This window comes from Paraburkholderia sp. BR10936 (assembly GCF_040965735.1).
Classification (GTDB): domain Bacteria; phylum Pseudomonadota; class Gammaproteobacteria; order Burkholderiales; family Burkholderiaceae; genus Paraburkholderia; species Paraburkholderia nodosa_A.
Map to the genome: position 1 here is coordinate 1 of NZ_JBFRCM010000007.1, position 57671 is coordinate 57671.

52 protein-coding genes and 3 pseudogenes (1 of these 55 running past the window's edge) are annotated in these 57671 nt (G+C 64.6%); 40 read left to right on the forward strand and 15 right to left on the reverse strand.

The window, feature by feature from the left end; genetic code table 11:
* Positions 1–389: 389 nt before the first annotated feature.
* From AB4Y36_RS16425 to AB4Y36_RS16435, 3 genes are read right to left on the reverse strand one after another with little or no spacing between them, the layout of a single operon-like run.
* Positions 390–1388 (reverse strand): ParB/RepB/Spo0J family partition protein, encoded by a 999-nt coding sequence (locus AB4Y36_RS16425; RefSeq protein WP_069262986.1) that lies wholly within the window; start codon positions 1386–1388, stop codon positions 390–392.
* Complete coding sequence (locus tag AB4Y36_RS16430) at positions 1385–2593, reverse strand: AAA family ATPase (protein ID WP_028208684.1); 1209 nt, start codon at positions 2591–2593, stop codon at positions 1385–1387. Before AB4Y36_RS16430 ends, AB4Y36_RS16425 begins: the two co-directional genes overlap by 4 nt.
* Positions 2532–2942: a hypothetical protein gene (locus AB4Y36_RS16435; RefSeq protein ID WP_368683733.1), complete on the reverse strand. Its 411-nt coding sequence runs from the start codon at positions 2940–2942 to the stop codon at positions 2532–2534. Before AB4Y36_RS16435 ends, AB4Y36_RS16430 begins: the two co-directional genes overlap by 62 nt.
* Positions 2943–3988: 1046 nt before the next feature.
* Here AB4Y36_RS16435 and AB4Y36_RS16440 point away from each other — a divergent pair.
* A complete protein-coding gene (locus tag AB4Y36_RS16440; RefSeq protein WP_256094574.1) occupies positions 3989–5332 on the forward strand; it encodes a replication initiation protein in 1344 nt (447 codons plus the stop codon).
* 254 nt (positions 5333–5586) lie between these two features.
* On the opposite strand, the gene argG is transcribed toward AB4Y36_RS16440, so the two are convergent.
* From argG to AB4Y36_RS16465, 5 genes are all read right to left on the reverse strand, one after another.
* On the reverse strand, positions 5587–6921 hold the full coding sequence (gene argG, locus AB4Y36_RS16445; protein WP_069263475.1) for an argininosuccinate synthase: 1335 nt from the start codon (positions 6919–6921) through the stop codon (positions 5587–5589).
* A gap of 52 nt (positions 6922–6973) precedes the next feature.
* Positions 6974–7177 carry a hypothetical protein gene (locus AB4Y36_RS16450; RefSeq protein WP_368683573.1) on the reverse strand — a complete coding sequence of 68 codons (204 nt, stop codon included), beginning with the start codon at positions 7175–7177 and terminating at the stop codon, positions 6974–6976.
* Positions 7174–7329, reverse strand: a complete 156-nt coding sequence (locus AB4Y36_RS16455) for a hypothetical protein (protein WP_368683574.1) — start codon at positions 7327–7329, stop codon at positions 7174–7176. Before AB4Y36_RS16455 ends, AB4Y36_RS16450 begins: the two co-directional genes overlap by 4 nt.
* Before the next feature lie 335 nt (positions 7330–7664).
* Positions 7665–8675, reverse strand: a complete 1011-nt coding sequence (locus tag AB4Y36_RS16460) for a glycosyltransferase family 2 protein (protein ID WP_342949367.1) — start codon at positions 8673–8675, stop codon at positions 7665–7667.
* Positions 8672–9001 carry a hypothetical protein gene (locus AB4Y36_RS16465; RefSeq protein ID WP_368683575.1) on the reverse strand — a complete coding sequence of 110 codons (330 nt, stop codon included), beginning with the start codon at positions 8999–9001 and terminating at the stop codon, positions 8672–8674. Before AB4Y36_RS16465 ends, AB4Y36_RS16460 begins: the two co-directional genes overlap by 4 nt.
* Between AB4Y36_RS16465 and AB4Y36_RS16470 the strand changes: the two genes are divergently transcribed.
* The 10 genes from AB4Y36_RS16470 to AB4Y36_RS16515 all read left to right on the forward strand — a co-directional run bounded on the left by AB4Y36_RS16470 (position 9000) and on the right by AB4Y36_RS16515 (position 18655).
* Positions 9000–10085: an FUSC family protein gene (locus AB4Y36_RS16470; RefSeq protein ID WP_368683576.1), complete on the forward strand. Its 1086-nt coding sequence runs from the start codon at positions 9000–9002 to the stop codon at positions 10083–10085. The genes AB4Y36_RS16465 and AB4Y36_RS16470 overlap by 2 nt on opposite strands.
* A gap of 399 nt (positions 10086–10484) precedes the next feature.
* Positions 10485–11768, forward strand: coding sequence for an MFS transporter (locus AB4Y36_RS16475; protein ID WP_069262982.1), 1284 nt, complete (start codon positions 10485–10487; stop codon positions 11766–11768).
* A gap of 87 nt (positions 11769–11855) precedes the next feature.
* Positions 11856–12785, forward strand: coding sequence for a LysR family transcriptional regulator (locus tag AB4Y36_RS16480; RefSeq protein WP_342949371.1), 930 nt, complete (start codon positions 11856–11858; stop codon positions 12783–12785).
* Positions 12786–12915: 130 nt separating this feature from the next.
* Complete coding sequence (locus tag AB4Y36_RS16485; RefSeq protein ID WP_368683577.1) at positions 12916–13410, forward strand: hydroxyquinol 1,2-dioxygenase; 495 nt, start codon at positions 12916–12918, stop codon at positions 13408–13410.
* A 41-nt stretch (positions 13411–13451) separates the two neighbouring features.
* Complete coding sequence (locus tag AB4Y36_RS16490; protein ID WP_069262979.1) at positions 13452–14471, forward strand: hydroxyquinol 1,2-dioxygenase; 1020 nt, start codon at positions 13452–13454, stop codon at positions 14469–14471.
* A gap of 52 nt (positions 14472–14523) precedes the next feature.
* Positions 14524–15990: an aldehyde dehydrogenase family protein gene (locus AB4Y36_RS16495; protein WP_368683578.1), complete on the forward strand. Its 1467-nt coding sequence runs from the start codon at positions 14524–14526 to the stop codon at positions 15988–15990.
* 7 nt (positions 15991–15997) lie between these two features.
* Positions 15998–17065, forward strand: a complete 1068-nt coding sequence (locus tag AB4Y36_RS16500) for a maleylacetate reductase (RefSeq protein ID WP_368683579.1) — start codon at positions 15998–16000, stop codon at positions 17063–17065.
* 55 nt (positions 17066–17120) lie between these two features.
* A complete protein-coding gene (locus AB4Y36_RS16505) occupies positions 17121–17993 on the forward strand; it encodes an intradiol ring-cleavage dioxygenase (RefSeq protein ID WP_368683580.1) in 873 nt (290 codons plus the stop codon).
* Entirely contained in the window at positions 17990–18310 is a 321-nt protein-coding gene (locus AB4Y36_RS16510; RefSeq protein WP_368683581.1) for a YciI family protein, read from the forward strand. The genes AB4Y36_RS16505 and AB4Y36_RS16510 overlap by 4 nt, the downstream gene beginning before the upstream one ends.
* A gap of 3 nt (positions 18311–18313) precedes the next feature.
* Positions 18314–18655, forward strand: coding sequence for a Rieske (2Fe-2S) protein (locus AB4Y36_RS16515; protein WP_368619723.1), 342 nt, complete (start codon positions 18314–18316; stop codon positions 18653–18655).
* A 192-nt stretch (positions 18656–18847) separates the two neighbouring features.
* On the opposite strand, the gene AB4Y36_RS16520 is transcribed toward AB4Y36_RS16515, so the two are convergent.
* Entirely contained in the window at positions 18848–19297 is a 450-nt protein-coding gene (locus tag AB4Y36_RS16520; RefSeq protein ID WP_368606562.1) for an ester cyclase, read from the reverse strand.
* 243 nt (positions 19298–19540) lie between these two features.
* On the opposite strand from AB4Y36_RS16520, the gene AB4Y36_RS16525 reads away from it, so the two are divergent.
* The 11 genes from AB4Y36_RS16525 (at position 19541) to AB4Y36_RS16575 (ending at position 30998) form a co-directional block, all read left to right on the forward strand.
* Positions 19541–20266, forward strand: a complete 726-nt coding sequence (locus tag AB4Y36_RS16525; protein ID WP_368683582.1) for a 2OG-Fe(II) oxygenase — start codon at positions 19541–19543, stop codon at positions 20264–20266.
* A gap of 27 nt (positions 20267–20293) precedes the next feature.
* A complete protein-coding gene (locus AB4Y36_RS16530; protein WP_368683583.1) occupies positions 20294–21604 on the forward strand; it encodes a 2OG-Fe(II) oxygenase in 1311 nt (436 codons plus the stop codon).
* Positions 21605–21843: 239 nt separating this feature from the next.
* On the forward strand, positions 21844–22866 hold the full coding sequence (locus AB4Y36_RS16535) for a DUF2891 domain-containing protein (RefSeq protein WP_368683584.1): 1023 nt from the start codon (positions 21844–21846) through the stop codon (positions 22864–22866).
* Positions 22867–23037: 171 nt separating this feature from the next.
* Positions 23038–23478: a CBS domain-containing protein gene (locus AB4Y36_RS16540; protein ID WP_368683585.1), complete on the forward strand. Its 441-nt coding sequence runs from the start codon at positions 23038–23040 to the stop codon at positions 23476–23478.
* 241 nt (positions 23479–23719) lie between these two features.
* Positions 23720–25285: a methyl-accepting chemotaxis protein gene (locus AB4Y36_RS16545; protein ID WP_069267036.1), complete on the forward strand. Its 1566-nt coding sequence runs from the start codon at positions 23720–23722 to the stop codon at positions 25283–25285.
* Between the two features lie 67 nt (positions 25286–25352).
* Complete coding sequence (locus tag AB4Y36_RS16550; protein WP_069267035.1) at positions 25353–25751, forward strand: VOC family protein; 399 nt, start codon at positions 25353–25355, stop codon at positions 25749–25751.
* Positions 25752–25786: 35 nt separating this feature from the next.
* Positions 25787–26041: a hypothetical protein gene (locus AB4Y36_RS16555; RefSeq protein WP_368683586.1), complete on the forward strand. Its 255-nt coding sequence runs from the start codon at positions 25787–25789 to the stop codon at positions 26039–26041.
* Between the two features lie 255 nt (positions 26042–26296).
* Positions 26297–27562 carry an ABC transporter substrate-binding protein gene (locus tag AB4Y36_RS16560; protein ID WP_069267058.1) on the forward strand — a complete coding sequence of 422 codons (1266 nt, stop codon included), beginning with the start codon at positions 26297–26299 and terminating at the stop codon, positions 27560–27562.
* A 93-nt stretch (positions 27563–27655) separates the two neighbouring features.
* Positions 27656–28531 carry a branched-chain amino acid ABC transporter permease gene (locus AB4Y36_RS16565; protein WP_069267033.1) on the forward strand — a complete coding sequence of 292 codons (876 nt, stop codon included), beginning with the start codon at positions 27656–27658 and terminating at the stop codon, positions 28529–28531.
* 23 nt (positions 28532–28554) lie between these two features.
* On the forward strand, positions 28555–29481 hold the full coding sequence (locus AB4Y36_RS16570; RefSeq protein WP_069267032.1) for a branched-chain amino acid ABC transporter permease: 927 nt from the start codon (positions 28555–28557) through the stop codon (positions 29479–29481).
* Entirely contained in the window at positions 29478–30998 is a 1521-nt protein-coding gene (locus AB4Y36_RS16575) for an ATP-binding cassette domain-containing protein (protein ID WP_368683587.1), read from the forward strand. The genes AB4Y36_RS16570 and AB4Y36_RS16575 overlap by 4 nt, the downstream gene beginning before the upstream one ends.
* A 31-nt stretch (positions 30999–31029) precedes the next feature.
* On the opposite strand, the gene AB4Y36_RS16580 is transcribed toward AB4Y36_RS16575, so the two are convergent.
* Both AB4Y36_RS16580 and AB4Y36_RS16585 read right to left on the reverse strand, forming a co-directional pair.
* A complete protein-coding gene (locus AB4Y36_RS16580) occupies positions 31030–32772 on the reverse strand; it encodes a Na/Pi cotransporter family protein (protein ID WP_368683588.1) in 1743 nt (580 codons plus the stop codon).
* A gap of 39 nt (positions 32773–32811) precedes the next feature.
* A complete protein-coding gene (locus AB4Y36_RS16585) occupies positions 32812–35586 on the reverse strand; it encodes an HAD-IC family P-type ATPase (RefSeq protein ID WP_368683589.1) in 2775 nt (924 codons plus the stop codon).
* Between the two features lie 149 nt (positions 35587–35735).
* Here AB4Y36_RS16585 and AB4Y36_RS16590 point away from each other — a divergent pair.
* Together AB4Y36_RS16590 and AB4Y36_RS16595 are read left to right on the forward strand one after the other, a co-directional pair.
* Positions 35736–35858: pseudogene (locus tag AB4Y36_RS16590) on the forward strand (LysR family transcriptional regulator); the annotation flags it as partial.
* Positions 35859–35893: 35 nt separating this feature from the next.
* Positions 35894–36073 (forward strand): annotated as a pseudogene (locus AB4Y36_RS16595) (amidohydrolase family protein); the annotation flags it as partial.
* 36 nt (positions 36074–36109) lie between these two features.
* On the opposite strand, the gene AB4Y36_RS16600 reads toward AB4Y36_RS16595, so the two are convergent.
* The 3 genes from AB4Y36_RS16600 to AB4Y36_RS16610 form a co-directional block, all read right to left on the reverse strand.
* Positions 36110–36676: an XRE family transcriptional regulator gene (locus AB4Y36_RS16600; RefSeq protein ID WP_069267027.1), complete on the reverse strand. Its 567-nt coding sequence runs from the start codon at positions 36674–36676 to the stop codon at positions 36110–36112.
* 117 nt (positions 36677–36793) lie between these two features.
* Complete coding sequence (locus AB4Y36_RS16605; protein ID WP_069267026.1) at positions 36794–37186, reverse strand: tautomerase family protein; 393 nt, start codon at positions 37184–37186, stop codon at positions 36794–36796.
* Positions 37187–37278: 92 nt separating this feature from the next.
* Positions 37279–38163: a catalase family peroxidase gene (locus AB4Y36_RS16610; protein WP_368683590.1), complete on the reverse strand. Its 885-nt coding sequence runs from the start codon at positions 38161–38163 to the stop codon at positions 37279–37281.
* 280 nt (positions 38164–38443) lie between these two features.
* Between AB4Y36_RS16610 and AB4Y36_RS16615 the strand changes: the two genes are divergently transcribed.
* The 13 genes and pseudogenes from AB4Y36_RS16615 (at position 38444) to AB4Y36_RS16675 (ending at position 53549) form a co-directional block, all read left to right on the forward strand.
* The gene (locus tag AB4Y36_RS16615; protein ID WP_368683591.1) at positions 38444–39049 is read left to right on the forward strand and encodes a helix-turn-helix transcriptional regulator; all 606 of its coding nucleotides are present in this window, start codon (positions 38444–38446) and stop codon (positions 39047–39049) included.
* Between the two features lie 254 nt (positions 39050–39303).
* Entirely contained in the window at positions 39304–40677 is a 1374-nt protein-coding gene (locus AB4Y36_RS16620) for an LLM class flavin-dependent oxidoreductase (protein WP_368683592.1), read from the forward strand.
* Between the two features lie 75 nt (positions 40678–40752).
* A complete protein-coding gene (locus tag AB4Y36_RS16625) occupies positions 40753–41262 on the forward strand; it encodes a flavin reductase (RefSeq protein WP_342949391.1) in 510 nt (169 codons plus the stop codon).
* Between the two features lie 2 nt (positions 41263–41264).
* Positions 41265–42545 carry an MFS transporter gene (locus AB4Y36_RS16630; RefSeq protein ID WP_256094914.1) on the forward strand — a complete coding sequence of 427 codons (1281 nt, stop codon included), beginning with the start codon at positions 41265–41267 and terminating at the stop codon, positions 42543–42545.
* Between the two features lie 172 nt (positions 42546–42717).
* Positions 42718–43683 (forward strand): annotated as a pseudogene (locus AB4Y36_RS16635) (GNAT family N-acetyltransferase).
* A gap of 146 nt (positions 43684–43829) precedes the next feature.
* On the forward strand, positions 43830–44843 hold the full coding sequence (gene deoC, locus AB4Y36_RS16640) for a deoxyribose-phosphate aldolase (RefSeq protein ID WP_368683593.1): 1014 nt from the start codon (positions 43830–43832) through the stop codon (positions 44841–44843).
* A 13-nt stretch (positions 44844–44856) separates the two neighbouring features.
* The gene (locus AB4Y36_RS16645; RefSeq protein WP_368683594.1) at positions 44857–47238 is read left to right on the forward strand and encodes an aldehyde dehydrogenase family protein; all 2382 of its coding nucleotides are present in this window, start codon (positions 44857–44859) and stop codon (positions 47236–47238) included.
* 42 nt (positions 47239–47280) lie between these two features.
* Positions 47281–47760 (forward strand): RbsD/FucU family protein, encoded by a 480-nt coding sequence (locus AB4Y36_RS16650; RefSeq protein WP_368683595.1) that lies wholly within the window; start codon positions 47281–47283, stop codon positions 47758–47760.
* Entirely contained in the window at positions 47757–48698 is a 942-nt protein-coding gene (gene rbsK, locus AB4Y36_RS16655; protein WP_368683596.1) for a ribokinase, read from the forward strand. Before AB4Y36_RS16650 ends, rbsK begins: the two co-directional genes overlap by 4 nt.
* 39 nt (positions 48699–48737) lie before the next feature.
* Positions 48738–49775: an ABC transporter permease gene (locus AB4Y36_RS16660; protein WP_368605141.1), complete on the forward strand. Its 1038-nt coding sequence runs from the start codon at positions 48738–48740 to the stop codon at positions 49773–49775.
* A gap of 102 nt (positions 49776–49877) precedes the next feature.
* On the forward strand, positions 49878–50882 hold the full coding sequence (locus AB4Y36_RS16665; protein ID WP_069267015.1) for an autoinducer 2 ABC transporter substrate-binding protein: 1005 nt from the start codon (positions 49878–49880) through the stop codon (positions 50880–50882).
* Between the two features lie 73 nt (positions 50883–50955).
* Complete coding sequence (locus AB4Y36_RS16670) at positions 50956–52476, forward strand: sugar ABC transporter ATP-binding protein (protein WP_368619174.1); 1521 nt, start codon at positions 50956–50958, stop codon at positions 52474–52476.
* Positions 52477–52505: 29 nt separating this feature from the next.
* Positions 52506–53549, forward strand: coding sequence for an ABC transporter permease (locus AB4Y36_RS16675; RefSeq protein WP_069267013.1), 1044 nt, complete (start codon positions 52506–52508; stop codon positions 53547–53549).
* A gap of 48 nt (positions 53550–53597) precedes the next feature.
* On the opposite strand, the gene AB4Y36_RS16680 is transcribed toward AB4Y36_RS16675, so the two are convergent.
* On the reverse strand, positions 53598–54326 hold the full coding sequence (locus AB4Y36_RS16680; RefSeq protein WP_368619175.1) for a DeoR family transcriptional regulator: 729 nt from the start codon (positions 54324–54326) through the stop codon (positions 53598–53600).
* 251 nt (positions 54327–54577) lie between these two features.
* Between AB4Y36_RS16680 and aldA the strand changes: the two genes are divergently transcribed.
* The 3 genes from aldA to AB4Y36_RS16695 form a co-directional block, all read left to right on the forward strand.
* The gene (gene aldA / locus AB4Y36_RS16685; protein ID WP_368683597.1) at positions 54578–55999 is read left to right on the forward strand and encodes an aldehyde dehydrogenase; all 1422 of its coding nucleotides are present in this window, start codon (positions 54578–54580) and stop codon (positions 55997–55999) included.
* A 247-nt stretch (positions 56000–56246) separates the two neighbouring features.
* The gene (locus AB4Y36_RS16690) at positions 56247–57536 is read left to right on the forward strand and encodes a nitrate/nitrite transporter (protein WP_368683728.1); all 1290 of its coding nucleotides are present in this window, start codon (positions 56247–56249) and stop codon (positions 57534–57536) included.
* Between the two features lie 13 nt (positions 57537–57549).
* Positions 57550–57671: the beginning of a mandelate racemase/muconate lactonizing enzyme family protein gene (locus tag AB4Y36_RS16695; protein ID WP_368683598.1), read on the forward strand. Its footprint extends 1096 nt past the window's final position; the window shows 122 of its 1218 coding nt (coding positions 1–122); the start codon lies at positions 57550–57552; the stop codon falls past the right edge of the window.

The following is a 57671-nucleotide window of genomic DNA, read 5'->3' on the forward strand; positions in this document are numbered from 1 at the left end:
GGTGTGTCGAGTCGACACACGACCGATCGCCGGGGGAACGCAGGCATTATCGACGCCCGCTCGGCTTGACACGACGCAAGCCAAGCCGAACACCTTCTCTCCGCAATGTGTCGACTCGACACACGGAGCAAGTCGATGGACCCAACGTCTGGAAGCGCTCACCTCCAACAACCAACCCTCGACGAGCTGACGGCAACCGAAATCCTGGCACCGTGCACATCGCCACAGCCCGCACACGTCCCGGCCACGACGCACCTTCCCGTGTGTCGAGTCGACACACGCTCGCCCCGCCGGACAACTGTGTGTCAACTCGACACACAACTTAACCCGCAAAAAGAAAAAGCCCGCCGAAGCGGGCTTCCATCCACATCAACAACCTCGAGGCCCAATCAGCCTGGCTTCACATTGAACAGCTGACTAATCAGCTCCCGAATTTGCGTTTCCTGGGCATCCGACAGCACACCCGTCTTGAGCTTCACCGTAAAGCTGTTGGTGTCTTTGGTAATGCTGCCGGCGTGGCTCTTGCCCGAGAAGATCTTTTCGATGCTGCGTTCGGATACGCTTTCGGTCGATTCCCCCCGACTCGCTTGCGCTCCAATCGCCGCGGCCAGCTTGCCTTGGTCCAGCGTCCGGCCGACCACGGCCGGCCACAAGTCGCGCGCAGCCGAAAGACCCGCCGAGCCGTACTTCTTGATTGCCGAAACAACCTCGTCAGCAGCCGAGCCGCCGAGCAGTCGTGGATTCAAATCAAGATCGCGCCGGATGAAGTCCGGCAGATTTTCAAAGGCCAAAAACCGGTACAGGCCTTTGCGCGACATTCCCAACGCCTCCGCCATGCGCTTGCGCGTCGGAAACTCCCGTTCGGCGCGGCGCAGCGATTGTCCGATCTCGTAGTCGGTGAGATCTTCGCGACCGACGTTTTCCACCAGCGCGAGCACCGCCATGTCCTGATCGGAGCACTCGATCACGGAGGCGCGAATATCCTGTGCCTGAATCAGGGCGTGCGCGCGCAGACGTCGTTCGCCGGCGATCAGCTGATAGCCGTTCTCCGCCCGACGAACGACGATCGGCTCGACGAGCCCGACTTCGCGGATCGATTCGGCCAGCGAGGCAAGGCCCTCGTCGCTGAAAATCTTGCGCGGCTGCCACGGGTTCGGCTGAATCGCGTTCACCGGAAGCATGAGCTTGTCGCTCGTGTTCTCCAGTTCCTGGATGCGCTGCTGCGCCACCGCCAACGCGCCGAGCATGCCGGGCCCGGTCTTGAACGCGCTGCTGCGGCGCGGCGGCTCGGCCGGAGCGACGGCTGCCGGCCGTTCGGCGGCTGGCCGCTCCGACGTCGAACCGAGTTCACGGGTCTTCGCCGCCATCTTGTCGCGGAATGAACTCACTTGCCGGCCCTCCATTGTTCGACGTAAAGATCGTCGATCCACTGTACGTAATCAGTCAGCGGCTGACGCACGCGCGCGACCGTCTTGTCAGCGAGGTCTCCCTTGCTGATGTCGAACACGGTCGCCATGGCGAGTGCGCCGTTACTCATCGCGGAACTGGCCGGCACCTCGAGCGCGTTCACCCAGTCCTTGTAAGTCCGCTGCACCCACGAGCGCACAACCGGTGCAGACGATGTCTTGCCGTAGTCGACCTTCGAAAGCAGGACGGAAACGAAGTCGTATGTCTTCTCGTCACCGCGTTCCATGATCGTGTGCGCGAGGTCAGAAAACAGGCTCCAGAACGAGACCGAGCTGATGAAGTCCAGGCTTTCGGGCACGAGCGGCATGACCATCGCGTCGGCGGCCATGAGCGCATTGATCGTGAGATAAGACAGCGACGGCGCCGTATCCAGAATGATGTAGTCGTATTGCTTGCGCAGCACCTCGACCCCCTGACGCAGCAGATCCCAGAACTTGAACCCCGGGTTCTTGATCACGGTTCCGGGAATATGGAACTCCGCGGAAAACAGCGTGGGGTGCGCGGGAATGACGTCAAGTCCGTCCCAATAGGTTTCCTGCACAAAATTCAGCAGACCGCCTTCCATATGCGGGTCGTAGATGAACGGCAGGACCGTGCTATCCTCAGTCACTTCCTTTTCGGCATACAGACCGCAAAGCTCCGTGAGCGACGCCTGCGGATCCAGGTCGATCAGCAGAACCTTGCGACCACGCAAGGTCAGGCCTTGGGCGAGACACATGGTGGTGGTCGTTTTCGTCGAGCCGCCCTTGAAGTTGGCAACGAGAATCACCTTGCCGTCGGCGTCGCGCACCCCGGTATGGAGCGGTGTCTGATAAATATCGGAGACCTGCTGGACCCAGGTTCTCGCTTCCGGCAGCGTGAAGACCCGGCTGCGCCCGGAACCTTGCGCCACACCTTGCGGAAGACCCTCGCGGGTGGCGAGCAGGTTGTTCAGTTTGATGCGATCAATGCCGCACATCTCTGCGACCTGAGCGGACGTAAATGTGGGCGCCATCTTTCGCGGCCGCGGCGCCAGCATCATCTCCCGAAGCTCTTCAGAGAGACGACCGGCCTCTTCGGCAAATTCAGTGATCGCGGAAAGATCCACACGTCGATCGATCGACGGCAATTCGATAGTTTTCGCCATTAATACGCTTTTTATCAGAATTTGGATAAAGCGTAGAATACAGCAAAAGCGTATGAAAACACACTAATTGAGGGCGATATGAAAAAAAATGACCCTTCAAAACGGCCCATATTGCCCTCGTGGGACATTCCCAAGGGCAAAGTAGCAGCAAAACCGGCAACGTCGCCCAGGCCGTTGTAGGCCCTTTCGCTGCGGTCTGCCCATTTTTTGTGCAAATCGCCGGGGCCAGAGCACCTCGTTGTTGACGATGTCGGTCGAGGTTTTTGTGCAAATCCAGCTTCAGATCATTCCCCGCAGGCTTCATCGCTCCCATGCGCCCCGCACAGTCACGGTTTTTGTGCAGTTTCACCGGCTGGTCCGCTTAGCCCCCTGACCTAGCGGGCGGGTAACGATTTTTGTGCTTCCAGATTTCTGCGAGTCACCCTAGCCGGCCACGATTGCACAAAAACCGTTACCGTACGCGCAGGGAAAGCCTTGTTGCGCACGCGCCGACCACCGTAAAGGCACAAAAACCGTTACCCGATTTCCCCTGCACGCCCAATGCCGCTGCCATTTCGCTATCCCGAGGCAGCCCAATTCCACCAGGACGTACCTCACCGCCAACGCTGCACAAATTTCGTTACCTCGCGCAGGCGGCAAACGACGGAATCATCACACGGCGACCGCACAATAACCGTTACCTTCCGCCCGCCTTCCAGGATGTGCACAAAAAACGTTGCTATCACGGCGTCGCTCGGCCATGCACAAATTCCGTTGCCTTCCTTCCTCCCACCGAAAAGTCACTTCTGAATAACGTCCCATCGACCACCTTTGCCGCATCCAACTTGATGTCGGCTCGCGTAAAGACGTTCTGCACATAAACCACTTCCATAGATCACTGAAACTGCACAGAAATCGTTACCTTTCCATGGGTTTCGGTGGGCGAAAAGCAAATCAAGTCCCGATGCCCCGCCACCGAGAGCCTTTACGTGCGGGGCTTTGAAGGGTTATTCCTCTTGAATTTCCTCACTGCATCGCGAGACACAACACGAAAAAGTTCGCACTGAGCATCTTTTTTGTGAGCGGTTTGTTTGTTTACTTAAAGATAAAAACCCACCAACCAACTAACGTACGCACCCATTTTCTTGCTTTTCAAGGACTTGCCTTTCAAAAGCACCGTTCTATGTGCTCGCTGCACCGTTTTATGTGCGGCCGGGTGCCGTTTTATGTGCCGCCGCTGTAGAGATATTTGTGCGATCAGGTACGTTTTTTGTGCGCGAGCCGAATCCGGTGCCTGTTTGAGGTAACGTTTATTGTGTTGACTTGTGTTTGCGTAGTGATAGAGTGCCCGCCAATGTCGACGGGGAGAGCGTGCGTATGTCGGAGGAGAGCGGGCGAAGGACTACAACACTGCAGATGTCGCTGGGTCTCTTTGAGGAGATGTCCGGCCAGCCGATCAATGAGAGCACGCGGGAGATCGGTTTTCAGCGCAACAACGTGTTCGTCGCCATCAATGGGCTTGGGCTGTCTTCGCGCCGTTTCATCGACGCCGCCTATTTCATTGCCGCCCAGGAACCCGCGCCGCGCGATATCTACGACGTCGACCTGAATTACTTCAAGTGGCTCATGCGTTATGAGAGCCGCAACGTGCGCCATTTGCAGAGCGTCATCAAGGAAGCGCAGCGCGTGCTGATCGAGGTGACCGACACGCCGCCCGACCGCGCGCCCAGCGAAGACGACCAGTGGATTTCCGAGCAACTGATGGGCAGCGTCAAGATCGGCAAGGGGCGCATCCAGTTCCGCATTCCGCCGCTCATGCTGCGCCACATCACCGGGCCCGACAAGCATCACTGGCTGAACCTGTGCATCACGGCGTCGTTCTCGCAGACCTACGCGCGCGCGATCTACGACTATGTGTTGCCCTTCGTGGCGGCCGGCTTGACCGACTGGATCGAGCTCGACGTCATGCGGCGCTGGCCCGGCAAACTCGGTACGAGCGCGTCGGAGTTCAAGCATTTCCGGCCCAAGTATCTCGATCCGGCGGTGCGCCAGATCAACGAGCTATCCGACATCGACCTCAGCTACGAAACCCGGGCCGACTCGGAAACCTCGCGCAAAATCAACAAGATCCGCTTCCGGATGAAGCGCAAGGACACGGTCGCCGCGCTGCTTTCGCGGCAGCCCGACGCGCACGACCTGCTGCTCACGCTCAAGGAGGAGTTCGGCCTCTCCAACAAGCAGTTCGACGTGATCGCGGAGCATCGCATGAGCTGGACCGACGAGCGCATCCAGCAGGCCATCGAATACACGCGTTTCCGGCTCAACCAGGGCAAGGTGACCAAGAGCCCTGCGGGCTATCTGATGAAGGCGTTGAGCCACAACTGGCAGGTCTCGGAGGCCGAGCGCAAGATGGTGGCGATCCAGGGCGAGCTGGCCGTGGCTGCGACGGCTCAGGAGACCGCCAGGACGGTCGCGACCACGGCGGTGAAGCAGAGCATCGCAGCGCGCGACGAAGAGGCGCGCTCGCAGCGCAACGAGGAGGTCAAGCAAGGCCGCGAGCACTTCGAATCGGCCGACGAGAAGACCCGCAAGGAGCTGGTGCGGCTCTACATCGCCTCGCAGGCCGGCAAGCTCATGCTGCGCCGCCTGAAGCTCGAGGCGGGGGCGCTCTCCGACGGGAACATCCTCAACCACTCCGATCTGTCGTGGTATTTCGGGCAATTCGTCTACGGGAAGATGAAGCAACTTGCCGCGCAGTGAGTGTCTGCAATACGCTTGACGGCTGATATGTCGGTGGGCGTATTTCAGCCTGGCCTCGCAGTCCGTCACTGCCTTCCGCGCTCACGCAGCGGAAAACATCCAGTCGATCAACGAGTTAGGGCACTCGTCCCAGGTGTTCTCCACAAGCTTGCCAACAAAATCTGTGGGTAACTCGAATGCCAGTCGCAAACCCGCGCAGACATAAAAAAAGGGAAGGCCCAGTGCCTTCCCTTTCTCCCTTGAGCGACGACGCCTTACTTCTTCTCGTCGTTCAGCTGCGGCAGCGTATAAGCCGCACCCGGTGCGAGCAGACCGACCTTCGAGTACACACGCAGCTTCTCGCGCGTGTCGGTGATGTCGAGATTGCGCATCGTCAGCTGGCCGATACGGTCGCGCGGCGAGAACGTCGAGGCGACCTTCTCCATCGACAGACGCTCCGGCTGATACGTGAGGTTGTCCGACTTCGTGCTGAGGATCGAGTAGTCGTTGCCGCGGCGCAGTTCGATCTTCACTTCGCCGGTGATGGCGCGCGCCACCCAGTGCTGGGCCGTCTCACGCAGCATGATGGCCTGCGGGTCGAACCAGCGGCCCTGGTACAGCAGGCGGCCCAGGCGGCGGCCGTTCTCGCGGTACTGCTCGATGGTGTCTTCGTTGTGGATGCCCGTCACGAGGCGCTCATACGCGATGTGAAGCAGCGCCAGACCCGGGGCTTCGTAGATGCCGCGGCTCTTCGCCTCGATGATGCGGTTTTCGATCTGGTCGCTCATGCCCAGACCGTGACGGCCGCCGATGCGGTTCGCCTCGAGCAGCAGTTCCACGGCGTTCGGGAAAGTCTGGCCGTTCAGCGCGACCGGCTGGCCTTCCTCGAAGCGGATCGTCACTTCTTCGCGGTCGATCTTGACGTCGTCGCGCCAGAACGCCACGCCCATGATCGGGTTCACGATCTTGATGCCGCTTTCCAGGCTTTCGAGGTCCTTCGCTTCGTGCGTTGCGCCGAGCAGATTCGAGTCCGTCGAATAGGCCTTCTCGGCCGACATCTTGTATTCGAAGCCCGACTGGCGCATGAACTCCGACATTTCGGAGCGGCCGCCCAGTTCGTCGATGAACTGCTGGTCGAGCCACGGCTTGTAGATCTTCAGGTCCGGATTGACGAGCAGGCCATAGCGGTAGAAGCGCTCGATGTCGTTGCCCTTGTAGGTCGAACCGTCGCCCCAGATGTTGACGCCGTCTTCCTTCATCGCCGCCACGAGCATCGTGCCCGTCACAGCGCGGCCGATCGGGGTCGTATTGAAGTACGTGACGCCGGCCGTCGAGATGTGGAACGCGCCGCATTGCAGGGCGGCGATGCCTTCCGCCACGAGCTGCGCGCGGCAGTCGATCAGGCGTGCACCGGCGGCGCCGTATTCGGTCGCGCGGCGCGGGATCGAATCGTAGTCGTCTTCGTCGGGCTGGCCCAGGTTCGCCGTATAGGCGTAAGGCACGGCGCCCTTGAGCTTCATCCAGTGCAGCGCGGCGCTGGTGTCGAGGCCGCCGGAGAAGGCGATACCGACCTTTTGGCCGGTCGGAAGGCTTTCAAGAATTGTGCTCATGATGAGAAAGAACCCGGTAGAACGAGAATGCGGAAGGAATTCGGTCGAATCGTCAAGTATGTTGTATCCCCGGCCTTTCGGCAAGCCTGGCGGGGAGGGCGGCAGGCCACGTTCGACGCGGTGTCCGCGTTAATAAAAAAGGGGCGCAGCGAGGGCGCTTGCTCAGCGCAGGCGGCGGGCGGCAGCGCGGCGACCAGTCGACGAGGCCTTCGCGCGTGAGCGCGAAAAGCGCCTCACGCACGGGCGGAGGGCTCACACCGAAGCGTTTGGCGAGATCGACCGAATTCGGGTCGTCGCCGGGACGAGCCGGCCTTCGATGATGCCGCGCGCCACTCGGTCGACAATCCCGGCGACGCTCGACTGCTCGCCCGTTTCCAGGGCGGCCAGTACGCCGACGTCTTCATCCATGCGCTTTCTTTCCCCCGGGGCGCCGCGACCGGGCGCAGCGCCGCGGAGTGTAACAAATCCGCCGCCCGCTTCGCTCTCGAAATCGCAGGGCGGTTACGGAGATGTCAACACGGTCGCGAGAAGGTCTCGGAGAAAGGCGGGAATTCGCCATATGCTGAATCCAACTGTCGACACTAAAAGGCAATCCAATCGACTACCGGTCCGGCAAAGAGACGCCATGTACAGGTGCGCTCGCCAACGCCATGTGCGCGTATTCCAACGAGACGGACGACTGCGAGCCCGTCATGAAAGGTGCACCCCAGACCTGCAGCCCCGTTCACGGCGTGATGCGTTCGCTACGGCATGCGCGTTCGGGACGTATCCACGACCTGCTCGTCCTTCATGCCCAACAGGGCGACGGGCTCCGCGCCGGGCCGCCGCGTGGCTTTCCAGATCATCAGCAGGTGATAGTAGAGTCGCGGGCTGAAGCCGAAGCGGTACGCGTAGAGATTGCAGAGTGCGAGCTGCAGCCCGGCGCGCGCCTCGCGATTGCGCGCGAGCAGCGAGACAACGATCGGCACGAGCCGGCGCATGGCGAGCTTGCGCGCCGGTTCGAGTTCGGGCGGCAACGTGAGGCTGTTGAGAAAACGCCACGCCGAGATCGACGAGGCATTGATGCTCGTGCGCGTCGCCTGGGATACCGAAACGTCTGTGATGCGATAGCACGAAACGTATTCGTTCACGTAGCACACCCGTTTTGCCGCGAGGCACAGGCGCGTGCCGAACACGTAATCGCAGCAGGTGCCGTAGCGGTCGTCGTAGCCGATGCGCTTGACGAGCGCCGCATTGGCAAGCCAGCCGTTGTTGGGGAACATCTGCACGATGCCCACGCGGCCCGGCGGGTGTTGCAGTCCCGCGGCGCTGGCCGTACGGTGATACGCGATGTTCATGCGTTCGCTGGCCGCGTGCATGATGCGCCCGTCGTGATCGGTTTCGTATTGATCGCCGAACGCGACTTCCAGATCCGGATAACGCTCCCACTGCGCAAGCAGCTTCTCGATGCAGTGCACGAGCAGATAGTCGTCGTCGTGGATCAGGAGGATCTTGTCTCCGCTCGCCCGCTCGAAAAGGCTGGCCACGTTGGGCGCCTGGCCGAGCGCCGGCACGTTGCGCCGGTAGGCGATGCGCGGGTCGTCTCCGTAACGCGAGGCGATCAGCTGCTGCGTGCGATCGTCGCTCGAGTCGTCGCCGATCACGATCTCGATGTTCGCATGCGTTTGCATGAGGCACGATTCGATGCAGCGAACCAGCAGTTCAGGCCGGTTGTACGTCGGCAGGCAAATGGAGACCTTCGTTGTTGTCGTCATGGGCAGACCCCAGTGCTTGAGGGATGCGGAGACGTTCGCAAAAGTGGGTTCGTAATGCGAACTTCATCCGTTGCACATGACGGTAAAGGAACAAAACGCGAAAGAAATTGAAAATAATTCGCAAGGAATGCGCCTTGCGCAGCGCGGCCCGAAAAGCCAACACTGGCCGGCATCCGCACAAAATGCCGACGTTTGGTCTTACAAATCGGAAAAAAATCCGGGGTGGAAAAATCCTCCGGAATCGTCTGAGGTGGACTGAGTGCCGGAACAGTCGCGTCAATCGCGTTAACATTGGCGCTCCGCCTGAAACGACCGACGGCATCCATGGCCACCATCTCCTACGCCCACAAACCGCTCACGCTGTTTCGCCGTGCGCTCGCACGCTTTTCCCTCTCCGAACTCGCGAAATATACGAAACTCACGCTCGGCATGTGGATCGGATTCGGCGTGCCGTACGCGTGCGGGTATCCCGAGGCGGCGGTCGCGCTTTCCGGCTCGGCGATGCTCACACTCGCGCTCGGCAGTTCCATCTCGGCGGCGCGCGGATACTTCCACAAGCGCGTGATGTCGAATCTCGTCGCGATGCCGATCGGCACGCTGCTGATCTGGCTGACCGCGCCGCATTTGTGGCTGGGCGTGATCCTGCTGCCGCTCGTGATCTTCACGATCGTGCGCATGCGGCCTTCGGTGTTCCAGATGACGAGCATCACCGTGCCGATGACGCTCGTGCTCTACACGGGCGAGCACATACCGCTGCTGGAGCAGCGCCTGATCGGCGTGGTGCTCGGCATGCTGCTCGGTTTCATCATCCAGCAGGTTGCCTTTCCGCCCGATCACGGCTTCTGGGCGAATACGCTCGTGAACGACGGCAACGCACAGGCCGAAGCCTTGCTCACCGAGGTTGCAACGAAAACGCTGGACCGCGCGAAACTGAAATCGGCGACGGCTGCGCTGCGGGTGTCGAGCAGCAATCTGAAGCAGGCGCACGATCTCCTCAAGTCCGATCTCGAGCAGTCGTGGGTGTCGGCGCATTTGAAGCGCAATCGGGATCGCCTGCCGCTGTTCGCGTGCTACCACGAGCTGTTCGATTCGATCGTCGGCTTCCTTGAAACGCTCGATACGTTCAATGCGCAATACGAGGCGCTCGATACGCAATGGAAAGAGGCATACCGGCTCGGCCTCGCGCGCCTCGTGGACGTGCACCGGCAACTGGCTTCGCAGGCCGACCTTCGGGTGGAGCGCCCAGGTCTACTCGTGGAGCCGCTGACTCGCGGTGAACTGCATGCGCTTGTCGAAGCGCTGCCCGCAACGGGCGTGTTCACTAGCGTCTATCTCGGGCATTTGACCGGCTACGGCATCCTGCTGAGCCGTCTGAGCGACATGCATACCGAGCACTTGCGCAAAGCGTGAGCGCCGCACTCATTCCTCGCGGATCTTCCCCGCAATCCGCGCGGCGGCGGCCTGCAGATCGCTCGGGCCCGGGCAACTCATGCGCTGAAAGCCTACCGCCCGGCGCGCCAGCGAGCGTCTACCCGTAATTGTCCTGGGGTGGGCGCGCCGCGATGCAACGCGTGGCGCGCCCCGCTCGCAGCGTCCCGTCTGCCGTGCCCGGCGGCCTTGCGCGCCCGATTGTTCGCGATCCGCGAATGACGTATTCGGGCGTTATCCGGTACTGATTACGCTGCGCTTGCGACTATCTTTGCGTCGTCGATGTCGATGGCGTCCCGCGCAGTGGCGCACGTCGCGTCGCACACCCGTTTTCGACCATGAACGAGTGGCGCGGCATCCGGCCGGCCCAAGGAGACAGAGATGAAACCGAACACATGGGACACGGCCTACGAATGGAAAGCCGTGACGCTGCTGGCACTGGGCTTCGGCCTGGTGGGCCTCGACCGCTGGCTGATCGCGCCGTTGTTCCCGTCCATCATGAAGGACCTCAACCTCAATGCGCAGGATGTCGGCAATTGCATCGGTATCCTTGGCCTTTCGTGGGGCGTGTTCGCGGCGGTCATGGGCGGCATGTCCGACAAGGTGGGGCGGCGCAAGGTGCTGATCCCGGCGATCATCGCGTTCTCGCTGCTCTCGGGCTTCTCGGGCCTCGCAGGCGGCTTCGCGAGCCTGCTGGCCGTGCGCGCGCTGATGGGCGTGGCGGAGGGTTCTTTCTGCCCGACCAGCTTCGCCGCCACCGCCGATGCCTCGCATCCGAAGCGCCGCGGCTTCAATCTCGGACTCCAGCAAAGCGGCTTCGCGCTGTTCGGGCTCGCGCTTTCGCCGATCATCGCGACGCAGTTGCTGGGCGTGATGAGCTGGCGCTGGGTGTTCGCACTCGTGTCGGTGCCGGGCCTCATTCTCGGCTTGCTGATGTACCGCGTGATCCGTGAGCCGCAAGGCGCGCCTGCGCCTGATTCGGGCGCATCCGCGGCGAAGGCCGAACGCGGCCACTGGCGTGACGTGATTCGCAGCCGCAACATTCCCGTGGCGATGGTCGCGCTCTTCTGCGCCATGACGGGCGTGTTCGTGCTCGGCGCCATGCTGCCGCTCTATCTCACGCAGTACCTTTCGCTCGACACCCAGCGCATGGGCGTGGTGGCCTCGGCAATTGGCTTTGGCGGTTTCGTCGGACAGTTCGGCTTGCCGGGGCTTTCGGATCTGTTGGGCCGGCGCCTCGCGAGCGTCGTCGGCTTCGTGGGCACTGCTGTCATGCTGATCGTGTTTCGCGGTCTCGGCGCGCAGCCGTTCGCGCTCTTCGCGGTGCTGTTCGCGGCGTCTTTCTTCACGCTCGGCCTTGTTTCGCTGCTCTCGGGGCCGGTTGCCACAGAAGCCGCGCCAGCCGGCATGGTCTCGACTTCGATCGGCCTCGTGGTGGGCGCGGGCGAAATCTTTGGCGGCGGCGTGGCGCCCGCGCTCGCCGGATTCGTGGCAGCGCATTTCGGTATCCAGAACATTTTGTGGCTGCCGATCGGCGCGGTCTTCCTCGGGGTGCTCGTGAGCCTCTTCCTCAAGGAAACCGCGCCCGCCAAGCTGCGGCGCAGCGAGGCTGCCGCCCCCGTTGCCCCCGGCGCGCCCTTGCCTGCAGCGGGGCAGGCCGAGTAGCGTGCGCGCCGCCCGTGCAGAGCGGCGCGAGCGCCCGGAGGCGGGCCCTATACTTGAAGGGCCCGAACCCGAGAAGAAGAGAGGAGCATGGACCGATTCCTGAGCATCGAAGCGTTTGTGCGCGTGGCGGAAACGAGCAGTTTCGCGGAGGCGGCCCGGCAACTCGGCGTGACCAGTTCGGTCGTGACGAATCGTATCCAGCAACTGGAGAAGTTCGTCAACGCCCCGCTCTTTCATCGCAGCACGCGGCACGTGCGCCTCTCCGAAGTCGGCGAGGCGTTTTATCGTGAGTGCGCGGAGGTGGTGGGGCGTGTGAACGAGCTGACCGACCAGATGCGCGAGCTGCGCGCCACGCCCACTGGCAGGCTGCGCATCCAGATCTTGCCGGGCTTCGCGCTGGGCCATTTCGGCGCGCCGCTCGCCGAGTTCAACCGCCGCTATCCCGGCATCCAGCTCGACGTGATCGTCAACGACCGCGTGGTCGATCCGATCGAAGAAGGCTTCGACGTCGCTTTCCAGATCTTCCCGCCGATTTCCGATTCGCTGATCGAGCGACGGCTCTTTTCGGTGCGGCGGCTCTTTTGCGCCACGCCCGCTTATCTGGAGGAGCATGGCGCGCCGCAGCATCCGCGCGAATTGCTGCAGCACACCACGGCGCTCTATTCGGGCTATCCCTCGCGCAACCGCTGGACGATGACTCGCGGCGACGAAGTCGTGGAGATGGAGTTGCCCGGCATGATCCGCTCGAACTCCGTGCATTTGCTGCGCGATTACGCGCTCACGGGCGGCGGCGTGGTGTGCCTGCCTACGCTCGTGGCGAGCGAGGCGCTCCTAAACGGTTCGCTCGTGCCGATCCTCACCGACTACCACCTATCGGCATTGAGTTTTGCCGCCGTGTATCCCTCCACACAGCGCCAGGCCCTGAAAGTGAAGGCGCTGGTGGAGTTTCTGGCCGAGTATCTGGGCCCCGAGCCCGCCTGGGACGTGCCGCTGATCGAGCGCGGCTGGGTGCGCTAACGCCTGCGACGATCGCCTGCCGCGATTATTTGCGAAACGCGAATGCCGTAGTTGCCTGGCCGCCGGTTGTTGCCGCCGCGCAGCGCTCCTAAAGTTGACTCCAACGAACCTTCCAAAACAGGAGACAGCCATGACCGATTCGTCATTCCACACCGCCTTCGGTTCGCTCGAGCAGTATCGCAAGGGCGAGATCGAAATCACGAGCGGCGACGCCCGCCACTATGTTTTCTCCAATGTGTTCGAAGTCGCCGCAAGCTCTGCGCCCTACGAGAAAGTCGTGGTCGGCAAGAACCTCGACTACGTGATCGAGGTGCTGCGCACGGAAGGGCAATCGCGCTGGTTCGCCTGCGCACACGATGAGTTCGCGATCCTGATGGATGGCGAAGTGCGCATCGACTTCATCAAGCTCGATACGCCGCCCAGGGGCGGTACGGGCACGGTCGACGCGGGCGAGCAGCCCGCGGGCCGCAAGATGGGCCACGTGGTGTTGCGCCGCGGCCATCAAGCGCTGCTGCCGGCCGGCTGCGCGTATCGCTTCAGCGCGCAGAGGGCTGGCGTGGCGCTCGTGCAGACCATGGCCGGTGAACTGTCCGTGCAGAAGTGGGCGGATATCTGCCTGCACTGACAACACGCGCTATCCGAACACTCGACTACTGGAGACACGACATGGCCACCCTCGATACCCTCGACCATTCCGCAGGCTTTGCCGCCGACACCGTGCGCGCGAGCGAGCCCGACGCCGTGACCGGCTATCGCCGCTACACGCTCGGCGCGTTCGAATTCACGCGCGACGAGTACTTCGTGAAAGTGCTGTGGCCCGCGAAAGGGCAGACGCGCACGCACGCCATCCCCGCCGACGCCTTCCTGCGCGCCATGATGCGCGACGTGGCCTGGGGCTTCTTCTACGGCTGGGTGAACTTCGATCACGTGTTCGGCACGCGCAACCACTACGGCAAGGTGGACGTGTATGCGGGCTCGTTCAACGGCATCATGAAGGACGCCGGCGTGGACTATATCGAGACATTCGAAACGCCCACCATCATGGCGACCTTCAAGGCGATCCTGCACGACTGGACCAACGAAGGCTTCGACCCGTTCGCCGCGCCCGAGGAAACCGGTACCGCATTCGGCCGCAAGCATGGCGAGAACGATGCCGCGATCGAGCGTACGCGCATCGCCACGCGCCGCATGCCGGGCCTCGAAGGCGACTCGCCGCTGCGCGACGACCTCCCGGTGAACCGCGCCTTCGCCGACGTGCCTCAGGACAACCCCGAAGTGCACGCCGAGCCCGGCTTCGAAGGCGAGCTGCACGCGTTCAACCTCTTCAAGTACCTCTCGCGCTCGGACGTGACATGGAACCCCTCGGTCACTTCGGTGTGCGGCCAGAGCCTGTTCTGCCCGACCACGGAGGAATACATCCTGCCGGTTTTCCACGGCAACGACCGCGTGGAGTGGTTCCTGCAGCTCTCCGACGAGATCGTCTGGGACATCGGCGACAAGAACACCGGCGCGCCGCGCGCACGCATCACCATGCGCGCGGGCGACATTTGCGCCATGCCCGCCGATATCCGCCACCAGGGCTATTCGACCAAGCGCTCGATGCTGCTCGTGTGGGAGAACGCGACCGCAGGTTTGCCCAAGCGCTACGAGAGCGGCGAACTCAAGCCGTATCCGGTCGAGTTTTGAACGAGCTTCGCAGCTACACAGCAAGCCTTAAGCATCAACCGAGGAATGACTCATGCAAACGCAATTGTTCATCGCCGGCCGCTTCGTCGACGCCGTCGAGGGCGGCACCATCGACGTGCTCAATCCGCATGACGGCTCGCTGATCACGAAGATCGCCGCCGCCACCGCCGCCGACATCGATCTGGCCGTGGCCGCCGCTACGCGCGCCTTCCCGCAATGGTCGGCGATGCCGGCTGCCGAACGCGGCCGCCTGCTGCTGCGTCTGGCCGACGCCATCGAAGCGAACGGCGAAGAACTCGCCCAACTGGAATCGCTCGACACGGGGCACCCGATCCGCGATTCGCGCGCGCTGGACGTGCCGCGCACGGCGGCGTGCTTCCGCTACTTCGGCGGCATGGCCGACAAGCTGCAAGGCTCGGTCATTCCGGTCGAAACGGGCTTTCTCAACTACGTGCAGCGCGCGCCCATTGGCGTGGTGGGCCAGATCGTGCCGTGGAATTTCCCGCTCATGTTCACGAGCTGGAAGATGGGCCCAGCGCTCGCGGCCGGCAACACGGTGGTGCTGAAGCCCTCGGAAATCACGCCGCTTTCCACGCTGCGCATCGTCGAGCTGATGGCGGAAGTGGGCTTTCCCGCGGGTGTCGTCAACATCGTGCCGGGCTACGGACATACGGCCGGCCAGCGGCTTGCGGAACACGAGGGCGTGGGCAAGATCGCCTTCACCGGCTCGACGGCGACGGGGCGGCGCATCGTGGAGGCCTCGAAGGGCAACCTGAAGCGCGTGCAGCTCGAACTGGGCGGCAAGGGCGCCAATATCGTGTTCGACGACGCCAATCTCGACGCCGCCATCAACGGCGCGGCCTGGGCGATCTTCCACAACCAGGGGCAGGCGTGCATTGCGGGTTCGCGTCTGGTGCTGCACGAGCGCATCGCCGACGAATTTCTCGAACGCTTTGCGGCGCTCGCTGCTTCGATTCGTGTCGGTAATCCTTTGGAGCCCGAAACAGAAATGGGGCCGCTCACTTCGCTGCAGCATCTGGAGCGCGTGAAGGCCTTCGTGGACGTGGCGCGCGAGCAGGGCGGGCGCGTCCTCACGGGCGGCACCGCGCCGCAGGACCCTGCGCTCGCCAACGGCTACTACGTGCGCCCCACGGTGATCGAGGCGAAGACGCCGGACGATCGTATCGCGCAGGAAGAGGTGTTCGGCCCGTTCGTGACCGTGCTGCGCTTCAACTCCGACGAAGAAGCGCTCGCGATTGCCAACGGCACCGACTACGGTCTCGGCAGCGGCCTGTGGACGCGCGACCTCTCTCGCGCGCACAGCATCGCGGGCAAGATTCACGCGGGCATGTGCTGGGTGAACTGCTACAAGCGCGTGAATCCGGGCAGCCCGTTCGGCGGCGTCGGTCAATCGGGCTACGGTCGCGAAATGGGCTTCGAGGCGATGCACGACTACACGGAGGCCCGCTCGGTGTGGGTCAACGTGGACGCCCAGGTGCCGCCCCACTTCAAGCGTTGAGGCACGTATGGATCGCTTCGTTTATCAGGGCTTGCCGTCGCGCGTGGTGTTCGGCTGGGGCAACCTCGCGCGGTTGCCCGAAGAAGTGGACCGGCTGGGCGCGCGCCGCGCGTTGATCCTCTCGACGCCCGAGCAGCGGCCGCTCGCTGAAGAAGTCGCGCGCCTGCTCGGCGAGCGCGCCGCGGGCATCCATGCCGAAGCGGTCATGCACGTGCCCGTGGAGGTCGCGCGGGCCGCACGCGAGAAAGCGGCGGCGCTGGACGCGCAGTGCTGCGTGGCCGTGGGCGGCGGCTCGACCATCGGCCTTGGCAAGGCCATCGCGCTCGAATCGGCGCTGCCGATCGTCGCCGTGCCCACGACCTATGCGGGCTCGGAGATGACGCCCATCTACGGTCTCACCGAAGGGCGTCTGAAAAAGACCGGGCGCGACCTGCGCGTGCTGCCGCGCACCGTGATCTACGATCCGTCGCTCACGGTCTCGCTGCCGGCCGGCATTTCGGCGGCTTCGGGCATAAACGCAATGGCGCACGCGGTCGAGGCGCTCTACGCAGAGGACGCGAACCCGGTGATCAGCCTGATGGCCGAAGAATCGATTCGCGCGTTGGGCGAGGCGCTGCCCGGTGTCGTGCGTCGCCCCGACGACGCGGCGATGCGCAGTCGCGCGCTGTATGGCGCATGGCTCGCGGGCACTTCCCTGGGCGCGGTGAGCATGGCGCTGCATCACAAGCTCTGCCACACGCTCGGCGGCACCTTCAACCTGCCGCACGCGCAAACGCATGCGGTCATGCTGCCGCATACGGCGCACTACAACCACGCGGCCGCGCCACACGCGCTCGAGCGTGTGGCGCGTGCGCTCGGCGGCGCGCAGGCGGACGAAGCCGGGCCACGGCTCTACGCGTTGAACGAGTCGCTTGGCATTGCGCTTTCGCTCGCGGAGATCGGTATGCCCGAAGCGGGCCTCGACGAAGCGGCCGATCTCGCGTGTACGAATGCCTATCCCAATCCGCGACCGTTGGAGCGCGCGGCGATCCGCGCATTGCTGCAACGCGTGTGGGAAGGCTTGGCGCCGCGTTAGCCGGGCCGTGCCACGCCGCGAGCGTGGCGCGCAAAACGAAGGAAAGGAGACAACCATGTCGATGCATGACACCGAAGCCGAACGCGCCTTGACGGAACAGGTCGTGGGCCGCTTCGCGAACACACCCGACGCGCGCCTGCGCACGCTGATGCAAAGCCTCGTGCGGCACCTGCACGCTTACGTGCGCGAAGTCGAGCCGACAGAGGCGGAGTGGTTTGCCGCGATCCGCTTTTTGACCGAGACGGGCCAGATGTGCGACGACGTCGTGCGCCAGGAATTCATCCTGCTTTCCGACACGCTGGGCGTGTCGATGCTCGTCGACGCGATCAACCACCGCTACGCTTCCGGCGCGACCGATACGACCGTGTTCGGCCCGTTCTATATCGAAGGCATGCCGGAACGCGCCTATGGCGAGAACATGGCGTTCACGCCGGGTACGCCGGCCCTCGTGCATGGCCGCGTGCTGACGACCGACGGCAAGCCAATCGCGAACGCCTTGCTCGACGTGTGGCAGACGGCGGACAACGGCATGTACTCGGGGCAGGACACCGAGCAACCGCACGGCAACCTGCGCGGCCGCTATCGCACCGACGCCGAAGGCCGCTATGCGATCCGCACCATCGTGCCCGTGTGCTATCCCATTCCGACCGACGGCCCGGTGGGCCGCATGCTCGACGCCACGGGGCGGCATCCGTGGCGGCCCGCCCATCTGCACTTCATGATCACGGCGCCGGGCCACAGCACGCTCGTGACGCACCTGTTCAACCAGAACGACCCGTATCTGGATTCGGATGCTGTGTTCGGCGTAAAGCCCTCGCTGCTCGTCGACTATCGCGAGCACGCGACGGGCGAGGCGGCCGCGCAGCAGTTCGGCTTCGAGGGCGGCTTTCGCGAGGCGCGCTACGACTTCGTGCTGGAGCGCGCATGAGGCCGCACACGCGCTACTACGCCGTATTCGCCACCGACAAGCCCGGCATGCGCGACGTTCGCGAGCGCGTGCGCGCGGTGCATCGCACCTATCTGCGCTCGGCCTCGCAGCGTGGGGTGTTCGTGCGGTTGGGCGGCTCGACGCTCGCGCCGCATTGCGACGCGCTCAACGGCACGCTCCTCGTGATCGAGGCGGAAGGATACGACGACGTGATGCGCTTCGTGCGCGACGATCCCTATACGTTGGCGGGGTTGTTCGAGCACGTAGAGATTCGTCCATGGGACTGGAATCTTGGCAATCCTGAGCAAAGAGTGTGAACCATGCAGACCGTGTGCCTGTGTTGCCTTGACGATGTGCCCGACGGGGGCGCGCGCGTGATCGACGCCGCCCTCGCGGGGCGGCCGGTCGTCGTCGTGCGGCGTGCCGGCGAAGTATGGGCGTACGCGAACCGCTGCCCGCACTTCTCGGTGCCGCTCGACTACGAGCCCGGCCATGTGCCAACGTATCGCGCCCAGGTGATCATGTGCGCGCATCACAGCGCATTGTTTCGCTTCGAAGACGGGCAGTGCGTCGAAGGCCCGTGCGCGGGAGCGAAGCTCGACGCCATTCCCGTCTGGCTCGATGCGCAGTCCAACGTCGTGGCGCATTGCGGCGGCGCCTGACCGTCTTCCACGCTCGGGGCATCGATGCCCGCGCTGAGTCCGGCATGCGAATGCGCATGGCGCAGGAACAGTGCGAGCAGTTCAGGCCGCAGCCCGTCGCCGCGTTGAGCCGCGAGCGCGTGAAGGGCGAGGAGCGGAGCAAGCTGTGACATGATTCGACTCCCTATGTGAGACCTTCCATTCGCCGCGCTATCAGACCCGCTTGATGAGCCCGAGCTGCGTGAGCGCCGTTACGCCGTCGTCGAGTCCGATCTCCTCGACGATCTTGCCGTCTTTCAGGCGCAACACCGTCGTGCCGGTGAAATGCATCTTGCGGCCGCTCGCCGCCGGCAACGATCCCGCGAGAAAGTCCCCGAACGCCGGGCCCGAATGCGTGCCGCCGCCTTCCCACTGGCCCACCACGTACTCGCCTTCGGCGATCAAGTCGGCCGCGCCCCAGAAGTTCAGATTAGGGAACGCCGCGCGAAAGCCGGTCATGAACGCCTTGATGTCCTCGCGGCCGCGGCGCGGCTCGTGCAGCGAATACTTGAGCAGCATGTCCGGCGCGGCCAGCTCGTCGACGACGCCGAGGTCGCAGGTTTCGCCCCAGAAGCGCGTGAACCAGCGGCCAACGATCGCCTTGTTGTCCTCTTCCATCGACATGTTCGACTCCTTGCTGATCTCGATTCATGGCGAAGCAGGATTGCTGCGCCTGAAATGAACGATATCGACAGGCAAACCTCGTCAATACCCGTTTCTTGCCGTGACATTCGCATGGCATTCACGCCGTGGCGCGCGCCGAATTAGAGCGCAACATTCGGATCGGAACGCGCGGAGCGTAGGCGTATCGTTGGTCTGTATGGGAGATCGGCGAAAATGCCGCTTGCGAGAGGAGGGATACACGCGATGAGTACCGGGGCCACGCGGGCAGAGAAGCGGGAATCCGGAACATATGACTGGGTCGAGATCGAGCGATCGCTCGACATGCGCGGCTACGCAGTGCTGCCCCGCGTGCTGAGGCCCGAACAATGCGCGCAGCTCGCCGCCCTCTACGCGAGGGACGAGGGCTTTCGCTCGCGCATCGTCATGGCGCGCCACAATTTCGGGCGCGGGGAATACAAGTACTTCGCGTATCCGCTGCCGTCGCTGCTTCAGCGCTTGCGGCATGCGCTCTATCCGTCCCTCGCGCCTATCGCCAACCGCTGGAACGAGCAGCTGGGGATCGACACGCAGTACCCGGCCGATCTCGACGCGTTTCTCGATCAATGCCACCGCGCGGGGCAAACGCGTCCGACACCGCTCATCCTCGAATACGGCCCGGGCGACTATAACTGCCTGCACCAGGACTTGTACGGCGAGCATGTGTTTCCGCTGCAGGTGGCGATGCTGCTCTCACGCCCCGGCGTCGATTTCGAGGGCGGCGAATTCGTGATGACGCAGAGCGCGTCGAACGGTCAATGCGCCGAAGTGATTCCGCTGGACCAGGGCGACGCGGTGCTGTTCACCGTCAACCAGCGGCCGGCTGCGAACCGGCGCGGCGGCACGCGCAGGGTCGCGATGCGGCACGGCGTGAGCGTACTGCGCAGCGGCAAGCGCCACACGGTCGGCCTGATTTTTCACGATTCACGTTAGCGCGCGCACGACGCGAAGGAACGCATCATGCAACTGTTTCTCAGCCATATCAAGTCGCCGCTGGGCGATCTCATGCTGGTGAGCGACGCGCAGCATCGGCTGTATGCGCTCGAATTCTCCGATCACCGCGCGCGTCTGCATCGCGGTCTGCGCGATCGTTACGGGAGTGCCGAATTGATCGACGCCGCCGCGCCGGCTTCGATTGCCGACGCCATGACGCGCTATTTCTCGGGCGAATTGAACGCGCTCGATCCACTCCCGGTCGTCATGGCGGGTTCGGACCTGGAAGAAGAGGTCTGGGCGGCGTTGCGCCACATTCCGGCCGGCACCACCACCAGCTACGGCAAGCTCGCGAAAGCGCTGGGATTCGAAGACCCGCGCGCGGCGATCGACATCGGCGCGGCGAGCGGCGCGAATCCCATCGCTATCGTCGTGCCGTGCCATCGCGTGATTGCCAGCAACGGCGATTTGAAGGGCTACGCGTGGGGCCTGCATCGCAAGCGCTGGCTGCTCGAACACGAGAAGGCGATTGCGGCCGCGCGCGAGGTTCCGCAGACGGCACGCTCCCGGGATTTTGAAACGAATATGTCCTTGTCTATGAGTTCAGCCGCCAACACATTCGATAAGCTCGATTGGAGCGCAATCGCCGCGCAACTGGACAGCGAAGGGTATGCGGTACTGCCTCGGCTAGCTGGCGCGGCCGAGGCCCGCATGCTCGCGCGCGAGGCCGGCAGATTGACCGCGTTGCGCCGCGTTCCGCTCGACTCGCTCGATCTCGGTCGTGGCGATCTACTGTACTTCGGCGCCGCGCTGCCGCATCCGTGGGCGCAATGGCGTGCGGACCTCTATCGCCAGTTGGCGCCCATCGCCAATCGATGGAACGAGATGCTTGGCATGCCTTATCGATACCCTGCAGCGCTGGATGCATTTCTGGAGCGCAACCGTCGAGCGGGGCAAACGCAGGCGCAGTCGCATCTGAACCAGCTCCGCACCGACGACTATCTGGCGCTGCATCAACGCAGTGAAGGGGAGCATGTATTTCCGCTGCAGATGGTCGCCTTGCTCTCGGCGCCGGGGAAAGACTTCACGGGCGGCGAACTCGTGCTGACCGAGCAGCGTCCGCGCATGCAGTCGCGCCCGACGGTCGTTCCGCTCGGCTTGGGCGACGCGGCGATCATCGCCACGGCCCAGCGGCCATTCAAAGGCAGCAGCGCTTACTACCGCGTGAACCTCCGGCATGCCATCAGCCGCGTGCGCAGCGGCGAGCGCATTGGCGCCGAGTTGTCGTTCCACGACGCGCCGAAGGCGGCGAACGATCAACACGCATTCGATCTCTGAATCCTGCTGAACAGAGATTCCAGTCCGTCGCGGCGATTGCAACTAACTGCCAAGCCCGCCAACCCCAGCCATACGCCGCGCCCCAGCGCGGCGGCATTGATTCGCCTTCATGCGATGCCCATCGCCCAGGGACTTCCCTTACAAAGACTTTATCGACTATTTATCGATAAATTGTCGTGATAGATTTCTCACCACGCTGCTGATGTACGCCTTCGTTTTCCGGTTCTGATGAGCTCACGATGACCACACACCTCACCGCCGCCCATGCCTCGAAGTTCGCCTCGCTCGCGCTTGCCCACCTCACGCGCGAGTACCCGAACAAGCTGACCCACTCGCTTGACGGCCCCCAGGACGTGCAGAGCCCGCGCGCGCTGCACCCGGCCTTTTACGGCAGCTACGACTGGCATTCGTGCGTGCACGGTTACTGGCTCGTGCTGCATCTGCTCGAGCGCTTTCCCGACTTGCCCGAGGGGCCGCAGATCGTCGCCGTGGTCGACGAACACTTCACGCCGGAGAAGATGGCCGGCGAGATGGCCTACCTCACGCTCGCGCACAATCGCGGTTTCGAGCGCCCTTATGGCTGGGCATGGCTGCTCGCGCTCGCGGCGCAAGTCGACGCGCTGGTCGAATCGATGAAGCTGCCGCAGGCCGCGCGCTGGAAGGCGGCGCTCGCGCCGCTCACCGACTGGTTCGTCGAGCGCTTCGAGGAATTCCTGCCGAAGGCGACCTATCCGCTGCGAGTGGGCACTCACTTCAATACGGCGTTCGCGCTCACGCTCGCGTACGACTTCGCAAAAGCCACAAAGCGTCCGGCGCTGGCGACGCTGATCGAAGACACCGCCACGCGCTGGCACGCGAACGACGCGGGCTGCCAGGCATGGGAGCCGGGCGGCGACGAATTCCTCTCGCCCGCGCTGAGCGTGGCCCTGCTGATGAGCCGAGTGTTGCGCGCACAGGATTTCGAGCGGTGGTTCACGCGCTTCTTGCCCAGCCTCGCGGTGCAAGAACCGGTCACGCTCTTCACGCCGGCCACCGTGACCGACCGCAGTGACGGCAAGATCGCCCACCTCGACGGCCTCAACCTGAGCCGTGCGTGGTGTCAGCGCTCACTTGCACGCGCACTGCCGGCCGGCGACGCACGCGTGGCCGTCCTCAACGATGCCGCGCAATTGCATCTGGCCAGCGCGCTCGACCACGTGGCTGGGGACTACATGGGCGAGCACTGGCTCGCCACCTTCGCGACGCTCGCGCTCGAAGCATGACGAAGGCATGAAACGTGTGGGGCGTGCCGTTCGCGCGTGCCTCACGCCGCTTTCCAGACTGAAGATTGACGCGTCTGCGGTCGATATAACGGGCTGAAGCCCCGAGCTGCAGCCGGAATCGGCCGCGCATCGTCCGGCTCGGGACGTCGAACCCATTCAGGTCTGGAAGGTATGCAAGTAGAGAAATTCATGACGAGCCGTGTCGTCACCATTGGCTTCGATGACACGCTCGCGACCGTGCGCGAGATTTTCGCCGAAGCGAGCTTTCATCATCTGCTCGTGGTCGAAGACGGTAAGCTGCAAGGCGTCGTCTCCGATCGCGACCTGTTGCGCGCGATCAGCCCGTTCCTCGACAGCGTGGTCGAATCCGCGCGCGATCTCGGCACGCTCAACAAGCGCGTGCACCAGATCATGAGCCGCAAGCCGCTCACGCTGCGGCCCGAGTCGAGCCTCTCCGACGCCGTGGCCCTCTTTCTGTCCAACAAGATTTCGTGCATTCCCATTGTGGATGCCGAATTCCGTCCTGTTGGCATCGTGAGCTGGCGCGACGTGCTGCGCTATCTCGTGCCGATGGACGAGGGCGAGGCGGGTGCGGAGCCAGCCAGCGCGTGATGCGGATTGATTCGTACGCGTCCCATATATTGGTCTGTATTACGAAGCGTTGCTAACGATCGTGCTTCTTTGCAGCAAACCATAAAGTTCGCAAGCTCTCCTGCCGTTGTTATGTACTGGGCGCTTAATCAGCCTGAACGCCCGGGCTGCACTGGATAAGCGCACCGGAACAATCAATGAAAAACGACTGGGCCACGCGCGGCCTCCAGAGCCGCGCGCCCCAACGGAAGAGAGACCAGGAATGCTTCACAAGCTGTCGATACGCGCGAGCCTGACCCTGATGATCGCCTTCTTCGGCATCGTCCTGATTGTCGGCGCCGCCACAGGACTCCTGTCGATGCGAGCGGGCAACGAGTCGCTGCGCACCATGTACACCGTCAATACGCCGGCCGTCGCCGACCTCGAAGGCAGCGCCGGCCAGTTGCTGCGTCTGCGCCTCGCGCTCGCCACCAACGCATCGCTCTCCGATCTCGGCGACCACGATGCCGCGGACGCGGTGCTCAAGCGCTACGACCAGTACCTGAAGAACTCGAACGAGCGTCTGGACCACTATCTGTCGATTGCGAGCGGAGAAGGCGAGGCGCAGGATCTGATCGCCGACATGCAGGCCAGGCGCAACAGCTTCCTGCACGATGGCCTCGAGCCGGCACTGGCGGCGCTCAAGGCCGGCGACAAGACCGCATTCCAGGAACTGCAGGGCCACAAGCTGCCGTCGCTCTACAGCAACTACGAAAAGGCGATGCTCGTACTCGAGAAGCGCCAGATCGACCTCGGTGCGCAGCGCTACCAGGAAGCGCAGGACCGCTTCAACGCAGTGAGCGTCGCGGTGGGCGTGGGCATGGTGCTCTCGCTGCTGTTCGCGTGGATTGGCCGCGCCGCGCTCATGCGCGCGATCGTGCATCCCGTGGACGCGGCCATCGCCCAGTTCCAGCGTATCGCCGCGGGCGACCTGAGCGGCACGGTGCAGACGACGAGCAACAACGAAATGGGCCGCCTGCAGGCCGCGCTGCGGCAGATGCAGGATGCACTCATCAAGACGGTCAGCAGCGTGCGTGAAGGCGCGCTGTCGATCGACAAGGGCGTGAGCGAGATCGCGGCGGGCAATACGGACCTTTCGCAGCGCACCGAGGAGCAGGCTGCCTCGCTCGAGGAAACGGCGGCGAGCATCGAAGAGCTGACCTCCACCGTCAAGCAGACCGCCGAAAACGCACGCCAGGCCAGCACGCTCGCCGAGGGCGCTTCCGGCCTCGCCGCGCAGGGCGGCGCGCTTTCGCGCGAAGTGGTCGGCACGATGCAGGACATCGTGGGCGACTCGCGGCGCGTGGGCGAGATCGTCGGCGTGATCGAGGGCATTGCGTTCCAGACCAACATCCTCGCGCTCAACGCGGCGGTGGAAGCGGCGCGCGCGGGCGAGGAAGGGCGCGGCTTCGCGGTGGTGGCGAGCGAAGTGCGCTCGCTCGCGCAGCGCAGCGCCGCGGCGGCCAAGGAGATCAAGGAACTGATCGAGTCGTCGACCTCGCGCGTGGAAACGGGCGCGGGCCTCGTCGAGCGCTCGGGCTCGACCATGAGCGAAATCGTCGAAGCGATCGCGCGCGTGAGTGCGATCATGAACGAGATTGCATCGGCGGCTGCGGAGCAGAGCACGGGCATCGATCAGGTCAACGTCGCCGTGGGACAGATGGACCTCGTGACCCAGCAGAATGCGGCACTCGTTGAGCAGGCAACGGCTGCCGCGTCGTCGCTCGAAAACGAAGCGCACCGGCTGAACGCCGCGGTTTCGGTGTTCCGCGTCGGCCGCACCGGGTAACGCAAACGCTGCAGGGTGTGATCCGCCGGTTATAGTCGTGTATTCACGACTGCGGAGTGCCAGCACCATGCAGCTTCTCGATCACGTTTCGATCGGCGTGCCCGATCTCGACGCTGCGCGTCCCTTCTACGATGCGATCATGAATGCGTTGGGTGCGCTCAAGGTCTACGACCGCCCCAACGCGCTCGGCTACGGCGAGCGTTGCGACGCCGCCGAAACGCAGTCGTCGTATCTTTCCATCTACCTGGACGCCAGCGCCATCGAGCCGAACAAGCGGCACTGGTGCTTCAAGGCCGCTACACGCTCGCAGGTCGATGCGTTCCATGCAGCCGGTCTCGCTGCGGGCGGCCGCTCGGATGGCGATCCAGGCTTGCGGCCGCATTATCACGCCGACTATTACGCCGCCTTTCTCATCGATCCTGCCGGAAACCGGGTCGAGGCCGTGTGCCATACTGCATCGGCCTGAAGTTGCGCCTCACGCGAGGCGCGGGAGATGGGGACATGCCGGGCACTGGCAAATACTGGTTTCGAGCCAAACGCTATGGCTGGGGGTGGGGACTTCCGCTCACCTGGCAGGGGTGGGTGGTGCTCGTGGCGTATGTCTTGTCGATTGCCTTGAGCGCGGTACTTTTTGAACCGCACGGGCGGCCGTACGCATTCGCGGCATTCGTGATACTCGCCACGCTCGCGCTTTCGGCGGTCTGCTGGCTCAAGGGTGAGCCGCCTCGCTGGCGCTGGGGCAAGGACCGCGAGTGAGCGTCTCGTCCCCTGATGCGTTCAGCGAGCGCGAACGTGCGCGAGGTGCTGCGCGCATCGTTCGCAGCCGCGCGGGCAAGCGCGTTTTCTTGCCGCTTTGCACCATGAAATCAGCACGTTATCCGTATGTTACCTGTCATCGTTTTTCCCGATTGAGCGTGTAAAGGCGGGTGATACTGTTGGGGGCACATTCTTCAAAGCAGCTTTGAAGCGGGCAGATGTTCTTCAACGATCCAGGCGAATCGGAGATGCATGATGTCCTGTAACGGCGTGTGGCGAAACCTTCATCGCGTAGCGGCGACGGGTATGGTGGCGGCAGGGCTGGGCCTCGCGGCCGGCGCGCATGCCGCGGGCGACCCGATCAAGATCGGCGTGATCAGCGAGGAGTCCGCGGTGGCGGGCGCCTCGATCAGCAAGGCGGCGCAGCTCGCCGCGGACGAGATCAACGCGAGCGGCGGCGTAGATGGCCGGCCCATCCAGATCATCGCCTACGACGACCACTCGTCGGCCTCGGACGGCGTGCGAGCTTTCCAGCGCGCCGCGACCCAGGACAAGGTCGTCGCCGTGATCGGCAGCTATATCAGCGAAGTGGCGCTCGCCATGGAACCCTGGTCGGCGCGGCTGAAAATGCCCTTTATTACGCCGGGCGCCGCGAGCAACGATATTTCGAAGCACGTTCACGACGACTACGACCACTACAAATACACGTTCCACGGCTGGATGACGTCGGCATTCATCGCGCAGTCGATCTGCGATTTTTCGCACGATATTCTCGTCGGCCAGTTCAAGATGAAGTCGACGGTCGTGATGAGCGAGGACGCGGCATGGACCAAGCCGCTCGACGAGCGCTTCATGGAATGCCTGCCCAAGGCCGGTCTTCAGGTGCTGGATCATATCCGCTTCAATCCGGATACTTCGGACTTCACACCAATTTTCAACCAGATCGAGGCCAAACACCCCGATACGATCACCACGGGCATCAGCCACGTGGGCGTGCAGCCGACGGTGCAATGGCACGATCAGCAGGTGCCGATCCCGATGTCGGGCCAGAGTTCGCAGGCCACGACCACGAGCTTCTGGAAGGACACGAACGGCGCGACGGAGGGCGTGATCACGGCTTCCGCCGCGGCGCCGGGCGTGGCGATCACGCCGAAGACGGTGCCCTTCGCGGATGCGTACCAGAAGAAGTTCGGCGTATCGCCAGCGTATTGCGGCTTCTCGACCTATGACCTCGTATACATCCTCGCGGATGCGATCAAGCGCAACAAGGGCTCGACCGATCCGGACCAGATGGTCGCCGCGCTCGAGAAGACGGATTACGTCGGCACGATCGGGCGCTGGGAATTCTACGGCAAGAACGACACGTTCACGCACGCGCTCAAGTACGGCCCGGGCTACATCACCGGCATCAACCTGCAGTGGCAGGACGGCAAGCAGATCGCGATCTGGCCCAAGTCCGTTGCAAACGGCAAGGTCAAGTTCCCGACCTTCATCAAGCTCCAGCAGGCTAGCGCAAACTAGCTTCGCGTAGTGCGTCGCGCGGTGCGGCCCTTCGTCTGACGATGGGCCGCATGGCGCATGTTGCGACACGCCAATCCACCTGAAAGGCCGGGCATGCTGCTCTTGCAGATCCTCATCGACGGCTTTGCCATCAGTTCGCTCTACGCGCTGGGCGCCATCGGCTTCACGTTGATTTTCGGCGTCTCCGGCATATTGAATCTCGCGCATGGTGGCGTGATGCTCGTCGCCGCGCTGATGGGCTGGATGCTCGCGGGCGAGGCGGGCCTCGGCACCTATCTCGGCACGCTGCTTGGCGTGGTCGCCGGTCTCATCGCGGCCTATGTTACCTACCTGATGGTGGTGCGGCCTATCCAGCGTTCCGCTGCGATTCCGGCCGAAGAGAAGGAAATCTTCGTGCTCACCGGCACCTTGCTGTGGGGCATCATGATCCAGCAGGGCATGGCTTGGCTCTTCACCGACAACCCGGTGACGATGCGCCCGCTCATCGGCGGCGTGGCGATGATCGGCAGCGTGCGCGTGCCGTTCAACGAGATCATGATCGCCGTGGTCTGCTGGGCCGTGATCGGCCTCCTGTGGCTCTTCGTGAATCGTACGCGCGCGGGCAAGGCGCTGCTCGCCGCCTCGATGAATCCGCGCGGCCTCACGCTGCTCGGTTTCGAACTCTCGCGCATCTATCTGCTTGCGTGGACCATTTACGGCGTGCTGGCGGGCATTGCGGGCGTGCTGCTGGCGTCGTTCCTCGGCGTGAGTACGAACAACGCCGGGCAACTCACGGCGAGCGCTTTCTCCATTGTCGTGCTGGGCGGACTTGGCAGCGTTTCCGGATCGTTGATGGCCGCGTATGTGGTCGGCTATCTGGAGACCGTCACCGCGTATCTCGTTGCGCCGACGCTGCGGCCGCTGCCTGCGCTGCTGCTGCTGGTGCTCGTCGTCTATGTGCGGCCCCAGGGCTTCCTGGGTCGTCGCTAACGGAGCGAAGGGAGCACATCGACATGTCCGGTCTTCTTCGTTCGCGTGGGGTGTGGGTGGCCGTGTTGCTCGCCGTTGCGGCGGCCACGCTGCCGTGGTGGATGTCGGGGTACATCCTCGGCGTGCTCACGGTCGCGTATTACTTCGGCGTATTCGCGATGTCGTGGGACCTGCTGTTCGGTTTTGCCGGCGAGGTCAATTTCGGCCCGACGTTCCTGATCGGTCTCGGCGCCTATTCGGCGGCGATCATCGACGCCCATTGGGGGCTGCCGATTCCTGTTTGCGTGATCGCGGGCGGCCTCTTCGCGCTGGTCGGCGGCCTGCTGCTCGCGGTGCCCGCGCTGCGGCTGCGCGGCCCGTACTTCGGCCTCGTCACGCTCGTGGCCGTGCTGCTGCTGCAGAACGCCATCGTGATTTTCGCGGGCGTGACGGGCGGCGAGATCGGCATGATGGTGCCCGACGTGATGTCCGTCGACGCCAACCACAACTACTGGATCGCGCTGGCGTTTCTGGTCGTCTGCGCGATCCTGCTGTTCGGTCTCTCCCGCTCGGCAATCGGCCTCATCTTGCAGGCGAGCGGCCAGGACGCGACCGGTGCGCAGGCGCTGGGCTTCAACGTCACGCGGCACAAGCTCGTGGCCTTTTGCATCAGCGCCGTGTTTTCGGGCGTGGCCGGCGCGATGCTCGTGTTCTATCAAGGCACGGCTTCGGTGAGCACGGTGGTGGACCTGAGCGTCGGCGTGCAGATCATCATCGCGGCCGTGCTCGGCGGGCGCCGCACGATACTCGGCGCCGTGCTCGGATCGATCTTCCTGATCGTGGCCGGCGAATTCCTGCGCCCACTTGGCCAACTCAACACGTTCGTCGTCGCGGCCGTCGCGCTCGCGGCGCTGCTGTTCTTTCCGGACGGCCTGCTCGGCAACTTGCTGCGTACGAGGGCCCGCCAATGAACGACACGCCGCTGCTCTCGGTACGCGGGCTGACCAAGCGCTTTGGCGGTCTCGTCGCGGTGAAGGACATCGGCTTCGACATCCGGCCCGGCGAGATCCTGGGCCTGATCGGCCCCAACGGGTCCGGTAAGTCGACGGTGATGAAGCTCATCATGGGCATCGAGCGTCCCAACGCGGGCTCGGTCAAGGTGAACGGCGTGGAGATGGCCGGCTGGGCGCCGCACCGCATTGCGCGCGCCGGTGTGGGCATCGTGTTTCAGCATTCGCGCCCGCTGCATCGGCAAACGGTGCTGGAGCACATCAAGCTCGCACTGCTGCCCGACTCGCTCGTCAAGCTCGCGGCAGAGCCGCATGTGCATCAGCGCGCGCGGGAGATTGCCGCGCGCGTGGGTCTGGCCGCGGTCATGCACCGGCACCCTGCCACGCTGCCGTTCGCGGACCTGCGCCGCATGGAGATGGCGAAGGCGATAGCACGCGACCCGCAGGTCGTGCTCGTCGACGAGCCCTTCGCAGGACTCACGGTTGCGGAATCGGAGGCATTCTCCGAGCTGATTCGCGGTTTTCGCGCGGAGGGGCGCGCGGTGCTGCTGGTCGATCACAACGTCAAAAGCCTTTCAGCGCTCGCCGACCGCGTGCTCGCGATGTACCTCGGCGAGCACGTTGCCGAAGGCACGGCGGAAGAGGTGATGCAAAACGAAACGGTGCGCCGCGTGTATCTGGGCAGCAAGCTGGAGCTGCGTCAGCGCTCGAGCGTCGCGGGCGACGCGAAGCGCGCCATCCTCGAGGTTTCGGACTTGCGCGTGCTGTACGGCAAGGCATGCGCGCTCGACGGCGTGAGCCTCAGCGTGCGCGAGGGCGAGTTCGTTTCGGTGGTCGGCCTCAACGGCGCGGGCAAGACCACGCTCTTCAACGCGCTTTCAGGCCTCTTGCCGTACAAGGGGACGATCCGCTTCGACGGGCGCGATCTGAAGGGCATGAGCGGGGCGGCCGTCTCGCGCGCGGGCCTCGTGCAATGCCCGGAAACGCGCGAGCTGTTTGGCGACATGACGGTGCGCGAGAATCTCGAACTCGGCGGCTATCATCTCTCGGACAACGTGCGCAAGAAGCAACTCACCTGGCTCTACGACCTCTTTCCGATCCTCAAGTCGCGCCAGAGCCAAACCGCGCGCACGCTTTCGGGCGGCGAGCAGCAAATGCTGGCCATTGCGCGTGCGCTCATGCCTCAGCCCAGGCTGCTGATACTCGACGAGCCGACGCTCGGGCTCGCACCCGTGATCCTCGAACAGCTTTCGAAGGCGCTGGACGCGCTGCAGCAGTCCACGCCCATTACGGTGCTGCTGGGCGAGCAGAACGTTCGCTTCGCCCTGCCGCACGCGGACCGCGTTTATGTGCTGGAACATGCGCGCATCGTCTGGGAGGGGAGCGCTTCGCGCTTCGAGACGGAGATGGGGCGCGGCTTTCTCGAAGCGGTGCCCACGACCGTTCCTCATGCACTGACCTCGGGCGCGCCGCGTTGAAGGCCACGCGCGGCATGCGCGCGCCGCGTCTTCACGCCTGAGCTTCTGCCTCGGTCTCGGCCATGGCCTCTGCGCTTTCAGGCTCCAGCACTTTCACGTCGTGTAGCCACCGCGTGGCCTTGGCGATGGCCCGGGAAAGCCGCGCCACCTCGTTCAACTGCTCGATCACGTCGTTGGCGAAGCGGAAAAGGAACGCCGCTCCCTCGTTGCGCAACTGCAGTGCGGACATGATGCGCTGGCGCGCCGAGTCGGACTGTGCTTCGATTTCCGGCTTGGCGTTGACGATGCCCGTCACGACGTCGGCCTCCGGGTGCGCGATCATCTGCACGGCAAGCGTGAAACGCTCGATGACGGACCGGGCGAATTGCACCAGCTCAGGGTTGTTCGCCAACACGGTCACGTCCGCGCTTTGCGCGGCGCGCCTCTGACTCAGCGCGAGCATGCTCGTGGTGGCCACTTCCCGGATGGCGTCGAGGCAGGTGGCAATTCGCGCGAGATCCACCAGTTGCCGGCCTTCGTCGTCGCTTTGCACGGCATCCGAGAGCTTGCCGATATAGGTGAGTATGGCAGTGCTGAGCGAGTCTGCCGCCTTGTCTTCGTTCGACACCGTGGAAAGCGCCTGCGTGGAGCTTTCGACCAGCAGCGTGGCGCTATGCTCGACGAGAATCTGCACGAGCTTGCCGAGCGAAGCCAGTTCGAGTTGCACGCGGGCAATGGCGAGCGCTGGCATTTCGACCAGCGTTTCATCGAGGTAACGCGGCACGCCGGGGTCTTGCCACCCTTCGCGGCGTGCCGGGGCCAGGCGTTCGGCGAGCTTCGCAATGGGCCCCGTGAACCAGATCAGCACGAGGGTGCTGAACACGCTGAACACTGTGTGTGCATTGGCGGCCTGCCGCGGCGTTTCCGCCGCGAGGCGCGCAGCGCCGGTCAGCTCGGGCGCGGAAGGCGAGATCATGCGCACGAAATCGGCGAACTGCGGAATGACGAAGGCGAAGAACAGCACGCCAAGCACGTTGAAGATCAGGTGGACGATACCGACTTGCGCCGCCTCCGCCGACTTGCCGATTGAAGCGAGCAGCGCCGTGCCACAGGTGCCCACATTGGCGCCGAGTATCAGCGCAATGCCCGACTCGAGCGGAATGAGCCCCTGGCTGCCTAGCGCGATCACGATCGCGAGCGTGGCCGCCGAGCTTTGCACGATGGCCGTGAACACCGCGCCGATCACGATGCCGATGAGCGGATTGCGCATGTTCTGCATCGCGTCGATGAACGGCTGGTAATCGCGCAGGGGCCGGGTCGCGTTGCCCATCATTTCGATGCCGAGAAACAGCAGACCGAGGCCGAGCAGCGCGCCGCCCAGTTCGCGCAGCGTTTCGCGCTTCGCGAAGCCATAGAGCAGGAAGCCGCCGCCGAGCATGAACGGCGTGAGCGCGGAGATATTGAACGCGATGATCTGCGCGGTGAGCGTCGAGCCGATATTGGCGCCCATGATCATCGGGATGGACTGCATCAGCGTCATGAGCCGCGCGGAAACGAAGCCCACCAGCAGTACCGTGGTGATAGTCGACGAATTCAGCAGCGCCGTGATGCCGGCGCCCGCAAGCACGCCGCGAAAGCGGTTGGCGGTGAGCGAGCCCAGCAGCGATTGCAGGCGCGCGCCGGCGATCGTTTTGAGCGCGCCCGTCATCAGATCCAGCCCGAACAGGAACAGGGCGAGCCCGCCCACCAGCAGTCCGGTCACCTCGACCAGGTTCAGGTTCGCACCAGGCAGCATGGCATTGGGCCCTCGCTCTCGAGACGGGACGAAACGATTCTACGCGTCATGGTACTGCCTTGTTGGCGCGCCGCGCGGTTGCGGGCTCACGGACTTCTTCAGCGCCGGTATCGAACGAATGACGAGCTTCTCCAGCTCCACCACGAGGAAGAACAGGATCGCACCCGCCACGAGCCAGAGCCAGGTCGAGAGCGGCAGGGACTCGGTATTGAACACCGCGTGAAAGGGCAGCGTATAGGTGAAAAGAATCTGCAGCACGACGACAGCACCGATGCCGTACCAGAGATACGGGTTGCCCATGTGCGCCCGCACCGACAGCGCTGAATTGAGCAGCGAACGGCTATTGAGCAGATAGAAGACTTGTCCCAGCGTAATGGCGTTGACGGCGGCCGTGCGCGCCATCGAATCCGCCACGCCCTGCGACTTCATCCAGAAGAATGCCGCGAGCGTATAGAGCACGAGCGTGGCGCCGACAAAGAGAATGCGCCACACGCCGAATGGTGTGACGATAGGACGGTCGATCGAGCGCGGCGGGCGCTGCATCACGTCGTTCTCGTGAGGCTCGAAGGAAATGACGAGGCCAAGCGCGACGGACGTGACCATGTTCACCCACAGCACCTGCGGCGCGGTGATCGGCAGCACGAAGCCGAACAGGATCGCGATGGCAATCACGGCGCCCTGGGCGATATTGGTGGGCAGCATGAAGAGCATGGCCTTTTCGATGTTGTTGTAGACCGTGCGCCCCTCCTTGACTGCCGCCGAGATCGAGGCGAAATTGTCGTCGGCGAGGATCATGCCCGCGGCTTCCTTCGTGACTTCCGTGCCCTTGATGCCCATCGCCACGCCGATATCCGCCTTCTTGAGCGCGGGCGCGTCGTTCACGCCGTCGCCCGTCATGGCGACCACCTGCCGGTTGGCCTGGATCGCCTTCACGAGCCGCAGTTTGTGCTCGGGGCTCGCGCGCGCGAACACATCCACGTCGCGCACACATTCCTGCAGCGCGGCGTCGTTCATCGCCTCGATCTCGGTGCCCGCCACGGCCGTCTTGCCGTCGCCGATGCCGAGCATGCCCGCGATCGCAGCGGCCGTGACCTTGTGGTCGCCCGTGATCATCGTCACGCGGATGCCGCCGCCGTGGCATTCGCGCACCGCATCGATCGCCTCCTTGCGAGGCGGGTCCATGAGGCCCACGAGACCGAGCAGCACGAGCGTCTTCGGCAGATCCTGCGGGCCGAGGTTGCCCACTTCGAGGCCGGGATCGGGTAGCCAGGCGAGCGCCAGCACGCGTTCGCCCTGCGAGGCGAGCCGCTCCCCTTCGCGCGCAAAGCGCTCGCGGTCGAGCGGCGCGGGGCCGCTTGCGGTTTGCTGGCGGTCGCAATTATCGATGATCACCTCCGGCGCGCCTTTCACGAGCAGCATCTCGCCTTGCGCCGAGCGGTTCAGCGTGGCCATGAACTTGTGTTCGGACTCGAAGGGAATGCCGTCGATGCGCGGCGCTGCGGCGGCCTCCGCACTGCGGTCCATGCCGAGCTTGCCGGCGAACGGGTAGAGCGCGCCCTCCGTCGGGTCGCCTTCCACTTTCCATTTGCCGTCTTCTTCGAAGAGTCCGGCGTCGTTGCACAGCATGGATACGCGGCCCATGAGCGTGAGCACCTCGGGCCGTTCGGCGCCGAGCGCCTTCCCGCCCGCGCGCACTTCGCCTTCGGGTGCGTAGCCGTCGCCGGTCACTTCATAGGGCGCGTCGGCCGTCACGACCGAGGTCACCATCATTTCCATGAGGGTGAGCGTGCCGGTCTTGTCCGAGCAGATGCGCGAGACGGACCCCAGCGTTTCGACCGCGGGCAGGCGGCGGATGATGGCGTTGCGCTTCGCCATGCGCTGCACGCCGATGGCGAGCGTGATGGTGATGAGCGCCGGCAGGCCTTCCGGGATCACCGAGACCGCGATGCCCACCACCGCCTGGAACAACTGGATGAAGGTCATGTGGCCGAGCCAGTGGCCCCATGCGAAGAGCAGCACGCTGATGATGCCGATGGCGATCGTAATGACGTATCCAAACTTCTTGATCTGGCGGAGCAGCGGCGTTTCCAGCGCGCTGACCTCGGCCAGCATCTCGTTGATGCGGCCAAGCTCCGTCTGGCTGCCCGTCGCCACGACGATGCCGGTTGCGCGGCCCGAGAGGACCATCGTGCCGGAAAAGGCCATATTCTCGCGATCGCCCACGGTGGCGTGCGCCGGCACCGCGCCGGTGTTCTTCTCCGCAGGCACGGATTCGCCCGTGAGCGCCGCCTCTTCCGTGCGCAGGTTGCGCGCCTCGACGAGGCGGATGTCCGCGGGGATCTTGTCGCCCGATTCCAGCAGCACGATGTCGCCGGGCACGACCTCTTCGGCGGGGACGAGGCGCACCTCGCCGGCGCGCAGCACGCGCGCCTCCGCGGAGAGCATGTTGCGAATCGAGTCGAGCGCTTTCTCGGCGCGCCCTTCCTGCAGGAAGCCCAGCAGCGAATTGAGGATGACCACCGCGAAGATGATCGAGGCGTCGAGCCACAGGCTCAGCATCAGCTTGATGAAGCCCGCCGCGAGCAGCACGTAGATGAGCACGTTGTTGAACTGGGCAAGCAGACGCACGAGGGGACCACTCTTCTTGCCCTGGGGCAGGACGTTTGGCCCATAGGTGCCCAGGCGCTGCGCGGCGTCCGCCACATCGAGCCCTTGCGACGGATTCACGCTGAGCTGGCGCTCGATCTCGGCAGCGGGCATGGCGTGCCACTGTACTGCGCCCGCACCTGTTGCCGCATTCTCGGCAGAACTCATCTTCGCCCCCTTGTTGCGCAGAGATTCAACGCAATAGTAAGTTTTTTTCGCAACAGGCACGCGCAACCTGGTGCGCGTGCAGTTTTGGTTCGAGGCTGCCGCCGTGGGATGTATGGCAACATCTCCCTGCCACCCGCCCGAGTCATTCCATGCGCATCACGCCACTGCCTCCGCTGCCCTGTCTCGTCGCGTTCGAAGCCGCCGTGCGTCACGCCAGCTTCACGCGTGCGGCTGCCGAACTGCACCTCACGCAAAGCGCGATCGGCCGCCAAGGGGGCGGGCGGTGTGGCTTCGCCGACGGATCCCATCAACGATACGCAGTGAACTGAAGGGCGAACTGGGCGTGATCGCGGCGGGTGCGATTGCCGATATGGTCGTGCTCGATGGTAATCCGCTCACCGACATCGGCATGGTGGCCGGTGAGGGCGAGCGGATTGAATATGTGCCGCAGCGAGGGAAGATCGTGAAGGCGCGGGTGGAGGGATGAGCGCCCACCCTCGGTTAGTTGTCCAAATGCTCGCAGTCAGCGACGCACGAGCGCAACAACGTACACGCACGGGCCCTTGCCCGGATTGAAGAACGCGCAGTCGGCAGGCGGCCCGAGCTGCAGGCAGTCGCCGGCTTCGAGCGTGTGAACCTGCTCGCCTTCCTCGAATACCAGCGTGCCGCTGCGCACCCAGATCTGCTGATGCTGGAACGTGAACGCCGACGCCGGATACGCAACGCGAACCCCGCCCGGCAACGCGATCTCCACGAGGTCGAGCATGCCGCCGTTGCGCGGCGAGACGGCCCGGCGTGTGTAGCCGGTTTCGGGGTCTTGCCAGATCTGCTGGTCGGCGGCGCGGCTCAAACGCTCGCCGGTTTGCTCCGCGAGCGCGAGCAGCATGGACAGCTGCAGGCCAAAGGCACCCGAAAGCCGGCCGAGCACGGTAGCGGTAGGACTCGCTTCGCCGCGCTCGATCTTGCTGATCATCGCCTTGGAAACGCCCGAGCGCTCGGCCATGTCCGCGAGCGACCAGCCGCGCGATTCGCGCTCGATGCGCACGCGCGTGGAAATGGCGGAGGTGGGGTCGGTGAGCGGTCGGTCCATGAGTCGATTATACGGGCCGGCTTGTGGCGTATCGCTCAGGCGCAGAGATTTTGAATGGCTCCTCGCCGGTGCGCGACTGTTGCTGCAGTTTTACCGTGGCCCCCCCACCTCGCGACGCTATGTCAGTTCCCGGGTGATGAACTGCGCGCGCCCGCGGCCGAAGGACCAGTCCGCATCGTCGTTCTCGACGATCGACACGATGACGTCGTCCGGCGAAATGCCGCATTGGGTTTGCAGCTTTTCGACGAGCAGGCGATAGAACTCGACCTTTTGCGGCTCGGTGCGCTTGCGGCTCACCGCCGTGAGCAAGATGACGTCTCTCGATCGTGTGTACCCGAGTCCGGTGTCTTCCACCACCAGTTCGCCGGGACGATGCTGGTTGACGCTCTGGTAGCGATCGGTAACGGGTACATCGAAGGCCTGGACCATGGCCTCATGGGCGGCGTCGAGAAGCGCCCGCACCTGTTCGTCGGTGCGGCCCTCGATGATGTCGAATTTGAGCATTGGCATGTGAACTTCTCCTTGAGTGGGACAGCGTGAGGGTGGCACTCCGATAGCCCGTCAGACCTGGAGCGCCTGGATTCACGATTTGAGTTTGGCGACTATTGCTGGCGGCGTGCGAACGAGACCGGGTAGGCAGCGGAACGCGCATTGATCATCGGGTCTTCGACTTCGATGCCGGCCGGCAAGGCGTTGGGAAGGAACAACAGACTACGTTGGGCCGCCTGATTGTCCGCCACGCCTTTCGTGATCGAGATCGTGCCCAGTTCCACGGTGCGATGCGCGCTCGACCACGCTACGGACGGATCGTCGAGCTTGTCGCCCGCTTGAGCGATCTGCAGAACGAGACGGAACCGCACGGGCGCATGCGATACGCGCTGGCGGATTTCCGACTGCAGGTAGTCTGGCGCCTTCTTTGCTGCGTCGGCATCCGCCAGGTAGTGCGCGCCGCCAACCGGCAGGATTTGATAGCGCCCGTACGTCACGACGCCCTTCGAATCAATGAACCTGAACGTGTTGACCCCGAAGTAGGGCAGTGACGCATAGCTGCGCGGGTATGGCTTGTGGGCGGTGAGGAATGCCTTTGCCACCGGATGGCTGCCCAGATAAACGTCCAGCGGAGTCGGCTTCGGTGTGTTCGGGCCACTCGTTCCGAGGGCAATCAGCAGATCGCGGAAATCGTCGGCCGTCGCGGAAGGAAACCCGTTGAACGAGTGCGCGACGATATCGGTGTCGCTGCCGTCCGGCAGCTTGAACTTGATGGCCATGCCGCGAGGGGACGCAAGGGGATGGTCGTCGGAAATATCGGGAATGCCGCCGAAGTTCGAAAACCGCACGACGACGGGGACAGTGGTCTGGAAATGCGGCGCCTTGCTCACAGCCGGCGCGCTCGCGCTGGGCGTGAAAGTGCCCTCGAGCACGATGCCTTTCGCATGCACCGCCCGCGCGTACGGATGCTTGCCGAATACCCCATTCAGGGCGTCCACGAGTTGTACCGGGGTCGACTTCTGAGCGGGCGGGGATGCCGTTGTCTGGGCATTCGCGGCTTGCCCCGTCGACAGGGCTAACAGGATCGCTAACGAAAAACGGGGCACGGATCGGTTCATGCTTGGGGACTCTTCGGTTGGATGAGGGCTGGACGAGACAGCGCAAGTCTAGTCGATATCGACAATAATGACAATTATATATGTCATTATGGTTAATATGGTCCCGTCCAGGGCGGGGCTATAATCGCCCGCTACGCCTGCTGATCCACACCTCTTTCCCGTGACTACCAAGAACGACGTCTTGCGCGCGCTGCAACGAGAACCGTTGACTGTCGTCCAACTCTGCGAGCGGCTTGCCGTGACGCGCACGGCGATCAACATGCAGTTGAAGCAACTGGAAGCGGAGGGGCTCGTTCAACGGCGGAAATTGCTGCAAACCGGGACTCCGGGAAAACCGGCAGTCCTCTATGAGGCCGCGCCGGGCAGTGAAGATGCATCGTCGAGCGCGTACCCCGGGTTCCTGCTCGGCCTTCTCGCCACACTCAAGCATCGGTTCGACGACCGTGAGCTCGAGGAAATCCTCACGGAAACGGGCCGCCGCCTTGCGCAAGAGAACGGCCTGCCCGCATCACGCGACTTCAAGACGAATCTCGCCGACGCCATGGCAATCGTCGACGCGCTCGGCGCGCACACGGAAGCCGTCCCCGATGGTGACGCAATCATGGTCCGCAATTACAGCTGCCCGGTTGCGGGTGCTGTGCGTGAAACGCCATGCGTATGTCGCGCGCTCGCAGCGTATTTTTCCGAGGCGACTGGCCGCCCGGTCAGCGAGCACTGCTTACGCGAAGGCCGGCTCATCTGCCAATATCGCATCGCCAGGAAATAACGGGACCACGCTGCCCGCGCCGCGCCGATCGGAGCCCGGCACGCGCCAACTGCAGCGCTGCGTCCCGGCAAACATACGCCACCCGGTCGAGCGGGACAAATGACAATCCGTGATGGGTGGCATCACATTTAGTGAAGCCGGCAGGCGAAGTTCGCCCGAGTACTTTCCACCAACACCGGATCAATCCCAGGTTTCACCAGTATCCGTTCGTCTACTATAGTAGATGGCATCGAGCGCGCCCAAAAGGAGCCGGCATGCCACGTGAAATCCGTCTGAACGCTTTCGACATGAACTGCGTGGGCCACATTCAGCAAGGCTTGTGGACACATCCGCGCGACCAGTCGAGCCGCTATACGGAACTCCAGTACTGGACCGACTACGCGAAGAAGCTCGAACGGGGCCTCTTCGACGGCATTTTCTTCGCCGACGTCGTCGGCGTGTACGACGTCTACGGCGGCAATGCCGACGCCGCGCTGCGCGGCGCGGTGCAGGTGCCCGTGAACGACCCCACGCTCGTCATTCCCGCCATGGCCGCGGTGACGCAGGATCTGGGCTTTGGCGTGACGGCCAATCTCACGTATGAACAGCCGTTTCTGTTCGCGCGGCGCATGTCCACGCTCGACCATCTCACGGGCGGGCGCATCGGCTGGAACATCGTGACGGGCTACCTCGACAGCGCGGCCCGCGCCATCGGCATGAACGGCCAGAACGCTCACGACGACCGCTACGATCTGGCCGACGAATACATGGCGCTCGTCTACAAGCTCTGGGAAGGCAGCTGGGACGACGACGCCGTCGTCAACGATCGCGCCAGCGGCATCTACGCCGATCCCGCGCGCGTGCGGATGATTCATCATCGCGGGCCGCAATACAAGGTGGATGCGATGCATCTGTGCGCGCCGTCGCCACAGCGCACGCCGGTGCTGTACCAGGCGGGGTCGTCCACGCGCGGCAGGCGTTTCGCCGCGACGCACGCCGAATGCGTGTTCATCAACGGTCAGAACAGGGAAGGCGTAAAGGAGATCGTCGGAGACATTCGGGCGCAAGCGGTGCAACTCGGGCGCGCGGCCGACGACGTGAAGGTCTTTCTGGGCGCGACGCTGATCGTCGGACGCACGGATAGCGAAGCGCGCGAGAAGTTCGACGAGTACCGGCGCTACGTGAGTTCGGAAGCGGCGCTCGCGCACGCGGCGGCGTCGCTTGGCATCGACTTCGCGCGTTACGACCTCGACGAGCCCATCGAGACGGGCAAGAGCCAGGCGATCGTGTCGAACGTCGAGGCCATGACGCGCAGCGCCGGGCCGCAATGGACGCGCCGCAAGCTGCTCGAGCAGATGGTGCTTGGCAGCCGTCAGGCGCCGTGGGTCGGCTCTGCGCAGAGCATCGCGCAAACGCTGATCGAGTGGAGCGAAACGGCCGGCGTGGATGGCTTCAATCTCTCGCGCACGGTGGTGCCGGAATGCTTCGACGACGTGGTCGAATTGCTGGTGCCTGAGCTGCAAGCACGTGGCGTGTATAAAAGCGCGTATCGTGAGGGCACCCTGCGCGAAAAGCTCTCCGGCCGCGCGCGCCTGCCGGCCTCTCACGCGGCAGCGCAGTATCGCGGTGCGCGCGTAAACGAGGCATGAGCGAGGCATGAGCCACGCATGAAAATCGGGCACTGAATTCCCGCTACGAGGAGACCGCGGCAAGCGGGCGAGAATATGGTAGACAAATCCCTCTTTCGCGACGCCATGTCCGGTCTTGGCGCCGCCGTGAACATCGTCACCACCGATGGCGACGCCGGGCGCGCCGGCTGTACGGCGTCCGCGGTGTGTGGCGTGACGGACGAGCCTCCCACGCTGCTCGTCTGCATCAATCGCACGAGCCGCAACAACGCGATCCTGCGCGAGAACGGGCGGCTCTGCGTGAACGTGCTGGCGGCCGATCAGCGCGAGGTGGCCACGCGCTTCGCCACGAAAGACATCGACATGGACGAACGTTTCGCGCTCGCCGAGTGGTATCGGCTCGAAACGGGCGCGCCCGCGCTGCGCGGCGCGGTGAGTTCGTTCGATTGCCACATCGCGCGCACGACCGAAGTCGGCACGCACACGGTGTTCTTCTGTGAGATCAAGGCGGCGCGCATGGTGGGCGGGCGCGACGGGCTGATCTGGTTCGGCCGCGCGTTTCATCGCGTGCTCGCACAGGCGCAAGCGGCAGCGGCGGCGGCCTGAGCGTGACGCGCACGCCTTCCCAAGGCGCTGCCGGTTCCCGCTCGTCGGACGAAACGGGGCCGCCGGGGCTTGGCGCGGCGCAACGCGGCAAGGCCGCCTCGCTCGCATTGCTGCTCCTCGCGCAAGTGGCGGCGATGGGCGTGTGGTTTTCGTCGAGCACCGTGGTGGTCCTCATCAAGCAGGCGCACGCCATTGCCGCCTTCGACGAAGCCTTGCTCACGAGCGCCGTGCAGTGCGGATTCGTGGCCGGCACCATCACGTCCGCATTGCTTTCGCTGCCCGACCGCTACGATCTGCGCCGGCTGCTTGCGGGTTCCGCGCTCGTGGCGGCCGTGGCCACGGCGTCGCTCGCGTTCCTGCCGCCGGTCGGCGGTGCGGTCGTTGCGCTGCGGTTCATCACGGGCATGTGCATGGCGGGCGTGTATCCCGTCGGCATGCGGCTCGCGGCCACCTGGGCGCAAGGCGATCTCGGTCTGCTCGTCGGCCTGCTCGTGGGCGCGCTCACGCTCGGCTCGGCAAGCCCGCATCTGCTGGCGGCCACGGGCGGGCTCGGCTGGCGCACGATCTATGGCGTCGCCGCGGCGTGCGCGGCGTGCGCCGCGGTGCTGATCGGCTTTGCGGGCATCGGGCCGAATATCCGGCGCGCCACGCGCATCGACGTTGCGAAGGTCGCGCAGGCGTGGCGGCGGCCCGCCTTGCGGCTCGCCAATCTCGGTTACCTCGGCCACATGTGGGAGCTTTACGCGATGTGGGCGTGGCTCGCGCTGTTCCTGCAGCAGACGTTCGTCGCGCGCGGCATGGCCAATGCCCGCACGCGCGCGGAGTGGATGACCTTCAGCGTGATCGCGATCGGCGCGGCGGGCGCGTGGCTCGGCGGCGTGCTGGCGGACCGCGTGGGGCGCACGGCCGTCACGGTCGGCGCGATGGCGACGAGCGCAACGTGTGCCGCGCTGATGGGCTGGCTGGCTCACGCGCCGCTCATCGTGATGGGCGCGGTCGCGCTCGTGTGGGGCGTCTCGGTGATCGCCGATTCCGCGCAGTTTTCGGCGAGCGTGGCCGAACTGGCCGACCCGGACTCGGTCGGTACGCTGCTGACCGCGCAGACTTGCGCGGGTTTTCTGCTCACGCTGGTGAGCATTCATCTCGTGCCGTACGCGGTGGCGTGGCTAGGATGGCGGGGCGGCTTCGGCATGCTGGCCGTGGGACCGGCGCTCGGCTGTGTGGCGATGCTGCGGTTGCGGCGGCATCCCGATGCGGTGCGGCTTGCGGGTGGGCGTCGGTGATCCGCAATGGCGCACGCAGGCGGGAATCGAAAAGCAGAGGAAAACTGAACAATTGGTGTGCGCTGCGTGGTTCCACGCACCCTACCGTTCGTGGACCTTTCCACAGAACCACGACATGCGGTAACTTAACGCGAATATTGGCTACGTCCCGCGCAAGAGGAGCTTGTCACGCATGTCCGCAAGACTGAACGAATTCCAGCAGCCCATCGGGGACCCTGTCACCGGCTGGCAAGCGCGCGAAAGGCCGGCGCGTGTGACGATCGAGGGCCGGTTCTGCCGCATCGAGCCGATCGACCTCGACCGCCACGCCGCCGATCTCTTCGAAGCCTACGGCACGGCGGCCGACGGTCGCGACTGGACCTACCTGTTCTCCGAGCCCTTCACCGACTTCGCCGCGTTTCGCGAATATCTCGCGAAAGCGGCTGCATCGAGCGACCCGTTCCATTACGCCGTGATCGACCGCGCGAGCGGGAAGGCCGTGGGTACGTTCGCGCTCATGCGCATCGAGCCGGTGCATGGCGTAATCGAAGTGGGCAGCGTGACGTTTTCGCCGCGCCTGAAGCAAACGCCGCTTTCCACCGAGGCGCAGTACCTGCTGATGCGCTACGTGTTCGACGATCTCGGCTACCGGCGCTACGAATGGAAATGCGACAGCCTCAACGCGCCTTCGCGCAAGACGGCGTTGCGTCTGGGCTTCCAGTTCGAGGGCATTTTCCGCCAGGCGATCGTGTACAAGGGCCGTAACCGCGACACCGCGTGGTTCGCGATCATCGACCAGGATTGGCCGCTCGCGAAATCCGCATTCGAGAAGTGGCTCTCGAAAGAGAACTTCGACGCGCAAGGCCAGCAGCGCGCGTCGCTTGCGAGCTTGAGAGAAGCGGCAACCTCCTGAATGTGTGTGCTGCATGAAGGCACATGGGTCGATGCGCCCATTTGCCACCTCGAAGACCTGTTCGTCGATCCCGCTTGCCGCGGCCAGGGCATCGGCAGGCGGCTCATCGAAGACCTCATCGCACTGGCGCGTTCGCGCGCATGGTCGCGTCTTTACTGGCATACGCGCGAGGACAACCCCGCGCGCAAGCTCTACGACGAATTCGCGCAAGCCGACGATTTCGTACGGTATCGGTTGCAGTTCTAAACCGCTGTCTGGGTCAGCGTTCCCAAGTCCCGAGCCCGATAGATAGGATTGTAACGAGTATTGTCACGATCGTTTCATCGGTATAGGATGAGTGCGAATAAACCACCACGGTTTGATGTGCATTGCACAAATTCGCCACCCAGCCTATGTCAGAAGCCTCAACGAACTCGCTCGTCGTGCTGCGCGGCGCGCCCGCCCAGCATGCTGCGCATTTAGCGCGCAACGCCGGCGTGGCGTTCGACGCGGCGTGGCTCGACGCCTTGCGCGTCAACCAGTCCGCCGTCGAGCGGCGCACGGCCACGCTCGGCACGCGCCGCGCGGTCAAGAAGGACGCGCAGGCCGCGTGGCTCCTGAAGGCCATCACCTGCATCGATCTCACCACGCTCAACGGCGACGACACCGAAGGCCGCGTGCGACGCCTGTGCACGAAGGCGCGCCACCCCGTGCGCGCCGACCTGCTCGCGGCGCTCGGCTTCGCGCCCGATGCCATCACGACAGGCGCGGTGTGCGTGTACCACCGCTTCGTCGCGGCCGCCGTCGACGCGCTGGCGGGCAGTGGTATTCCCGTCGCGGCAGTTTCCACCGGTTTTCCGGCGGGCCTCAATCCGCACGCGCTCAAGCTCAAGGAAATCGAGGCCTCCGTTAAGGACGGCGCCGAAGAAATCGACATCGTCGTCACACGCGAGCACGTGCTCACCGGCAACTGGCGCGCGCTCTACGACGAAGTGCGCGAGTTTCGCGCGGCCTGCGGCGACGCGCATCTGAAGGCGATTCTCGCCACGGGCGACATTCGCGTGCTGTCGAACATCGCCCGCGCGTCGATGGTCTGCATGATGGCGGGCGCGGACTTCATCAAGACATCCACGGGCAAGGAAGGGGTCAACGCCACGCTCGACGTTTCGCTCGTGATGGTGCGCATGATTCGGGAATACCGCGAGCGCACCGGCGCGCTGGTGGGCCTCAAGCCCGCGGGCGGCGTATCGAATGCCAAAACCGCGCTCGCGTACCAGATCCTCATGAAGGAAGAGCTGGGCCGGCCCTGGCTCGAGCCCGAGCTGTTCCGCTTCGGCGCGTCGAGTCTGCTCGCCGACATCGAGCGCCAACTCGAACATCATGTGAGCGGCCGCTATTCCGCCTTCCACCGCCACCCCGTAGCCTGAGCAGACCATACCGATGAGCGTAGCCGAGTATTTCCGAACGATGGATTACGGTCCCGCCCCCGAGGACGATCAGCCCGTGCGCGCGTGGCTCGCGCAGCACGAGGCCGCGTTTGGGCATTTCATTGACGGCGCGTGGCGCGAAAGTGCCGATGGCGCGCGCTTCGAAGTACGCGCGCCCGCCACGGGCGAGGCGCTCGCCGCCGTGGCGCAAGGCGGTGCGGCGGACGTAGCGGCGGCCGTCGCGGCAGCGCACGCGGCGCAGCCCGAGTGGTACGCCATGGGCGGCGCGGCGCGCGCGCGGCATCTCTACGCGCTCTCGCGCATGGTGCAGCGCCACAGCCGCCTCTTCGCCGTGCTCGAGGCGCTCGACAACGGCAAGCCGATTCGCGAGACGCGCGACATCGACGTGCCGCTCGTGGCGCGCCATTTCCTCCATCACGCGGGTTGGGCGCAGCTTCAGGAGAGCGAGCTGGAAGGCTGGTCGCCGCTCGGCGTGATCGGCCAGATCGTGCCGTGGAATTTCCCGCTGCTGATGCTCGCGTGGAAAGTGGCGCCCGCCATTGCACTCGGCAACTGCGTGGTGCTCAAGCCCGCCGAATACACGCCGCTCACCGCGCTGCTGTTCGCCGAACTGGCGCATCGCGCCGGCCTGCCCAAGGGCGTGCTCAACGTGGTGACGGGCGACGGCGGCACGGGCGCGGCGCTCGTCGAGCATCCCGGCGTCGACAAGATCGCGTTCACGGGCTCGACCGAAGTGGGCCGCCTCATCCGCACGGCCACGGCCGGCACGGGCAAGTCGCTCACGCTAGAACTGGGCGGCAAGTCGCCGTTCATCGTGTTCGACGACGCCGACCTCGACGGCGCCGTGGAAGGCGTGGTGGACGCGATCTGGTTCAACCAGGGCCAGGTATGCTGCGCGGGTTCCCGGCTGCTGGTGCAGGAGGGCGTCGAGGCGCGCTTTATCGAGAAGCTCAAGCGCCGCATGGCGACGCTGCGCGTCGGGCCCTCGCTCGACAAGGGCATCGACATTGGCGCGATCGTCGATCCGGTACAGCTGGAACGCATCGAGTCGCTCGTGGAAGCCGGGCGGCGCGAAGGCTGCAACGTGTGGCAGCCGCGCGAAGTCGAGTTGCCATCGGGCGGCTGCTTCTATCCGCCGACGCTCGTGACGGGCATCGGGCCTGCATCGACGCTCGCGCAGGAGGAAATCTTCGGGCCGGTGCTCGCGGCCATGAGCTTTCGCACGCCGGAAGAGGCCGTGGCGCTCGCCAACAATTCGCGCTACGGCCTCGCCGCGAGCGTGTGGAGCGAGACCATCGGGCGCGCGCTCGACATCGCGCCGCGCCTGCAATGCGGCGTGGTGTGGATCAACGCGACGAACCTGTTCGACGCGAGCGTGGGCTTCGGCGGCTATCGCGAATCGGGCTTCGGGCGCGAGGGCGGCCGCGAAGGCGTATTCGAATATCTGAAGCCGGCCGCATGGAGCAAGCTGCCGATGCGCGCGCAACGTGAGGTGCGCCCGCCGGCGCCAGACTTTGCGCACGCGGGCGGCGGTCTCGATCGCACTGCGAAGCTTTTTATCGGCGGCAAACAGGTACGGCCCGATAGCGGCTATTCACACGCCATCTACGCACCAAACGGTGAATGGGTGGGCGAAGTCGGTGCGGGCAGCCGCAAGGACGTGCGCGACGCCGTTGCCGCCGCGCGCGGCGCGGGCAAGTGGACGCAGATGAGCACGCACGCTCGCGCCCAGGTGCTGTACTACCTCGCGGAAAACCTGAGCGCGCGCGCCGAAGAATTCGCACGGCAACTCACGCGCCGCGCCGGGCACGACGCGCGCGCGGCCGGGCATGAAGTGGAGATGGCGATCGACCGGCTCTTCAGCTACGCGGCGTGGGCCGACAAGTTCGATGGCGCGGTGCATACCCCGCCGTTGCGCGGTGTCGCGCTCGCCATGCACGAGGCGCTGGGCGTGGTCGGCATCGCCTGCCCCGACGAAGCGCCGCTGCTCGGCTTCGTTTCGCTGATCGCACCGGCGCTCGCAATGGGCAATCGCGTCGTGGCGCTGGCGAGCGAGGCGTGCCCGCTGGCGGCAACGGACTTCTATCAGGTCGTGGAAACCTCGGATGTGCCTGCGGGCGCGCTCAACATCCTGACCGGCGAGCGCGCCGCGCTGCTGCCGGCCCTCGCGAAGCACGACGACGTGGACGCGCTCTGGTGCTTCGGCACGGCGGCCGATTCGTCCCTCGTGGAGCGCGAGTCGGTGGGCAACCTGAAGCGGACCTTCGTCGATCATGGCCGGGAGGTTGACTGGTTTGACCGGACGAGCGCAGGATTGCCGTTCCTGCGCCATGCCGTGCAGGTGAAGAACATCTGGATACCGTACGGCGACTGAGCGCTTCGAACAAGAAAACGCCAGATCAATGGAGACAAAAGCATGCTGAAGAATCTCGACCCGCTTCTGAACGCCGATGTCCTGCAAGCGCTGCGCGCGATGGGTCACGGCGACGAACTCGTCGTTTGCGACGCCAACTTTCCCGCCGACTCCGTTGCGCGCGCCACGGTGCTCGGCAAGCTCCTGCGCATCGACGGCGCCGATGCGCCCCGCGCCGTCCGCGCGATCCTCTCCGTGCTGCCGCTCGACACCTTCGTCGAAGCCCCGGCCATGCGCATGGAAGTGGTCGGCGAACCCAACACGATTCCCGCCGTGCAGCACGAAGCGCAGGCCGAGGTCGACGCAGCGGAAGGCCGCGCCGTGCCGTTCGCGCGCATCGAGCGCCATGCGTTCTATGCGCGCGCCCGCAAGGCCTACTGCGTGATCGCCACGGGCGAAACGCGCGGCTACGGCTGCTTCGTGTTCACCAAAGGCGTGCTGCTCGCACCCGACGCGCCGCGCGGCAGGGAGCAGGGCCAATGAGCGGACGCGTCGTCATCCTCGGCATCTATGTGACCGATCTCGCATTTCGCGCGAGCCGCATGCCGATGATCGGCGAGACGCTCGCCGGATCGGCATTCGCGATGGGACCGGGCGGCAAGGGCTCGAATCAGGCCGTGGCCGCCGCGCGCGCGGGCGCGCAGGTGGTGTTCTGCACGCGTGTGGGCAACGACGCGTTCGGCGACATCGCGCGGGCGACGTGGGCCGCCGAAGGCATCACGGCGCGCACCCAGGCCGTGGACGGACTGGCCACGGGCGCGGCGCACATCTTCGTGGACGACACGACCGGCATGAACGCGATCATCGTCGCAGCGGGCGCAGCGGCCACGATGGAGCCCGGCGACGCCGAAGCGATCGAAGCCGATATTGCGGCTTCCCAGGTATTCGTCACGCAACTGGAGCAGCCGCTCGCGGCAGCGCGGCGCGGCCTCGAACTCGCGCGCCGGCATGGCGTGAAGACGGTGTTCAATCCGGCCCCCGCCATGGCGCTGCCCGACGACATCTTCCCGCTTTGCGACTACATCACGCCCAATGAGACCGAGGCGCAGGCGCTCACGGGCATCGAGATCCGCAACGCCGCCGACGCGCGCCGCGCCGCCGACGTGCTGCTCGCCAAGGGCGCGGGCGCGGTCATCGTGACGCTGGGCGAAGCCGGCGCGCTGCTCCATACGCGCGATGCTTCGGTCCTGCTTCCCGCCTTCAACTGCGGCCCGGTCGTGGAAACGGCGGGTGCGGGCGACGGCTTTACGGGCGGCTTCGCGGCGGCGCTCGCGCGCGGCGACGACGCGCTCACGGCCACACGCTTTGGCTGCGCGCTGGCAGGCATTTCCGTGACGCGCCCCGGCACCGCGCCCTCCATGCCGCGCAAGGAAGAAGTCGACGCCATGCTCGCGCGCACGGCGAGCGCCAGCGCGCATTGAACGTTGCCAGGTGAAAACACACCGCAAAGGATGAGGTCCATGAAGTCTGCACTCTTTGCCAAATGGTTCGGTGACCGGCAGTTGAACTTCCTGCTGGCCGTGAACCTGCTGGTCGTGCTGGTTGCGGTCTGGGTGTCGCGCGGGCAGTTCGTCGGCATCGACAACCTGCAGTCGATGGGCGCGCAACTGCCCGAAGTCGCGCTACTCGCGCTCGGCATCATGCTCTCCATGCTGTCAGGCAACGGCGGCATCGACCTGTCCGGCGTGGGGCTCGCGAATCTTTCGGGCATGATCGCCGCGCTGGTGGTGCCGCGTTTCGTGAGCGGCGACGATTCGCCCGCGCTTTATACGGCGCTCTTCATCGTGATCGTGCTTGGGATGGGGCTCCTTGGCGGTCTGCTCAACGGCGTGGTGATTGCGCGCCTCGGGCTCACGCCCATTCTCTGCACGCTCGGCACGCAACTGCTTTTCACGGGCTTCGCGGTGGCGCTGAGCAACGGCGCCTCCGTGCACGTGGATTATGTCGAACCGCTCGCCGATATCAGCAACGGCACGTTCTTCCAGATACCGATTTCGTTCCTGCTATTCGTGGCCGTGGTCGTGCTGCTGGGCTGGCTGCTCAGGCGCACGCCGTTCGGGCTGCGCCTTTACCTCATGGGCACGAACCAGCGCGCGGCGTTCTATGCGGGCATTCCGCGCGCGCGCATGCTGATCATGACCTACGCGATGTGCGGCGTGCTCGCCTCGCTCGCCGGGCTCGTGAGCGTTTCGCACACGCTCAGCGCGAAATGGGACTACGGCAATTCCTATCTGCTGATCGCCATTCTCATTGCGGTGATGGGCGGCGTGAATCCGGCGGGCGGCTACGGACGCATCATCTGCGTGTTCTTCGCCGCGACGGTGCTGCAATTCCTTTCGAGCCTCTTCAATCTGATGGGCGTTTCGCAGTTTTTTGGCGATTGCGCCTGGGGCTTCCTGCTGTTGCTCTCGCTCGCGTTCGCGGGCGGCGAGCGGGTGCGCGCGATTTTCGGTTTCGGCGGCTCCCCGTCTGCTGGCAAAGGGCGGACTTCGGGCTGACCAGCCGAACTGTGTAGCAGGCGGCCCTCGTGCCTCGGAGGTCCGCCGCCATCTCTTTCGGGGCGACGGTTAATCGGCTAATAAAAAACGGAGACATCGAACATGAAGATCAAGCGACTCAGTGTGGCGATCACGGCGTGTGCACTTGCCGCTGGCATGGCGGCCGTGGCGTATGCGGCGGAGAACCCGACCATCGTCACGGTGGTGAAGGTGACCGGCATCAGCTGGTTCAATCGGATGGACGACGGCGTCAAGGAATTCGGCAAGGACAACCCGAAAGTTTCGGTCTACCAGACCGGGCCCGGCCGCGCGGACGCCGCGCAGCAACTGAAGATCATCGACGACCTGATCGCGAAGAAAGTGAGCGCGATCGCGGTCGTGCCGTATGACCCGCCCACGCTCGAACCGGCGCTCAAGAAGGCGATGGACCGCGGCATCAAGGTCGTCACGCACGAAGCCGACAACGAAAAGAACACGATGGTCGACGTCGAGGCGTTCGACAACTCCGCCTATGGTGCCGCGCTCAACGACCGCCTCGCCTCGTGCATGCACGACGATGGCAAGTGGGCGACGATGGTCGGCTCGCTCGGCAGCCGCTCGCAGGTGCAGTGGGCCAATGGCGGCATCGACAACGCGAAGAAGAAGTTCCCGAAGATGCAGCTCGTCGAGACCAACCTCGAAACCAACAACGACGGCGAGCACGCGTATGAAGTGGCCAAGGAAGTGCTGCGCAAGCATCCTGACATCAAGGGCTTCCAGGGCTCGTCGTCGCTCGACGTGATCGGCATTGGCCGCGCCGTCGAGGAAGCGGGCCTGCAGGGCAAGATCTGCGTGTACGGCACCGGCTTGCCGACCGAGGCCGGCAAGTACCTCGAAAGCGGCGCGATCAACGGCATTGCGTTCTGGGATCCGAAGCTGGCGGGCATCGCCATGAACAAGATCGCGATGATGCTGATCGACGGCAAGACCGTGGAGAACGGCGCGAACCTCGGTCTGCCCGGTTACGAGAAGGTCACGGTGTCGAAGGGTCCGGGCAAGGGCATCATCGTGCGCGGCCAGGGCTGGGTGAGCGTCGACAAGTCGAACTACAAGCAATACAACTTCTGATCGGTAGAAGGTGGCGCGCGCAGCGGGCTCGCAGCCCGGCGCGCGCTTCGTCGCAACGTCACGAAGAGACGACATGGCTTCAGAACCGTTATTGCAGGTGCTCGGCGTGCACAAGCGCTTCACGGGCGTGCACGCCTTGCGCGGCGTGACGCTCGCGTTCGAGCGCGGGCAGATCTATCACCTGCTCGGCGAGAACGGGTGCGGCAAGAGCACGCTCATCAAGATCATCTCCGGCGCGCAGCCGCCGGACGAAGGCGAGCTGGTGATCGACGGCGCGCGCCACGCGCGGCTCACGCCGCTCGAATCGCTCGCGGCGGGCATCGAGACTGTGTATCAGGATCTTTCGCTGCTGCCCAACATGAACGTGGCCGAAAACATCGGGCTCACGACCGAACTCGCTGAGCACGCGGGGCGCCTCGCGCGCACGTTCGACCGCCGCGAACTCGCGCGCACGGCCGAGCGCGCCTTGAAGGCCGTGGGCCTGCCGGGCGACGCCGACTTCCAGGCGACGCTCATCGAACAACTGCCGCTCGCCACTCGCCAGCTCGTGGCGATCGCGCGTGCCATTGCGAGCGAGGCGAAGTTCGTCATCATGGACGAGCCCACGACCTCGCTCACGCAAAAGGAAGTGACCAACCTCATTGCCGTGCTCGGCCAGTTGCGCGCGCAGGGCGTGACCGTGCTGTTCGTGAGCCACAAGCTCGACGAGTGCTATGCGATCGGCGGCGAAGTGATCGTGCTGCGCGATGGCCAGAAAGTGACGCAAGGCCCGATCACGAACTACACCAAGGCGCAGTTGAGCGAACTGATGACGGGGCGCGAGCTTTCCACCGAACGCTACCGCAACGTCGCGGCCGAAGCCGACGTGCTGCTCGACGTTCGCGGTCTGGGTCGCACGGGCCTGTTCAGCGACGTGTCGTTCACGCTGCATCGCGGCGAGATTCTCGGCGTGACGGGTCTGCTCGATTCGGGCCGCAACGAACTCGCGCGCGCGCTTGCGGGCGTCGCGCCCGCCGATGCGGGCGAGATCGTGCTCGAAGGCCGCGCGATCGAGCTTTCGACGCCCGGCGACGCGAGGCGTGCGCGCATTGGCTATGTGCCGGAAGACCGTCTGAATGAAGGCCTTTTCCTCGACAAGCCGATTCGCGACAACGTGATCACGGCGATGATCGCGAGCCTGCGCGACCGCTTCGGCCAGATCGATCGCACGCGCGCACGCGCGCTGGCCGAAAACACCGTGAAGGAACTGCAGATCGCCACGCCCGATGTGGACAAGGCCGTGCAGTCGCTCTCGGGCGGCAACCAGCAGCGCGTGCTGATTGGCCGTTGGCTCGCCATCGACCCGCACGTGCTGATCCTCCACGGGCCGACCGTGGGCGTGGACGTCGGCTCGAAGGACATCATCTATCGCATCATGCAGCGGCTCTCGCAGCGCGGCATCGGCATTCTGCTCGTGAGCGACGACCTGCCCGAGCTGCTGCAGAACTGTGACCGCGTACTGATGATGCGTAAGGGCCGCCTCGCTGAAGAGCACCACGCCGATCGTCTGACCGAAGCCGAGCTGTACCGTGCGCTGCTTGCAGAGGCAGCCTGAATTTCGCGTAACGTTTTGCCGGACACCGCATGAGCATGAATCAGACAATGAGCACGTCGTCCAACACCGTCGAAGTCGCGCGCCAGAGCGTACCGCTGAACTGGCGCGCGAAGCTCGCCCGCAACCCCGAATGGTTCACGGCCACGCTGATCGTTATCACGTGCGTGATCGTCGCCTCCATCAACCCGCGCTTTTTCCAGTGGGCCACGCTGTTCGACCTGCTGCACTCGGCGACGATCACGTCGCTGTTCGCGCTGGGCACGCTCGTCGTGCTGGCGTCGGGCGGCATCGACGTCTCGTTCACGGCGATCGGCGCGCTCACGATGTACGCGATCACGAAGGCCGTATTCGCGTGGTGGCCCGATGCGCCGTTCGCGCTCATTCTGCTCACGGGCGCCGTGGGTGGTATCGTGCTCGGGGTCATCAACGGCATGCTCGTGCACCGGCTGCAGGCGCCCTCGCTGATCGTGACGATCGGCACGCAATACCTCTATCGCGGGCTGCTGCTTACCTTCGTGGGCACGACGTTCTTCATGAACATCCCGCACAGCATGGATCACTTCGGCCGCATTCCGCTCATCGCCTACAAGACCGCCGATGGGCTCAACGCGGTGCTGCCGGTTTCCGCGATCGCGCTCGTGGCGGGCGCGATTCTCACGTGGTGGCTGCTCAATCGCACGATGATGGGGCGCGGCGTCTACGCCATGGGCGGCAGCACGGCGATTGCGGAGCGGCTGGGCTTCAACCTGCGCGCGATCCGGCTGTTCGTGTTCGGCTATACGGGGTTTCTCGCCGGCGTGGCGGGCATTTTGCACGTGGCGAACAACCGGCTTGCCAATCCGTTTGACCTGGTGGGCTCGGAACTCGACGTGATCGCGGCGGTGATTCTGGGCGGCGCGCGCATTACCGGCGGCAGTGGCACGGTCGTGGGCACGCTGCTCGGTGTGGCGCTCGTCACGCTCATCAACAACGTGCTGATTCTCGTGGGCGTGCCGAGCACGTGGCAGAAGGTGATTGTCGGCGCGTTCATTCTGGTGGCCGGCACGCTGTTCGCGCTGCGCCGGCGCGGCTGAGTCGGCAGACTATTGGCGCGAGGCCGGCGCCGCACGGCCGGTCGGCGCTTATGCGCTGTGCGCGCGCAGCGTCTGGCCTTTCTCGGTGATGACGGAATTGAAGTCGTCCAGCTGCGAAAAGCGCCACGCCTTCACGATGCCATACTTGCTGGCATCCACAACGAGATGGCTTTCTACGGCGCTGGCCATGGCGGCTTGCTTGAGCGCCACTTCGTGAAAGTTCCAGCACGTCACGCCGCGCGCGGCGTCCACGCCGCCCGCTGAAATAAACGCCTTGTTGATGCCCATGCGGCGCAGCGTTTCCAGGCTCTCCTCGCCGGAAAACGAATCCGACGACGGCACATACACGCCTCCCAGCAGGATCATGCGCACATTGGGCATGCGCCGCAGAATCTCGGCCACGTTGAGCGAATAGCACACCGCCGTGATCTGCAGCTGGGAAGGAATGAGGCGCGCGAGTGCGGCAAGCGTCGTGCCGCAGTCGATGAAGACGGTGTCGTTCTGCGCGATGAGCCTTGCCGCGTGCGCGGACGCTTGCGCCTTGGCCTGCGCGAAGTGGTCCTTTTCGTGTTCGAGCGAGTAGCCGGCGGTATTGGGCACGTCCTGCGCGCTCACGATATAGCCGCCCAGATACGTGAAACGCTCGGGATTCGCGGCGACGTCGCGCCGCACGGTCATTTCGGAGACACCAAGCACGCTGGCTGCATCGCGCAGGTGCATGACGTTGTGTTTTGCGAGCGCGTCGGCAAGGGCGCGCAGCCGGTCGGTTTTGGCCATGGAGTGGGTGCTGCGCCGGACTGTGCTGCGTTCCGGCGAACGTTAGATTTGTTTCGTACGCTTGAGCGAATTATAACAAGCAAGGCGTGCGATGGCCACGCGCTTTGGCTCCTGCCGCCCCGGCGCCCGCTTCGGCGAGCATGCGTTTTTCGCATGCTCCGCTCGACAATTAATCGTTTGTGGCGTCCCGATGCCGCACGGATACTGCCCTTTCTCGTGAAGCGGCGGCAACGCCAAACCGGCAGCAATCCATGCGATCAGACCTCAATTTCATCAATGGGCAGTTCGTCGGCGCCGAAGGGCCGCAGATCGCTGTCCATAATCCCGCGACCGGCGACGCGATCGGCCACGTGAGCGCGGCGAGCGCCGCGGACGCGGTTCGCGCGGTCGTGGCCGCCAGGGCCGCGCAGCGCGACTGGCGCAAGTTGCCCGCCGCCGAACGCGGCGCGAGCCTGAACCGGTTTGCAGAAGCGATCGTGGCGCGCGCGCCGAAGATCGGCGCGGCGCTTGCCGCCGAGTCGGGCAAGAGCGTCGCGGACGCAACCGCCGAAGCACAGTACGCCGCCGAAATCCTGCGCTACCACGCGCAGTGGGCGCGTCGCATCGAAGGCGAGGTGATTCCGAGCGACAGCGCGAACGAAAACCTCGTTCTCATGCGCGAGCCGATCGGCGTGGCCGCATGCCTGATTCCGTTCAACTTCCCCGTGTACACGCTGCTGCGCAAGGTCGCGCCGGCGCTCATCACCGGTAACGCGGTGGTCGTGCGCCCGAGCAACAACACGCCGTGCTCGGCGTTCGAAGTGGCGCGCGCCGCGCAGGAAGCCGAACTTCCGGCGGGCATTTTCAACGTGCTGGCCATGGACCACGACACGGCCGCTGTGCTCTGCACGCACGCGGACGTCGGCATGATCACGCTCACGGGCAGCGTGAGCGCGGGCCGCAAGGTGCTCGACTACTGCAAGGAAAATATCGCGAAGCCGTCACTGGAACTGGGCGGCAAGACGCCCGCGATCATCGAAGACGACGCTGATCTCGAAGCGGCCGCAACGGCCATCGTGCGCTCGAAAACCACGCATTGCGGCCAGCTTTGCACGGCGATCGAACGTGTGTACGTGCACGCTTCGGTGCATGACCGCTTCGTCGCGCTGCTGCGCGAGAAGATGGGCGCCGTGCGCTTCGGCGACCGCGCCGAAGACGCCGCTCGCATGGGTCCGCTAGTGAGCGCGAGCGCACGCACGGCGATCCACGCGATGGTGGAACGTGCGGTAGCCGAAGGCGCGAAGCTCGAAACGGGCGGCTACGTGCCCGAAGGCAAGGGCCATTTCTATCCGCCTACCTTGCTCACGCATTGCCGCCAGGACATGGAGATCGTGCAGGAGGAGATCTTCGGCCCGGTGCTGCCGGTGCTTTCATACGAGACGCTCGACGACGCGCTGCGCATGGCCAACGATCACCAGTTCGGCCTTTCGTCGGTGCTCTTTACGGAGCGCTACCGCTCGACCCTGCGCGTCGCGAACGAGATCGAAGCCGGCGAGCTGTACGTGAACCGCACGCCCGCGGACCCGTATCAGGGCTATCACGCCGGCTGGAAGCGCTCGGGCCTCGGCGGCGACGACGGCAAGCACGGCATGCTCGAATTCACGCAGACACGCCTTGTCGTGATGCCGTTCTGACCGTTCGAAATACTGATTAATCGCAGCAACGGCGCCCTTGAACTGGGCGTCGCAGATAAAGAAAAGACGCCTCGCGCGGGCAACCGCCCGCGTGCCGGTCGACAGCCTTGCATGGGACCAGAGTAAGTGCTTTGCACTAACTCTGGTCGACAGCTTTGCATGGGACCAGAGTAAGCGCTAAAGCGCCAACTCTGGTCGACAGGAGACAAACTTGCAGAAGTCCATCGGAAAGCCCAATGCGCCGGCGATGCCGCGCGCCGAAACCGCAGCGCTCACGCCCGCCGCAGCGGGCTCCATGCAGCGCTACGTGCAGTTGCTGCTGCTCGTGCTCGCCGCGGGCGGTATCTATCCACTGCTGTATCTGCGTCAGGTCTACCAGACCACGATGCTCGATGTCCTGCATATCGACAACGCCCAACTCGGCTATCTCTACTCGGTGCTCGGCATCGTGTTCTTCATTTCCTATCTGCCGAGCGGCTGGCTCGCCGACCGCGTCGCGCCGCGCCTGTTGATCTGCTTTTCGCTTATCGGCACCGGGGCGCTCGGCCTCTGGTACTCCACCGCACCCTCGTTCCATGCGCTGCTCGTGATCTTCTGCCTCTGGGGCGTCACGACCGGCCTCACGTTCTGGGCGTCCGTGCTCAAACGCGTGCGCATGATCGCGGGGGCGAACGAACAAGGCCGTTTTTTCGGGCTGCTCGATGGCGGACGCGGGCTCGTCGAAGCGCTGCTCGCCACTGCCGCGCTCGCACTCTTCGCCGCTGCAACCGGCTCGGGACGCGGTGAAGCGGCGGGCCTGCGCCACGTGATCTATATGTATTCCTTCACGTGTATCGCACTCGGCGCGTTGATGAGCTTCTTCAAGGACCCCGCGCCCGCGCATGCCGAAAGCAAGCCGGTCGAGGCGAATGCGAACGGTTCGCTGTGGCGCGATCTCGCGACGCTCGCCGCGATTCCCCAGCTCTGGCTGATGGCAGCCGTGGTGTTCTGCGGCTATCAGATCTTCTGGGCGACTTACAGCTTCTCCGCGTACCTCCAGCAGGGTGAGATGCATATGACCGTCGTGGCGGCCGGCATGGTCACCACCGCGAAGCTCTGGATGCGTCCCATCGGGGGCATCGGCGGCGGCTTTCTCGGCGACCGTCTGTCGAACCTGCGCGTGCTGATCTGGGCGCTGTTCCTGGCCGTCGCGGGCCTGATCGGCCTGATCGTGCTGCCCGCGCTGCGCAACATGGCGCTTCTCGGCGCGGTGGTGCTGTTCATCGGCCTCATGACCTACGCGATTCGCGGCCTCTACTGGACGCTGCTCGACTACTGCGCGATTCCCATGCGCATCACGGGCCTCGCCATCGGTCTCGTTTCGCTGATCGGGTATTCGTCGGACATCTTCCTGCCGCTCGTGAACGGCTATATCACCGAGCACTACGCGGGCATGCTCGGCTACCAGATCTATTTCGCCTATGTCGCCGCCATTGGCACGCTCGGCGGTATCGCCGCGCTCGTGCTCAAGCGTATGACCCACTCCAAACCTGCCTGAAACAGCCTGAACCATGAAAGTCGTTGCAATTGAAACGAACGTCGTCGCGGTGCCGCCTCCGCACCTCGGCGGCATGTACTGGATCTTCGTTACGCTGAAAACCGATTGCGGCATCGAAGGCGTGGGCGAAATCTA

Coding starts and splice junctions, on each gene's coding strand:
- AB4Y36_RS16430 (WP_028208684.1), bottom strand. CDS start 2,593: ATGGCGAAAACTATCGAATTGCCGTCGATCGATCGACGTGTGGATCTT.
- AB4Y36_RS16440 (WP_256094574.1), top strand. CDS start 3,989: ATGTCGCTGGGTCTCTTTGAGGAGATGTCCGGCCAGCCGATCAATGAG.
- argG (WP_069263475.1), bottom strand. CDS start 6,921: ATGAGCACAATTCTTGAAAGCCTTCCGACCGGCCAAAAGGTCGGTATC.
- AB4Y36_RS16455 (WP_368683574.1), bottom strand. CDS start 7,329: ATGGATGAAGACGTCGGCGTACTGGCCGCCCTGGAAACGGGCGAGCAG.
- AB4Y36_RS16460 (WP_342949367.1), bottom strand. CDS start 8,675: ATGACGACAACAACGAAGGTCTCCATTTGCCTGCCGACGTACAACCGG.
- AB4Y36_RS16470 (WP_368683576.1), top strand. CDS start 9,000: ATGGCCACCATCTCCTACGCCCACAAACCGCTCACGCTGTTTCGCCGT.
- AB4Y36_RS16465 (WP_368683575.1), bottom strand. CDS start 9,001: ATGGATGCCGTCGGTCGTTTCAGGCGGAGCGCCAATGTTAACGCGATT.
- AB4Y36_RS16475 (WP_069262982.1), top strand. CDS start 10,485: ATGAAACCGAACACATGGGACACGGCCTACGAATGGAAAGCCGTGACG.
- AB4Y36_RS16480 (WP_342949371.1), top strand. CDS start 11,856: ATGGACCGATTCCTGAGCATCGAAGCGTTTGTGCGCGTGGCGGAAACG.
- AB4Y36_RS16485 (WP_368683577.1), top strand. CDS start 12,916: ATGACCGATTCGTCATTCCACACCGCCTTCGGTTCGCTCGAGCAGTAT.
- AB4Y36_RS16490 (WP_069262979.1), top strand. CDS start 13,452: ATGGCCACCCTCGATACCCTCGACCATTCCGCAGGCTTTGCCGCCGAC.
- AB4Y36_RS16495 (WP_368683578.1), top strand. CDS start 14,524: ATGCAAACGCAATTGTTCATCGCCGGCCGCTTCGTCGACGCCGTCGAG.
- AB4Y36_RS16500 (WP_368683579.1), top strand. CDS start 15,998: ATGGATCGCTTCGTTTATCAGGGCTTGCCGTCGCGCGTGGTGTTCGGC.
- AB4Y36_RS16505 (WP_368683580.1), top strand. CDS start 17,121: ATGTCGATGCATGACACCGAAGCCGAACGCGCCTTGACGGAACAGGTC.
- AB4Y36_RS16510 (WP_368683581.1), top strand. CDS start 17,990: ATGAGGCCGCACACGCGCTACTACGCCGTATTCGCCACCGACAAGCCC.
- AB4Y36_RS16515 (WP_368619723.1), top strand. CDS start 18,314: ATGCAGACCGTGTGCCTGTGTTGCCTTGACGATGTGCCCGACGGGGGC.
- AB4Y36_RS16520 (WP_368606562.1), bottom strand. CDS start 19,297: ATGTCGATGGAAGAGGACAACAAGGCGATCGTTGGCCGCTGGTTCACG.
- AB4Y36_RS16525 (WP_368683582.1), top strand. CDS start 19,541: ATGAGTACCGGGGCCACGCGGGCAGAGAAGCGGGAATCCGGAACATAT.
- AB4Y36_RS16530 (WP_368683583.1), top strand. CDS start 20,294: ATGCAACTGTTTCTCAGCCATATCAAGTCGCCGCTGGGCGATCTCATG.
- AB4Y36_RS16535 (WP_368683584.1), top strand. CDS start 21,844: ATGACCACACACCTCACCGCCGCCCATGCCTCGAAGTTCGCCTCGCTC.
- AB4Y36_RS16540 (WP_368683585.1), top strand. CDS start 23,038: ATGCAAGTAGAGAAATTCATGACGAGCCGTGTCGTCACCATTGGCTTC.
- AB4Y36_RS16545 (WP_069267036.1), top strand. CDS start 23,720: ATGCTTCACAAGCTGTCGATACGCGCGAGCCTGACCCTGATGATCGCC.
- AB4Y36_RS16550 (WP_069267035.1), top strand. CDS start 25,353: ATGCAGCTTCTCGATCACGTTTCGATCGGCGTGCCCGATCTCGACGCT.
- AB4Y36_RS16555 (WP_368683586.1), top strand. CDS start 25,787: ATGCCGGGCACTGGCAAATACTGGTTTCGAGCCAAACGCTATGGCTGG.
- AB4Y36_RS16560 (WP_069267058.1), top strand. CDS start 26,297: ATGTCCTGTAACGGCGTGTGGCGAAACCTTCATCGCGTAGCGGCGACG.
- AB4Y36_RS16565 (WP_069267033.1), top strand. CDS start 27,656: ATGCTGCTCTTGCAGATCCTCATCGACGGCTTTGCCATCAGTTCGCTC.
- AB4Y36_RS16570 (WP_069267032.1), top strand. CDS start 28,555: ATGTCCGGTCTTCTTCGTTCGCGTGGGGTGTGGGTGGCCGTGTTGCTC.
- AB4Y36_RS16575 (WP_368683587.1), top strand. CDS start 29,478: ATGAACGACACGCCGCTGCTCTCGGTACGCGGGCTGACCAAGCGCTTT.
- AB4Y36_RS16580 (WP_368683588.1), bottom strand. CDS start 32,772: ATGCTGCCTGGTGCGAACCTGAACCTGGTCGAGGTGACCGGACTGCTG.
- AB4Y36_RS16585 (WP_368683589.1), bottom strand. CDS start 35,586: ATGAGTTCTGCCGAGAATGCGGCAACAGGTGCGGGCGCAGTACAGTGG.
- AB4Y36_RS16600 (WP_069267027.1), bottom strand. CDS start 36,676: ATGGACCGACCGCTCACCGACCCCACCTCCGCCATTTCCACGCGCGTG.
- AB4Y36_RS16605 (WP_069267026.1), bottom strand. CDS start 37,186: ATGCCAATGCTCAAATTCGACATCATCGAGGGCCGCACCGACGAACAG.
- AB4Y36_RS16620 (WP_368683592.1), top strand. CDS start 39,304: ATGCCACGTGAAATCCGTCTGAACGCTTTCGACATGAACTGCGTGGGC.
- AB4Y36_RS16625 (WP_342949391.1), top strand. CDS start 40,753: ATGGTAGACAAATCCCTCTTTCGCGACGCCATGTCCGGTCTTGGCGCC.
- deoC (WP_368683593.1), top strand. CDS start 43,830: ATGTCAGAAGCCTCAACGAACTCGCTCGTCGTGCTGCGCGGCGCGCCC.
- AB4Y36_RS16645 (WP_368683594.1), top strand. CDS start 44,857: ATGAGCGTAGCCGAGTATTTCCGAACGATGGATTACGGTCCCGCCCCC.
- AB4Y36_RS16650 (WP_368683595.1), top strand. CDS start 47,281: ATGCTGAAGAATCTCGACCCGCTTCTGAACGCCGATGTCCTGCAAGCG.
- rbsK (WP_368683596.1), top strand. CDS start 47,757: ATGAGCGGACGCGTCGTCATCCTCGGCATCTATGTGACCGATCTCGCA.
- AB4Y36_RS16660 (WP_368605141.1), top strand. CDS start 48,738: ATGAAGTCTGCACTCTTTGCCAAATGGTTCGGTGACCGGCAGTTGAAC.
- AB4Y36_RS16665 (WP_069267015.1), top strand. CDS start 49,878: ATGAAGATCAAGCGACTCAGTGTGGCGATCACGGCGTGTGCACTTGCC.
- AB4Y36_RS16670 (WP_368619174.1), top strand. CDS start 50,956: ATGGCTTCAGAACCGTTATTGCAGGTGCTCGGCGTGCACAAGCGCTTC.
- AB4Y36_RS16675 (WP_069267013.1), top strand. CDS start 52,506: ATGAGCATGAATCAGACAATGAGCACGTCGTCCAACACCGTCGAAGTC.
- AB4Y36_RS16680 (WP_368619175.1), bottom strand. CDS start 54,326: ATGGCCAAAACCGACCGGCTGCGCGCCCTTGCCGACGCGCTCGCAAAA.
- aldA (WP_368683597.1), top strand. CDS start 54,578: ATGCGATCAGACCTCAATTTCATCAATGGGCAGTTCGTCGGCGCCGAA.
- AB4Y36_RS16690 (WP_368683728.1), top strand. CDS start 56,247: ATGCCGCGCGCCGAAACCGCAGCGCTCACGCCCGCCGCAGCGGGCTCC.